Here is a 56,311-nt window from a genome sequence, read left to right as displayed (position 1 = left end):
CAGATCAAGCCGCATTTGAATCAGCTTATGACGACGGATGCTCCAGTAGTTGGGGCCACTGAGAACGCGGATGGATCGGATGCGCATAGGGTCTAGGGGAAACAGCGGGGAAGGGGACAGATAACTTAGGGTCGTTTTAGGGTCGTTTTCAGGATGCCGGCGCAGGAAACTGCCAAGGACTACATCCCGCTGGCGCGACCAGCCCTAATCTACACTCCCTTTGCCAAGGTCGAGAAAGAGTATCCTTTAATACAATTCTTTCGGCAGGCGAGCAAGGTTAAGACAACGCAATGGATCCCGCTTGACCACATCGGTACAGTGGGGGGCAGACGGGTCTGCGGCACATGGAAAGAACCTATCTGCTGGGGTTGGGCTGGATCTTGGGCCTGCTGGTGCGGGCTTGGCCCCAGGCTGCCGGGTGGGGCTGGGGGATCCTGCTGGGATTGGGGCTGGCGGGATCCCTGCTGTGCCGGCGGCAACCGCGTCTGGCCCGCACTTGGCTGGCGATGGGTCTGGTGGGGTGTCTGGCTTGGAATTACCTGGGTTGGCGGCAGCCTTTTCCCGGGCCGACGGATATCAGCCTGTTGGCCCCCCAGCAGCAGATGAACTTGGTGGGCACCGTCCTCTCGGAACCTCGTCCCACCCGCAGCGAACGGCGGCAATTTTGGTTGAGAGCAGAGCAGGTGCTCAACGCCAACTCCACGGCCCGCCAGGTCAGCGGCAAGCTCTACGTCACCACCGGCCCTGAGGCCCTCCAGGACAAGGATCTCCACCCCAACCAACGGGTGCGCCTGACGGGATCCCTGTACCTTCCCAGTCCGGCCTTGAACCCGGGCAGCTTTGATTTTCAAGCCTACCTGCAGCGCCAGGGGGCTTTTGCCGGCTTCAGCGCCCGTGAGGTGATCCTGCAGCCGGGGGGAAGAGGTTGGGGGGGCTGGGTGTTGCGGCGGCGGGTGCGAGAGGCGTTCGTTGCTGGATTGGGGGAGCGGCAGGGGAATCTGTTGGCTTCCTTGGTGCTGGGATCCCGGGCCGCCCAATTGGATTTCGACTTGCAGGATGCCTTCCGGGAAATCGGCATGGCCCATGCGCTGGCCGCCTCTGGGTTTCATGTGTCGCTGTTGGTGGGGGTGGTGTTTGTCCTAACACGGCGGTTGGCGGTGCGCCTGCAGCAGGGGATCATTCTGGCAGTGCTGGGGCTTTACATTGCCCTGACGGGGTTCAGCCCTTCGGTGTTGCGGGCAGCACTGATGGGGGCAGCAGCCATGGTGGTGCTGACGGAGCCGCGCCTGCAGGGAAAAGTTAGGCTCAATCCGCTGGGCACGTTGCTGGTGGTGGCGGTGGTGTTGCTAATCTATCAGCCCATGTGGATTACGGATTTGGGGTTCCAGCTCAGCTTCGCCGCCACCCTGGGCCTGCTGGTGGGGACAGCTCCCATCGTTTCCCGCTTGGACTTTTTGCCCCCGGCAGTGGCCACCGCCTTGGCCGTTCCTCTGGCCGCCCAGATCTGGACTTTGCCACTGCAGGTGGCCATCTTTGGCCGCATCCCCACCTATTCACTGCTGGCCAATCCCCTGCTGATGATCCTGTTGCTGCCGCTGCTGGTGGCGGGGTTCGGGGTGGCGTTTGGGGCTTTGCTCTGGCCGGGGCTGGGATCCCTGCTGGCAAGGCCCCTAGGGCTGCTTCTCACGCCTTTGATCAACTGGGTGAGCTGGATAGCCGGTTGGCCCTTCAGCTCCTACTACACCGGCGGAGTTTCTCTGCTCCAGTGCTTGCTCCTCTACGGCGCGCTGGTGGCCCTAACCTTTTGGCCGCGGTGGCGACAGGCCTTCCGCTGGCAGGGCACAGCCCTGATCATGGCCGCCATCCTCCTGGGTCCAAGGATGTGGCCGGGGCCAGCCGTTCAGATCACCGCCCTGGCCAGTGGACGAATTCCCATCCTGGCCATTCAAGCGGAAGGGCGCCACCTCTTGCTCAACAGCGGGGATCCCCGTTTGGCAGAACGCACGGTGTTGCCCTTTTTGCGGCAGCAGGGCTTGCACCGTCTGGACGGGGCGGTGGCCATGACCTCCGCCGGCTCTGCCAATGGCGGCTGGGAGATCCTGCTGTCGGCTTTCTCCAAAGGACTGCGTCCCGCCAGCGCGATTGGGCAATTTTGGGATGGGGGAGGGGCCAATGCTGCTTCCGAAAGTTACCTGCGCTCCCTCAGTGCTGTGCAAGCTGCCGGGATCCCCTATCGAGTGTTGCAGCCTGCCGACCGGATCCCGGTGTCGCAGCAGTTGAGCCTACAGGCCATCCACACCAACCCCCTGGTGTTGACTTTAGAAACAGAGGGATCCCATTGGCTGCTGCTGGGCTCTGCCGGCACCCATGTGCAAGCCGAGCTAACCGGATCCCCGCTGATGCCGGCCCAGATCGACTGGCTGTGGTGGGACGGGGGATCCCTGATTTTGGATCTCCTGGAGCGCTTTCAGGTGCAGGCGGGCATTAGCTCTGGCTCTGTCGGCGAGACGGTGGTCACCTGGTTCCGGCAGAAACAACGACCCCTCTACGTAGCCGATCGGTCTGGAGCGGTAAGCTGGTCGCGGCGGGGAGTGCAAACCTTGAGGTCACAATTGGATTGAGCAGCGCTGTAGTCTGGGGTACAAACTCGGTAGAATTCGAGCAAAAAAGCTTGCTGCTTCCCAAACAAAGTGGGAGAGAGGCTAGCAGGGCAAGGCGGCGGGGGATGTCTTAGACATGTTCAGAGTAGCTACAGAGGAATAGCTACAGAAGCCGATCCCGCATTCGTCCACAGAGGGTACCCCTACACCTGCAGCGGTTCCCTGGGACAAGCGGGCAGTTGCCAGCACATCTCCAGCCAGCTTTTTAGCTCCTCAGGTTGGCCCATGAGGCTCATTTCCACTAGCAGAATGGCGGCTCGGTCGGCGGCTCCTTTGGATCCCAGACGAATCAAGGCAGACAGGCTTTCTTCCCGCCAGCAGACGGATACCCCCTGCCGGATCAAGGCCCGGGCGGCAACAGGGATGCACGAGAGTGGCACTTGGATGTCCCGCCGCTCGTAATCGGGAATGGACAGCATGAACGGCAACCCAAATCTTTATTATGTCTTAATCTTCTTCCCTTTTCGCCTGTCCGTCACGGGTCTTTGCAAAGTATGAAGTGATCTTTTGTGAACTTTGTAGAGTTCTCGACATCGTTGAGAACAGTGGGCGAGCAAGCACGGGATCTCTCGCGGGATCCCTGGAGAAAACTTAAAAGATAGCGGCGATTTCTCGGCCTCATTTCCCCACAGCCGCGAGAATGGCTGCATGCGCAGGAGATGGGGAGATGCGAGCAGAAGGTTGGGAAAGGCGAGTTGGTCGCTGGTTGCCCAAGGCCACCCTTGCCGGAGCCGTATTGATCCTAGTGGCGATGGGCAGGCCGCTGCGACTGGTGGGCAACGGAGAAAATATGGTGGTGTTCACCTGGGGAGGGGGGGTGAGCCCGATGGCTTTGCAGCCTGGTCTCCATTGGGTGCCGCCTTTTGTCTCGCGCACGGTTACCTTCGATGTAAAAACGCAGGCCCTCACCTGGAAGGACAACGACCCGACTGCCTACGCGCCGCGGCTGGTGGCCCTTTCTCAGGATGGGCAGCAGATTGCGGCTGAGGCGACGCTGCAGTTTCGCATTGTGGACGCCCCCAAGGTCTATACGCAACTGGGGGAAAATTACCTGGATCGCATCGCCCCCATCGTCCGGTCGGTCATTCTGAATGAGACCAGCGGCTTTTCTGCCCAGTCTCTGTATTCTACCGAGCGTCCGCTGCTCCAGGGCCAAATCCGCGAACGGGTGGCTCTTCTGCTGAAGGAATACGGCATCGAGGTTTTGGATTTTCTGCTGCGGGATGTGGATTTCGATCCTGATTTCGTAGCGGCCATTGAGGCAAAAACCATTGCCGAAAATCAACTGGCGCAAAAGCAATTCGAGATCGAGCAGGCCCGCCAAGATGCCCGCGCCATCATTTCTCAAGCTGAGGCGGAAGCCGGTCAATTGCGAGCCAAAGCACAGGCCCTCACTCAAAATCCGCAGTACTTAGAGGTGGTGAAAGCTGCGGTACTGGGATCCCGCCTGGAAACTTTGATCACCAAATAGATAACTCAATTAGGAAATCAATCCTTTTGGCTCAGCCCCAGCTTCTTCAGCTCTTCTCACCGACCCTCGAACAGGAGCAGCCACCATGTATCCAACAGGAGAAGCACCCCAAAGCAGAGTGGGTTGGTTAACCGTAGGAGGGATCGCCGTCTTGGCGGCCCTGGGAGTGCTCCGCGCTTGCCTGTACGTCACTTTGCCCGGACATGCCACTGTAGTGTTCAATACCTTTTCCGGGCTGCAAAAGGGGCGGGTAGAATTGCCGGGGGTCATCTTCCGGATCCCGGGGATCGAGACGCCGATCACCTACACCGTGCTCACCCGCGTTTGGGAGTTTACCAACGACCCTGCCTCGGCCAATGCCATCAGCAACGCCATCACCGTGAACACCGCCGATGGACAAGCCTTTGCCATCGATGTGGCCATTGCCCTCAAGCCCAACCTCGCCACTTTGGACGAGCTGCACGCCAACATCGGCGAGAACTATCTTTCCACGGTGGTGGTGCCGGTGGTGCGCTCCAAAATTCGGGATATCTCTGCCTCTTTCGATTCGGAAGACTTCTACCGGAAAAGCCAGCGGGCCGCCATTGAACAACGGGCTCTGGACTTGATCCGCCAAGAGATGCCCACCGTCAACCGCGACGGCCAAACCTTGCCTTTGGTGCAGGTGGAGGGCCTGTTTCTGGGCAACCCCGATTTCCCACAAGCCTTAAGAGACTCGATTGAACGCAAACAGGTGGCCTCGATTACAGCACAAACGGCGGCAGTGCGGGCGCAGATCCAGGAAAAAGAGACGGAGCGACTGTTAATCCTGGCGGCGGCCAACCAGCGGGCCATTGAGCTGAAAGGACAAGCGGCAGCGCAGAACGCGCAACTGGCGGATCTGCTGTTCTACGAGAAGCTGCAAGAGCGCATCCAAAACCCGACGGACTCGCTGCCCCCTTTGCGCATCATCCGTGTCGAGGGCGATGCCACCGTGTTTCTCAATGTGGATCCCCATCAGGCAGCCTTACAAAGAGCGCAGTAGGTTCAGCAAAGTTGCGGAGTACAGACTTAAAAGTCTGAGTATAAAGTGTGTCCAGATGTGAAGGCGAAGGGATGTCATTCGAGTTCGTTGACATCCTACCGCCAGGGGTCTCGGCTGGGATCCCTCGTAGAGTTGCGCCGAATCCAACTCAGGGGGAAAGCTTGTACTCGATGCAAGGCTAGGTTTTACCACCATGAACTCCCACCTGATCCACACCCCCTTTCCCCGCCTGAACCCGAAGCTGGCAGAGGCGGAGGCGGATCATGTTTTGGTGGTGGACGATCAGGCCAGCAGCCGCCTCTACATCGGTGAGCTGTTGCGGTCGGCCCACTTCCGCGTGAGCGAGGCCACCAACGGCGAAGAGGCTTTGGAGGCTGTGGAGCGGCTTCGGCCAGACTTGGTGCTGTTGGATGTGCTGATGCCGAACATGAGCGGGTTCGATGTCTGCCGGCAACTGAAGGCCAATGAGCTGACCCGCCTGATCCCCGTTGTGCTGATCACTGCCCTGACCGACCGCTCCAATCGCCTGATGGGGATGCAGGTGGGGGCCGACGACATTTTGACCAAGCCCTTCGATCACATGGAGCTGCTGGCGCGGGTACGCTCATCCATCCACCAAAAGCGTTTGAACGAAGATCTGGATCACGCCGCCAAGGTGTTGTTTGCCATTGCCCGCGCCGTGGAGAGCCGGGATCCCACCACGGGTGACCATTGCGAACGCTTGGTGGCCATGGGGGAACAGTTTGGCCGTTACTTGGGGCTGTCTCGTCAACAGATCAAGGCCCTGCGCTGGGGCGGCTACCTGCACGACATTGGCAAAGTCGGGATCCCGGATGCGATTTTGCGCAAGCAGGGCAAGCATACCCCGGAAGAATGGGAGATCATGAAATCCCATGTGTTGATCGGCGAAGACATTTGTCGGGGCTTGTGCACCATGCAGGATGTGCTGCCGATCATCCGCCACCACCACGAGCGTTGGGATGGCAGCGGCTACCCAGATGGACTGGCAGGCGAAGAGATCCCTCTGTTGGCCCGCGTCTTTCAGGTGATCGACATTTTCGACGCTCTGACCTCTCCTCGCCCCTACAAACCGGCCCTGACCGCCGAACAGGCCCTGGAAGTGCTGCGGGAGGAAACCCGCAAGGGCTGGCGGGATCCGAACTTGGTGCGCGAGTTTTGTGACTTTAATGTTTGTCACCGCCTTTAATTTGGTGGAGGCGGGATAGGGTCTGGAGGGCCGGGCCAGTCTGGAGAGGCGGCTTTTGGGGTTTGAGCGGCAACGATTACCCCGGCTACACGGATCCCGGCAGCGGCCAATACCTGCTGGGCGGCTTGCACAGTAGAGCCGGTGGTGTAGATGTCATCCACCAGCAACACCGGTGTGGCCGGAACTTGTTTCAGGGCAAAGGCCCCGGCCAAGTTGTGCTGTCGTTGCAGCGGGTTGAGCTCATGTTGAGCCGCTGTGGCCCGCACCCGCACCAGAGCCTCAGGCCAATGTCTCAGACCTGTCCGCTGGCAAAAGGCTTGGCTGATCAAGGCGGCTTGGTTGTAGCCCCGTTGCCGCAGGCGCTCCGCATGAAGCGGGATGGGCACCACCGTATAGTCCAAGCCATAGGCCCTACGGGAGCCTGAAGACGGCTGTCGGCTTTCCACCCAGCGGGATCCCAGCCATTCTCCCAAAACCGAGCCAATGCGCCGTTGTCCTTCGTACTTCAGGCAGTAGATGGCCCTGCGCAGCGCCCCCCGGTGGATCCCCCAGGCGTAAAGTGGCCAAGGCGAGGTGGTGACTGGCCAAGTGGCAAGGCGCTCCGCCTGCAACCGCCTTTGACAGTCTTGACAGAACACGGCCTTGGCAGGGCGCCGGCAAAGCGGACATGGAGGCACAATCCACCAATCTAACCAGCCCATCGTCTGCTAGGGATCCTTTCTGGTGTGCAGAGTCTCCTAAAAAGCTGAGGCAAGGGGGGAACGAGGCCGAAATTCAGACTCGGCCAGGCTAACAGCCCAGCAGTCCATCCCCAAGTTGACGCTGGGATCCCGCCTTGCTAGGATTCAATATCGCCGGATAATTCAACCGGATAATTTAAAATTTAAGCCGTGACCTTCTCTGCCAGCCCATGCCCACCATTCAGCAACTGATCCGTGAGGAGCGCAGCGTTGCCGCTCGCAAGACCAAGTCTCCTGCCCTGAAGGCTTGTCCACAGCGGCGGGGGGTTTGCACCCGAGTGTACACGACAACGCCCAAAAAGCCCAACTCGGCCCTGAGAAAAGTGGCTCGCGTTCGCCTCACTTCCGGCTTTGAGGTCACTGCCTACATTCCTGGCATCGGCCACAACCTGCAGGAGCACTCTGTGGTCATGATTCGCGGTGGGCGGGTTAAGGATTTGCCCGGCGTGCGTTACCACATTATCCGGGGCACCCTCGACGCTGCAGGGGTCAAAGACCGCAAACAAGGCCGCTCCAAATACGGGGCGAAACGGCCCAAGCCGGGCCAAGCTCCAGCCGCCGCTGGCAAGAAAAAATAGCTTTGCCCTCACCCTCAACCCTCCATATCCCACTCGTCATCTTTCTTTCTGCCATCCCCATCTGAACAAGCAACCCAGCTCCTATGTCTCGCCGCAACCGTGCCCCTCGTCGTGATGTGCCCCCGGATCCCAAGTATGGGAGCCGTCTGGTTACCATGCTGATCCGCAAGTTGATGATGAGGGGTAAGGCATCCCTGGCTGCCAGGATCCTCTATGAAGCTCTGGACATTGTGCGGGAGCGCACTGGCCAAGACCCACTGCCCTTGCTGGAAAATGCTGTTCGCAACGCCACCCCACTGGTGGAGGTGAAAGCCCGCCGGGTGGGCGGAGCCACTTATCAGGTGCCTGTGGAGGTGAGAGGAGAACGGGGCACTTCCCTAGCGCTGCGCTGGTTGGTGACCTTTTCGCGCACTCGTCCAGGTCGCACCATGGCCGCCAAGTTGGCCAATGAGCTGATCGATGCAGCCAACGAAACCGGCAGCGCCATTCGACGGCGGGAAGAGGTGCATCGCATGGCCGAGGCCAACAAGGCCTTTGCCCACTACCGCTACTGAACTAGCCTGGCGGAGCAGTGGAGACTTTTCGGATCCCTGTTCTGCCCAGCCCGAGTTCCAGCGAGGTGGAGAAAAATCGGCAAAAAAGATTAGAATTGTAAAGGATTTTTTAGTTTGCCCAAGTCGCAGGGCGACGAGGATTGGGAGGTTGATGTGGCACGCACAGTTCCCCTAGAACGAGTCCGAAACATCGGCATCGCGGCTCACATCGATGCTGGCAAGACCACGACCACAGAGCGGATTCTCTTCTACTCCGGTCTGGTGCACAAAATTGGCGAAGTTCACGACGGAACTGCGGTCACCGATTGGATGGCCCAGGAGCGGGAGCGGGGCATCACCATCACCGCTGCGGCCATCACCACCCGTTGGACTAAGCGGGATCCCGCAAATCCTTCCCAGCCCCTCTCCGGCGCACCGGAGTACACCATCAACATCATCGATACTCCTGGGCACGTCGATTTCACCATTGAAGTTGAGCGCTCCATGCGGGTGCTGGATGGGGTGATCGCCGTCTTTGACTCGGTTGGGCGGCGTGCAGCCTCAGGCTGAGACCGTCTGGCGGCAAGCCAATCGTTACAATGTGCCCCGCATTGCCTTCGTCAACAAAATGGATCGCATGGGGGCCAATTTCCTCAAGGTTTACAACCAGATCCGGGAGCGCCTCAAGGCCAATGCTGTGCCCATCCAACTGCCCATCGGTGCCGAAGACGGGTTTTGCGGCGTTGTTGACTTGGTGCGGATGCAAGCCCGCATTTATATGGATGAGATCGGCAAAGACATTCGTCCGGCCCCCATCCCTGAGGAGATGAAAGATCTCGTGGCAGAGTATCGGGCCAAGCTGGTGGAAGCAGTGGCCGAGACGGACGAAGCTCTGATGGAAAAGTACTTCGCCGAAGAAGATCTGAGCGAAGCCGACTTGATGGCGGGTCTGCGCAAAGGCACGATCAGCGGCCAAATTGTGCCCATGCTGTGTGGCTCTGCCTTCAAGAACAAGGGAGTCCAGATGCTGCTGGATGCGGTGGTGGATTACCTGCCCTCGCCTGTGGATATTCCGGCCATCAAGGGGGTGCTGCCAGATGGCTCAGAAGTGTCCCGCCGTGCCAGCGACGATGAGCCCTTCTCCGCCCTGGCCTTCAAGTTGATGAGTGATAAGTACGGGGATCTCACCTTTATTCGCGTCTACTCGGGGGTGTTGACCAAAGGTACTTATGTGCTCAACTCCACCAAGAACAAGAAGGAGCGAATTTCGCGGTTGGTGGTGCTGAAGGCCGATGAACGCTTGGACGTGGATGAGCTGCGGGCAGGAGATCTGGGAGCTGTGGTGGGCCTCAAGGACACCACCACCGGAGACACCCTCTGCGACGAAAATGCGCCGGTGATCCTGGAGTCTCTGTTTATCCCAGAGCCGGTGATCTCAGTAGCGGTAGAACCCAAAACCAAAGCCGATATCGATAAGCTCTCCAAGGCCCTGCAGGCCCTGGCCAAGGAGGATCCCACCTTCCGCGTGTCTGTGGATCCCGAGACCAATCAAACCATCATCTCTGGGATGGGCGAGCTGCACCTGGAGATCTTGGTGGATCGGATGCTGCGGGAGTTCAACGTAGAAGCCAATGTTGGTAACCCACAGGTGGCCTACCGCGAAACCATTCGCAAGCCGGTTAGCCGCGTGGAAGGCAAGTTTGTTCGCCAGAGTGGTGGCCGCGGCCAGTACGGCCATGTGGTTATCGACCTAGAGCCGGCGGAGCCGGGTACAGGATTTGAGTTCGTTTCCAAGATTGTGGGTGGCGTTGTGCCCAAAGAATACATTGGGCCAGCCGAGCAAGGGATCCGAGAAGCCTGCGAATCCGGTGTACTAGCGGGCTATCCCCTGATTGACATCCGCGCCACCCTGGTGGATGGCTCCTACCACGAGGTGGACTCCAGCGAAATGGCCTTCAAGATCGCCGGTTCGATGGCTCTGAAGGAGGCCGCTCGCAGGGCAAGCCCTACCCTGCTGGAGCCGATGATGAAGGTCGAGGTGGAAGTCCCTGAAGCCTTTGTGGGGGATGTCATCGGGGACATCAACGCCCGCCGCGGCCAGATGGAGGGGATGAATACAGAAGGCGGCATTACCAAAGTCAATGCCAAAGTTCCCTTGGCGGAGATGTTTGGCTATGCCACCGACATTCGCTCCAAGACCCAGGGTCGAGGCACCTTCACGATGGAGTTCAGCCACTACGAGGAAGTTCCTCGCAGTATCGCCGAAGCCATCATTGCCAAAAACAAAGGAAATGAGTAGCTGACTGAAACCAAAAAGGAAGTGATGATTCATGGCACGCGCTAAGTTTGAACGCACCAAACCCCATGTCAACGTTGGCACCATCGGCCATGTTGACCACGGCAAGACCACCCTGACGTCTGCCATCACCACCACCTTGGCTGCTTTGGGTCAGGCCACAGCCAAAAGGTACGATGAGATCGACGCAGCGCCAGAGGAAAAAGCTCGCGGCATTACCATCAACACCGCCCACGTCGAGTATCAGACTGCCAGCCGTCACTACGCCCACGTGGATTGTCCCGGCCACGCCGACTACGTGAAGAACATGATCACAGGCGCGGCTCAGATGGATGGGGCCATCTTGGTGGTGTCTGCAGCTGATGGTCCCATGCCCCAAACACGGGAGCACATCCTGTTGGCCCGTCAGGTAGGGGTGCCCAGCTTGGTGGTCTTTCTGAACAAGGCAGACATGGTGGACGATCCAGAGCTGCTGGAGTTGGTGGAGCTGGAAGTGCGGGAGCTTCTCTCCAAATACGACTTCCCCGGCGACGACGTTCCCATCATCAGAGGATCGGCGCTGAAGGCCCTAGAAAGAATGACCGCCAACCCCAAAACCCAGCGGGGCGAAGATCCTTGGGTGGACAAAATTTATGAGCTGATGGATGCGGTGGACTCCTACATTCCCACGCCTGAGCGGGATGTGGACAAGCCCTTCCTGATGGCTGTGGAGGATGTCTTCTCGATTACTGGTCGGGGCACGGTGGCCACGGGCCGGATCGAGCGGGGCCGCATCAAAGTGGGCGAAACGGTGGAATTGGTGGGCCTGCGGGAAACTCGCTCCACCACTGTTACTGGCCTGGAAATGTTCCAAAAAACCCTCGATGAGGGGATCGCCGGCGACAACGTTGGTGTGCTGTTGCGCGGCATTCAGAAGAACGAAGTGGAGCGCGGCATGGTGCTGGCCAAGCCCAAGACCATTACTCCCCACACCAACTTCGAGTCTGAGGTGTATGTCCTCAAGAAAGAGGAGGGAGGTCGCCACACGCCCTTCTTTGCCGGCTATCGTCCTCAGTTCTATGTGCGCACCACCGATGTAACCGGCACCATCTCTTCCTTCACGGCTGATGACGGATCCCAGCCAGAGATGGTGATGCCTGGTGACCGCGTTAAGATGACGGTGGAGCTGATCCAGCCCATCGCCATTGAGCAGGGGATGCGCTTTGCTATCCGCGAGGGTGGCCGTACTATCGGAGCGGGTGTTGTCTCCAAGATCCTGAAGTAAGCTGCTTTTTCCTGGCAGGGATTGAGTGCCGACGGCCCCAGACCAACTCAGTTGCGATAGTGGCGCGGAGCACTTTCCCTGCCAGCTTTTTTGAGTCCCCCTTTTTCTGGATTGCTCTCCGGCCATGCCTACCTTGACTCAACAGAAAATTCGTATCCGCCTGAAGGCTTACGATCATCGGCTGCTGGATACTTCCTGCGACAAAATCGTGGATACGGCTCGTCGTACCGACGCCGTGCCGGTTGGCCCGATTCCTTTGCCTACTCGGCGCCGCATCTACTGTGTGCTGCGCTCCCCCCACACCGACAAGGACTCGCGGGAACATTTTGAAACCCGCACCCACCGGCGCATTATCGACATCTATTCCCCCTCTTCCAAAACCATCGATGCTCTCATGAAGCTGGATCTGCCGGCAGGGGTAGATATCGAGGTGAAGCTGTGATGGATCTGCAGGGATCCCCCGCTTTCGCAGTCATTTCGTAGAGCTTGGATGAGGGCAGCAGCGGGTGACAACATCGGTTGATCCGGTCGATCGCGATAGTGGTGCAGACCCCTCTCAGGGGTTGGCAACTCCAGGAGCGGCCCAATCCTCCATCCCGGTTTTGGTGGTGGGGGCCTTGGGCAAAATGGGGCGAGAGGTGGTGCGAGCCGTTGCCCAGACGCCCGACATGAGGTTGGTGGGGGCGGTGGCCCGCTCTCAACTGGGCTCGGATATTGGCGAGGTGCTGGGCCTGGGATCCCTGGGGGTGGAGATTACCGACGACCTGCCGGGGCAGTTGCTGAGGTTGTCGCAGCGCAGCAGCCGCGGCGTAATGGTGGACTTTACCCATCCTCGGTCGGCCTTTGAACATGTTCGCTCGGCCATTGCCTTTGGCGTACGCCCGGTGGTGGGGACGACGGGCCTGACGCCGGAGCAGGTGGAGCGGCTGCGGGATCTGGCGGATAAGTCCGGTGTGGGCTGTTTGATCGCGCCCAATTTTGCCATCGGCATGATTTTGCTGCAGCAGATGGCCCTGCAGGCGGCGCAGTATTTTGACCACGTTGAGATCATCGAGCTGCACCACAACCGCAAAGCGGATGCCCCCAGCGGCACGGCTCTACAGACGGCCCAACGGCTGGGACAATTGGGCAAAACCTTTAACCCGCCCGTTCGCGACAGCGGGACGGAGTCCTCAGTGGAAGAAAAAGAGCTGATCCCCGGTGCGCGGGGAGGGCTCTCTGGCCCCAACATTCCCATTCACAGCGTTCGTCTGCCGGGGTTGATCGCCCATCAGGAGGTCATTTTTGGTGGGATGGGGCAAACCCTCACGTTGAGACACGACACCACGGATCGGATAGCTTTTATGCCGGGAGTGATCCTGGGGATCCGCAAGGTGCTGCAGCTTCAAGGTTTGGTCTACGGGCTGGAGCAGGTCTTGAGCTAGTGGGTCAGGGGAGGGATCCCGGCCTCATCCAGAATGCGGGGGATGAGGTGCTCGGCTTTGACGGCCATCAGATGCACCCCGTGGCAGATTTGGCGGGCCTGCCGCACCTGTTCGGCGGCAATGCGGATCCCTTCTTCGAGGGGGTGGGCGGCGTTGGCCAGCCGCTGGATAATCCCGTCTGGGATCTTCACTCCTGGCAGGTTGCGGTTGATAAACTCGGCATTTTTGGCCGATTTGAGCAAAAAGATGCCGGCCAAAATGGGCTTGCCGGCGGGACGGCCCAACTTATCCATGAAGCGCTCCAGCTGCTCGAAGTCGGTGACCATCTGGCTTTGGAAAAATTGGGCCCCGTTTTCCAGCTTGCGGTGGAAGCGCCGCTCCAGGCCGGAAAAGCTGCCCGATTGGGGTTCCACCGCTGCCCCTGCCAACAGATGCGTGCCCCCATCCGGGAGAGGTTTGCCATTGCAATCGAGGCCGTTGTTCAGCCGTTGGATAAGCTGCAGCAAGCGCACCGACTCCAGATCGAATACGGGGCGGGCATCGGGGCAATCGCCGATGTGGATGGGATCCCCGGTGAGGGCCAACACATTGCGCAGGCCAAGGGCTGAGGCCCCCAACAGATCCCCTTGGAGGGCCAGGCGGTTGCGATCCCGACAGGCCAACTGCAGGATCGGTTCAACACCCGCCTGATGCAACAGCAGCGAAGCTGCCAACGGGCTCATGCGGGCTATGGCTCGGTTGGAGTCCGTGATGTTGATGGCATGCACCCGCCCCTTGAGCTGCTGGGCCAAAGACAGCAGGGTGCTGGTGTCGGATCCCTTGGGGGGGGTGATCTCGGCGGTGAGCAGAAATTCCCCCCGCTGGATGGCCTGGGCGAAGCGGGACAGGGGAGGTGATGAGGGGGTCAGGGCCACAATTCCTGAAGGAAAGGTAAAACGGCTGGCTTATTATCGACTTTTCCGGGAGGTTTTTCCAGACAGGGCGCCCTTTCTCAGAGCTTGGGCGAGGGAAGGGGGCTGGGCGGGAGTTGCACCCGCATTTCCCCCAGCCATATCTTGGGATCCCCCTGTTGCAGATGCTGCCGCCAATCCTGTGCTGCTGCAGGAGGGATCCCGTCCCCGCTCAAGGCCCAGCTCCAGCCGATCACCTGAGGCCAGCGTTGGGCCTCTAGGGCTGCCAGCAGAGGTTGAGAGGCTTCCGAGCCCAGGGCTGGCCCGCGGATCACCACAGGCACTTCCGGGTTGAGGGCCTCAAGGCGACGATACACCGATGCAAAAGCGGCGGGATCCCCCGTTACCTGTAGGCTCAGCCAGTCCATCTCAGGGAACCGAGCCCAGGTGGACACGGCCTTGGCATCTTCTCCGTCCAGCTCCACCACCCAGAGCAAATTGGCCGGGGACTCCGTCCCGCTAACGCGAACAGAGCGCAGGGTTTGCATCAGGTGTTGGTAAGCCCGTTGTTGCAGCGAGGACTCCGTCCCACCAAAGGGCTCCCCACCGCTACCGCGAGCGCGTTCGGGATCCCCGTCGCCAACAACGACGGCCAGGATGATGGGGGTGGCAAAGCGCTGGATCCCGCGGGCCCAAGAGCGCAAGGTCTCATCGTGATCCCCATTGGCCAAGGCGGAAAGTTGGGCCGGATCCAGCCGCAGGCGCAGGTAGGGGACTGAGCCGCTTTCCCGCAGGCGACTGGCCAACTGCTGCGGAAAGTCCTGGCGGGGATCCCAGAGGTGATCCACGGCTGCCCAGGCGGGGGGTTGACCGATGGCCTGGCGATAGGCGAGGAGTTGATCCCAAGTGGGAATGCCCGGCCAAGCGACCCCGTGATACAGCCGACCCGGAGGTGGCGGCAGCGGCCTACCCCGTAGAAAGGGGGCGGAATCGGGTGGGATTGGCGAGGTGAGAACAACCTCCAGCCGCAGCGGCGGCAAGACCTCACCGGCAGGGGGATGCGGCAGGGAGAAAGGGAGGATCCAACTGCGCTCCTGGAACTGGCCTCGGATGATCTGCTGAGGGTGAAAGTCCTGGGGAGGTGGCAGCGGTTCCAGCGGGTCTTCCCCCCAGAAAGCCCGTTGGATTACCAAGCGCACCCCTGCGCCGGGGTGGATCAGAGGCGTGGTGGTATCCAGGTGAAAGCTACCCCTGAGGCGGGTGGACGTCTCGTTGGGCTCAACCCGGAAGGAGAAGGTGAGCTGGTCAGATCGGTAGGTGCCTGGAGCGGGGGAAGCAGTGGGGGGCGGGGATCCCGGCAGGCTTTCGCAGTCGGTGCAGGGAAAAATGGCCTGCGGATGGAGAGAGACAGAAGCCTCGCGGGCAGATTGCAATTGCTGGGGGCTGATGACAAAGCTGGCCCAAAGGTGTTTCAGACGGGGCTCCCGACCGGGCGAGATATCGGAGAAGGTTCGGCCCTCAGGAGTGGCCGTGCGGGTGCCGGCAGCCGTGCCGTCCAGAGGCACCGTGGAAACTGGGTCGCCAGCACAGCCCCCCAAAAAAACGACCGACAAGATCAGGGGCAGCGCCCAGCAGATTAAGGGTTTGAGTTTGCAGTTGGATGGCTGCCTCTGGGAGCCCTGGATCATGGCTTCACCTCAATACACCACTCCCACGCCACCGCTTTTGGCCCGCAGAGGGTTTTCCCGCTCACCGCTAGAGGGATCTTCCCCCAAAGGCCGGCTCCCCAGGTCTGATCCCGATCACACCCTTGGCCGCAGCGGAGCCGGCACTGTCCGGACCAAATGCAAGCCATGAAACGCCGGCCTACCCCTGTGGCACTGCCGCCGCTTCCGGGTAGATGACCAACATCCCCTCGTAGAGGATTTGGCCGGGCTGCACCTCCAGGCGGTCAATGCGCACGCCCGGATCCAACTGAATGGGGAAATCGGCCAGGCCGGGGATGGGGATCTCTTGGCCTTCGCTCACCCAAAGGGGATTGACCAGCCGCAACCGGTTGGGACCTTGGGCTTCTAGGCCGGTCAGCACCGTCACCGGCGCTTCCACCCCTTCGGGAGTGGTTAAGTTGGCCTGGATGCGCAGCCGACCCTGTTCCAGCGTGACCTGAGGCTGGCGGATGAGAAAGGGCACCACTTGGCCCCCAACGGGCAACTGCACCTGGGCCTGAGCCAGTTGGGCTTGGATGAGGGGAGCCTGGAGGGTGCGGTTCAGGTCTTCCTCGGTAAGGCGCAAGCTCACCTGCACCGGCACAGGGGCCAATAGCCGCAGTGGGCTCCGTCCTTGGATGACTTCGCCCACATTGAGGCGAATATCCTGGCCCTGCAGCCGCAGATGGCTGACCTGAAAGCCTTGATAGCTGAGGTTGTCTCCCGACACCTGGGCCTGAGGGATCTGCCCATTCAAAATCTGGGCGTCAGAGCCGACAATTTGCACTTGCAGGTTATCGACCCTCTGCACCTCAGAACGGATCCAAGCGGCCACCAAGGGGCTGAGAAGGGATCCGGCAATCTGGGCAAATCCGGGGGGCCAAGGCCAAAACATGGTGGGTAGGCTGAGCAGCAGAGCAAACCCCAGCCGCTGCCCTGCTTGCGAAAGCCGTTGGCGGCGACAGGTTGCCGATTGGGTTTGGAGAGGAGACGGATCTGGAGCAGGCCGATGGCAAGACGTGAGCAGCACTGGATACCTCAGGAGCAACGACAAGTGATGGTTTCCACCCGAACTACAACCAGACTAGGGCAGGACTTCTCCGCCGAACAGAGGGATCCCCCGCACACTTGGAGAGGCTATCCATCCGTCAACTGCCACCAAAGATACCCCAGCCGCAGGTAGTGAAGCCGTAGCCAGGGCAAAGGGAAAGAGCGGGGCGGCTGGCGAAACAGAGCGCTCATCTGGGAAGGGATCCCGGCAATCTCCTGGGCCAGCATTTTGCCCGCCCACACTGCTGTGGCCACACCGCTGCCGTGATAGGCCAAGCCGTACCACAGGCTGGGATCCGCCGGCGAAGGGCCAATATGGGGGTGAAACTGCCGAGAAAGGCAGACCAGTCCATTCCAGGCATACTCGATCTCCACCCCTTCCCAAGCAGGGAAAAGACGATAGAGCTGTCGAGTCATCCAAGTGCGCAACTGCCGTCGCTCCGTCGGGGTATCGCGGGTGCCGCCCCGCCCCCCAAACAGCAAACGCCCATCCGGCAGCAGACGGTAATAGAACAGCAGCCGCCGCATGTCGTAGAGCGGCGTCGGATCCCACCACCCCTGCGCTTTCTGCTCCTGAGGCGTCAGAGGTCGGGTGACCAGGATGTTGGACAGTGCCGGCAGCAGGGATCCCGCCAGTTGGGGATACAGGGCCTCTGGGGTGTAGCCGTTGGTGGCGATGACCAAGTGTCGAGCGCGCACCGTTCCTCCCGGCGTGTGACAGATGTGTTGGGATCCCACCTTTTCCCAGGCCGTGACCGGACTGCCGCTGTACAGCTTCGCCCCCCACCGGTGGGCCGCTTGGGCCAGTCCTTGGGTGAGCTTGAGGGGGTTGAGGCCAAACCCCACCCCGATGTGCAAAGCGCCGTGGTTCTCTTGGCTGTTGAAGCCGCGTTCCCGCAGCTCTTTGGGGTTGAGGAGCTGGGCCGGGTAGCCCGCCACCTGAGTACAGATCTGGTACTCGGCCTCTAACTCCGACCATGCCTGTGGACGATGGGCCACTGCATAGCAGCCCTGTCCCTGAGCCTCTAGGGAGAAGCCCTCGCTGGCCGCCAGCTCCTGAACGGTTTCCACTGCCTGCCATTGATCCCGGTAGTAGCGCTCTGTCTCTGCCAGGCCCACCCGCCGCACCATCTGGGTGTGGGTGAGGTGGCTCGACCCCACCCCGCAAAAGCCACCGTTGCGTCCCGAGGCCCCCCAACCCAGGGATCCCGCCTCCAGCAGACAAGCATGGATGCCATGGTCGCGGGCCAGGTGCAGAGCCGTCGATAGCCCCGTCAATCCTCCCCCCACAATGACCACCTCCGCGCCCACCTGCGCTTGCAAAGGTGCCGGATGCCGCCAACCGGGATCTGCTATCGTGCTGTCCCAGTAGCTGCCGACCGGGCAGGCAGGATCGTAGGTGCTGGCAGGATAAAGGCCCTTTCTCATACGAGCAATGGGAAGAACATCTTGCTGGGCAACGCCGAAGTGCTCGGTACCGCTGAGGCGACCGGTCGCAGGACAAGTGCTGAAGGGGATCCCCTCACTCCTGGGCAACGCTGTCGCAACCGGCAGCAGCGGCCTCCATATCGGCAGGGGTATTGCAGTCCAGGAAGATCTCAGGAGTGTAGAGCTCCACCTCCTGTACCCGCCTGCCCAGATCCTGCAACAACCGGCGCAGGCCCAGGGTTTCTTCTCGGAGATCCAACAGCTTTTCCCGCAAGCGCCTGTCGATCAGGGTAGGGTGCCCCCGTCGCCCTCGATGCACCGGCACAGTAACCCAAGCGCGATGGCGCAGATGGTACTCCAGCAAGCTGTGGTAGATCCACGCCGGGCGGGGCTGATCCACCGCCGAAATGGCCAGCACCTGAAAATCGGCAGGGATCCCTTCCACCCCTACCCGAATGGAGTGGGTCTTGCCCAGCTCAGGAGCCGGATTGACCAGCACCTCTGCCCCTGCCAAGTGGGGTTGGGCTGCCGCCAAATGCTGGGATCCCAGCACCACCCAGGGTTGAAACCCCGCCTGTCGCCACTGAAAAATCTGGTAAGAGAGCAGGGTTTGCCCGTCTTTCCAGGGCAGAAAGGCTTTCGGCTCTCCCATCCGCGTGGAAAACCCAGCCGCCAAGATCAGCGCATGCAGCTTCGGCTCATTTGCCAAGGAGCTTCACCAGCAGAATGCCAAACAAATATAGAAACGTCACAGCCCCGGCCAAAAGGCTCTGGGTGAGGGGATCCGTCGAGGGGGTGAGAATGGCCCCCGCCACCACCGCGCCCAGAACCACGTAGCGCCAGCCCTTGAACATCTGCTCGGCAGTCACCAGACCCAATCCTCCCAGCAGCGCCTGCAAAATCGGCACCTGAAAGGCCAGGCCGGTGCTGAACAGCAGCAGCAGCACAAACTCAAAGTAGCGGTCGATGGACCAAGCCTGATCCACCACCCCTTCGCCGTAGCGGATGAAAAAGTTAAGCGCCGCCGGAATGAGGAGATAGTAGGCAAAGACCAAGCCGGCCACAAACAGAAGGCTCGATCCCAGCACCACCGGCCCCAGCAGCTTGCGCTCCTTCACGCTCAGCCCCGGCAAGACGAAGCGGGCAATTTGGTAGAGCAAAAAGGGTGTGGCCAGCAATAGCCCCGAGTAGGCCGCCACCTTCACAGAAACGAAAAAATACTCCCCCGGCGCCAGTTGCAAAAAGGTAACCCCCTGCGCGGGCACCTCCAGCAGGGCGACAATGCGATTCACCACGGCAAAGCAGGCGATGATGCAGATCGCCACCGCGATCACGCTGGCCAACAGGCGGCTGCGCAGCTCTTCCAAGTGCTCCATCAAGGTCATTTCGACCTCGTAGGGAAACTCCGGATCCCGCACCCGACTAGGCTCAGGGGCCGCCGCGGCTTGCTCCGGGGATTCGGTCTCAGAGGCAAGGGTCATGGGCCAAGGTGTAACGAGACGTTCCCCGCTATCTTAGCGCTGCCCCCTCTCCAGGGAAAAGCACTTGCCCAACACTCCTCGCCATTGGGCGGTGGCCCAAGCCCGTTAAGGGGATCCCGGGGCCTGAGCAGATGAAACTGGGAAGGGGAGCAGTTGCAGTTTTTAGCGCTTGCCCAAGCCCAGCGCCTTTTCCACCTGCTGGGCGGCGTAAGCCATGGCAAAGCAGCAGATAAAGTAGATCAGGCCGATAAAAAACAGCACTTCCCGCTGGGTGCCCAGCCAGTTGGGGTTGGTGAACACCACGCGCCCCGCCTGCAGCAGGTCGATGAGGCCGACAATGAACACCAGCGACGTGTCTTTGAAGAGAGTGAGGAACTCGTTCACCAGCGCCGGAACGGCTGCCCGCAGTGCCTGGGGCAAAATCACCAAAGCGGTCACTTGAAAGGGGTTCAAGCCCAGCGCCCGTGCCGCCTCCAGCTGGCCCAGCGGGATCGACTGCAGGCCGCCCCGCACGTCCTCGGCCACGTACACGGCTGTAAACAAGATGAAGGCCACCTCCGCCCGGATGATCAGGTTGACGCTGATCCCCCCCAGAAAGAAGGGCACCAACAGCCAGGCGGCAAACAGAATGGTGGTCAGAGGCACCCCCCGCACCAGCTCGATCACCAGCGTGCAGAAGATCCGGATTACCGGCAACGCCCAATTGGCCCGGCCCAACGCCAGCAACACCCCAATGGGGAAGCCGACGATCATGGCGGCTGCCGCCAAGATCAAGGTCAGCAGCAGTCCAGACAGTTGCTCGGTTCGCACTGCCGGCCAATTGGGGCCCAGGTTGCCCAGCAGCAGCTGCAGACAGAGGGGCAAGATCAGGGCCCAAACCCAGATGGAAGCCAGCCGCCAGGATTCCCGTCCGCGACTGAGGGCAATAGCGGCAAAAGTCGCTCCAGAGCAAACCGCCAGCCACCCCTGCGACTGGGTTCCCAAAGGCAGGAAAGCGGCCAAGCCCATAGCAGCTCCCAAGAGAATGAGGTAGTGCAGCAGCACACCGCCCCAAGCCCCCCCCGCTACCCCCAAGGTGGCCAGCACAGTTCCCAACACCGCCCACACCCGCCACAGTTGGCTGCTGGGGTAGGTGCCGCTGGCAAAGATTTTCAGGTTGGCCGGGATCACCTCCCAGCGGGCTTGGGTGAACGCCCAGTTCCAGAACAGGGAAATTGCCCAAGCCAATACCAAGGCGGAGACCAAGGTGAGCAAGGTGCTCAACCAGGAGTCAAACAGGTTGCGACGCACCCAAGCCAGCGGACTTTGTTTCTCCGTGGGGGGGAGTACCTTTTCTTCTTCTATAAGCGGAGAGGAGAGACTGCTGGGCATGGGTTAGCGCTCCACCAATTTGACGCGGGCATTGAGCCAGTTCATGCCGTAGGAAACCACCAGGTTAAAGGTCAGGTAGGTGGCCATGAGGATGGCGAACATCTCCACCGAACGTCCCGACTGGTTGATGATGGTGCTGCTGATGTTGAACAGATCGGAGAAGCCAACGGCAATGGCCAAGCTGGAGTTTTTGATCAGGGTGAGATACTGAGTGTTCAAGGAGGGGATCATGATCCGCAGGGCCTGCGGCACAATCACCAAGCGAAAGGTTTGCAGCTCCGACAGGCCGACGGCCCGGGCCGCCTCCCACTGCCCCCGCGGCACCGCCAAAAAGGATCCCCGCACCACTTCGGCAATGTAGCAGCCGGTGTAGGTCACCAAGCCCAGCATCATGGCGGTAAACTCCGCCGAAAGCTGGATCCCACCCCGGAAGTTAAAGCGCTCCAGTACCGGGACATCCAGCCGCACCGGCGGCTCTGGGAAGAGCACCCAGCAGGCCACCGCCAGCAGCGCCACCCCCGCAGCCACCCACAGGTTCCGCTGCCGGGATCCCAGCTCGGGTCGGCAGACTAGGAGCAGCTTGCGGATCCCCCACCCAGCCGCGGTTACAATGGCCAGCGCGGGAACCAGCCAGCCGCTGGGATCCAACCCGGGCAGCTTCACTCCCCGCTGGTTGATAAAGACAAGCCCGCCGATGGAGAGACTGTTGCGCACCCCCGGCAGGGTGAGGATCACCCCCTGGTACCAGAAGATCACGATCAGCAGCACCGGGACATTGCGAAAGATCTCGGTAACAACGGTGGCCAGCTGGCGGGCCAGCCAGTTGCTGGAGAGGCGAGCCATCCCCAGGACAAAGCCCATCGCCGTCGCCAACACAATGCTGACTGCCGACAGCCAGAGGGTGTTCACCGCTCCCACCGCCAGAGCCTTCAGGTAGCTCTCGGAGGGGTCGTAGGGGATCAGCCCCTCGGTGATCCCAAAGTTGGCGGAGTTGCCCAGAAAGCGAAAGCCCAAACTGATGCCCAGGCGGCGCAGGCTGGCGAGGAGGTTCTGAGCAAGGATCCCGAACACCAGCAGCACGGCCACGACAAAGGCCACCTGCAGCAAGAGCTTCAGGATACGCTCATCCCGCCACCAGGGGGGGCGAAGGTGGGGCTGGTCAGACAGTGCAGTCATGGGGCGCAGGCAACAATCCAAAGTATGACAGGAAACAAGGGATCCCTGGCTGGTACTGACCAACCGAGATCCCTGTCCCAGGGGGGGCGATGGCTCCCGGATTTGCGATTAGCGGAAAGGCGGCGCGTACTGGATCCCACCTTTGGTGTAGGGCTGGTTCAAGCCCCGCGGCACGCCCAAGGGGGTCAGGTGGCGGTTGAAGATCTCGCCGTAGTTGCCCACCGCCTTGATGACATTGACCACCCAATCCGGCTTCAGGCCCAGCAGCTCTCCCAGGTTGCCTTCCTGGCCCAAGAAGCGGCGAATGTCGGGATCCTCGGACTTGAGGAACTCGTCCACATTGGCGCTGGTGATCCCCTTTTCTTCTGCATAGAAGAGGGCGTAGACCGTCCAGTTCATAATGACGGAGAAACTCTCATCTCCGTGGGGAACCAGCGGCCCCAAGGGCTCTTTGGAGATCACCTCCGGCAAGATCACGTGGTCGTCGGGAGAAGCCAAGCTGGCCCGGCGGGAGATGAGGGCGCTTTGGTCGCTGGTGATGGCATCGCAACGGCCCTCTTCGTAGGCGTTGAAAGAGGAATCATCGCCGTCGAAGGTTACTGGCGTAAAGGCAATGCCACGGGCGCGGAAGGTATCCGCCAAGTTCAGCTCGGTGGTGGTGCCGGCAATCACACAGATGGTGGCCCCGTTCAGGTCTTCCAGCTTTTCCACCCCCAGCGACTTCCGCACCATAAATCCTTGGCCGTCGTAGTAGGTGGTGGGGCCGAAGGTCACCGCCCACTCGCGATCCCGGGTGAGGGTCCAGGTGGTGTTGCGGCTAATCATATCGACCTCGCCCGACTGAATCGCAGACTGGCGATTGGCCGCCGTCAGGTAGACGTATCGAACCTTGTCCGGATCTCCAAAGAGAGCGGCAGCTACCGCCCGGCAGATGTCGATATCAAAACCCACATACTTGCCTTGGTCATCCAGGTTGCCGAATCCGGGCAGTTGGTTGTTTACCCCACAGATCAACTCGCCCCGAGCCTTGATGCGGTCGGTGAGCGGCCCCAGCTGCGCCCAAGCGGGAAGGGACTGCAGGCCCATAGACAACGCCAGTGCCCCGGCCAAGGGAGCCAATCCGTTCAAATGCTTTATCCAGTTCATAAAATTACCCCATGTCAATCCTCAAGATCTTCGTCGTCAACAGTCGTTCATACACGGCACTTCAACCGAGATACCGTGCCATTGGGTTACACTCCTGCCACACCCCACACCCCATAGAATGGTTTGCCATAGGCGCCTACGATTTTCTCAAAGCCTTACATGTCAGGGCGTATGGAAATGTTGCAGAGGCTACGGTTGTGGCTCGGCCAGTTCTGCCATGGTACCCATGCCTGCTTTGGTGAAACTTAGGGAGTCACCCACCCATGCAAGGATCCCCGCACATAAGGTCTTCACTCTCTCCGCAAAGTGCAGCCAGCGCTGACATTATCCAATGCGAAGATGTTCACAAATGGTACGGCGATTTCCACGTCCTCAAGGGCATTACCACCCGCATCCGCCGCGGAGAGGTGGTGGTGGTCTGTGGGCCTTCAGGTTCGGGCAAGTCCACGTTTATTCGCACGTTGAACCGCTTAGAAGAACACCAGAGAGGGCGCATTGTGGTAGATGGCATTGAGCTAACCAGCGACCTGCGCAACATCGATGCCATTCGCCGCGAGGTGGGCATGGTTTTTCAACAGTTCAACCTGTTTCCCCATCTCACGGTTTTGCAAAATGTAACCCTTGGCCCAATCCACGTGAAAAAGATGAAAAAAAGTGAGGCGATAGAGCGGGCTATGGAACTGCTAAGCCGCGTGGGGATCGCCGAGCAAGCAGAAAAATACCCGGGGCAACTTTCGGGGGGGCAGCAGCAGCGGGTGGCGATTGCCCGCGCCTTGGCCATGAATCCGGCGGTGATGCTCTTCGATGAGCCCACCTCGGCCTTGGATCCAGAGATGATCAAGGAGGTGCTGGACGTGATGCGGGAGTTGGCCCGCTCGGGGATGACCATGGTGTGTGTAACCCACGAGATGGGCTTTGCCCGCGAGGTGGCGGATCGGATTATCTTCTTCGACCGCGGCAAGATCGTGGAGGAAAACACCCCCCAAGAGTTTTTCAGCAATCCGAAAGAAGAGCGCTCCCGCCTGTTTTTATCCCAGATCCTTTCCCACTAGCGAGTCCTTCAGAAGGGGGTGAGGCGTGCCAGAAAAGCCCCCTCCGGCTCTTGATAGACAATCTGCCCCTGCCAGCCGTTGGCGTGGGCACACTGCAGCAGGGTTTCCGGATCTACAAATAGCCAGGGAAAGGGATCCCCCCGCTGGCCGTTGTACTCGGCTACAAAGTTCACTACCTTGGCTTTTGCCTCGCTCCCTTCCTGCCAATCTTCTGAGCCACCTGCTTCGAGGTGGGCAGGAGCGGCCAGCTTGCCAGAGGGATCTTCCAAGTTTTCTAAACGCCCTCCCTCTTCTGCCGGCAGATTCCGCAGATCTGCGAGGTCGCTGGCATCGCTCAAATCGGTGGAATCCAGGAGCAACTGGCCAGTGGGCTGAACCCAGTGGCGAGCCAGGCGCAAAAAACGCTCCAAGCCCGACAGGGATCCCGCCAAGCCGACGCCGTTCATCAGCAGGAGTAGGGTATCGAAGGGCTCTCCTGGCCCCGCCCAGTGGAAAAGATCGGCGGCAATGCGGCAGCGCACCCCCCGCTCTGCCATGATCTGCAACGCCACCGGGGAGCGATCCAAGGCAGCCACGGCCAATCCTTCCTCCTGCAGCAGCAGGCTGTGGCGGCCCGTGCCGGCGCCGATGTCCAGCACCCGACCGCGGCATAGATCCAAAGCCATGGCCTCCACCTCCGGCAGCTCCTGGGTGAAGAACACCTCTGGGGAGACCACCTGGGGCTCTTCCGCCAACGGGATCCCCTCCAGGCCGTAGGCATGCAAGAGCAGGGATCCCTTGGCCTCTCCTCGGTGCCAGTCCCATAGGGCTTGCTCTAAGGGATCCTGAAGTGGGTAATTCTCGACAGCCTTTATCATGGAAGGGGAAAGCTAAACCATTGACCCGATGGCCATCGTCGCCCTTCTTTACGGTGCCGCTATCGTCCTTTTGCTGATTGCAGCAGTGGTTTGGGCAACATCTCGGCAGTTCAATGTGGAGACCGAGACACAGATCGGCACCTCGCCAGAAGAGCCCTCCGAGACCTCATCCGTTCCCATTTCCATTGTGGAGCAGCTAGAGCGCCAATACCGCAACAGCCCTTCCTACCGTCCCGATCCGTGACATACTCCCGCACTCATGCTGATGCATAGTCGGAGATCCTTAGAGATCCTTGGAAAGATGACTTTTGAGGATTCCTGAGGATACAAGCAGTGTCTTTGCTGGCCAAAAGCTAGCGTTTTCTCTCTCTATATATGGTTGCCAAGTCTCCACCACCCATTGTCTACATTGCCTTGGGGCTATTGCTACTCTGGGGCGGTCATCGCGCTTGGCAGGCGGGCTATGTTCGCTGGCCGGAAGGCATTTCTCTACCGCCAGTATCGCTGCCAGGGTTGGGGGGTGGAGCACAAGATCTGCTCCTGACCAGCGGCGAGCGCACCTTGTTTGCCGATAGCAGTCCCGCTGCCGTTGCCGCTGCAGAGCTGTTGCGCCAAGGTAACCTCAGCGCGGCCATCTCGGTGTTGGAGATGGGGCTGCAAAGCAACCGCAACGACCCGGAAGCTCGCATTTTCTTGAACAATGCCCGTGCCCAGCAGCAGGGCAGTCCCTTGAGCCTGGCGGTGGTGGTGCCCATCTCCAGCAACCCCAACCGCGCCAAAGAGACCCTGCGCGGGGTGGCGCAAGCTCAGGAGGAGCTTTTCCAACAGGGGGGAATCGGAGGACGGCTGCTGCGGGTAGTGATTGCCGACGATGGCGATAACCCTGAGCGAGCAGCAGCGGTGGCCAGAGCCCTGGTGGCGCAGCCTGAGATCTTGGGGGTGATTGGCCATAACACCAGCGATGCCACCCTGGCTGCAGCCGAGGTTTATCAGCCTGCCGGCTTGGCCATGATCTCCTCCACCTCCACCAGCACCCGCATCAGCATGCTGGGGGATGCCATTTTTCGCACCGTGCCCTCGGATCAAGTGGCCGGCACGCAACTGGCCCGTTATGCTCTCAACACGTTGCGGTTGCAAAGGGTGGCCATCTTCTACAACCCCAACAGCGCCTACAGCTCCAGCTTGCGCGATGCCTTTGCCTCCACCCTGACCAGCGAAGGGGGCATCGTGCTGGCGGAGTTCGACTTATCGGCGTCGGACTTCAACCCCCAAGCCAGCCTGCAAAGGGCCGTCGGCCAAGGAGCTCAGGTAGCTTTTTTAGCTCCCACGGCTTCCGTAGCCGAAAAAGCGCTGGCCGTAGCCCGCGAGAACGCTGTAGCTGGTAAGCCCCTTGCTCTTCTGGGCGGCGATGTGCTCTTCAGCCTCACCACATTGCAAGAAGGGGGAGCAGCGGTAGAGGGCTTGGTGGTGGCGGTACCCTGGCATCCCCAGGTGCCGCGCAACCGCGAGTTTGCCCAGAAGGCAGCCCAGCTCTGGGGAGGGCAGGTGAGCTGGCGCACCGCTCTGGCCTACGACGCCACCCGGGCTTTTTTGCGAGCCATCCAGCAGGGATCCCCCAGCCGCAGCGCTGTTCTCGCCGCCCTGGGCGACCCGAACTTCCGCTTGCCGGACGGCGCTTCCGGAGAAGTGCGCTTCTTGCCCTCCGGCGACCGCAATGCTCCCCATGTGCTGGTGCGGGTTGAGCCCGGCAACCGCTCCGGTACCGGCTACGATTTTGTGCCTCTCCCCTAGGGATCCCGGCAGACGCTACAGTGGGGGATGCTCTCAATCTCCTCAGAATCGAATGGATCCCATGCCCACTCGGATCACAGCCTGCTTTCAGGCGCTGCGCAGCCGTGGTGAAAAAGCCCTCATCCCCTACCTCACCGCTGGGGATCCCAACTTGGAAACCACCTTTGAGGCTTTGCAGGTTCTGGATCAGAGCGGCGCCGATTTTATCGAGCTGGGGGTACCCTACTCGGATCCCTTGGCGGATGGGCCGGTGATCCAAGCGGCAGCCACCCGCGCCCTCAGCCGGGGAGTCACTTTGGGCGCCATTCTACAAGGCTTGCGCCGCCTCTCTCTGCAGGCCCCCCTGATCCTGTTCACCTACTACAACCCCATCCACCAGCTCGGCATCCCCAACTTTCTGCATCAACTGCAGCAGGCCGGCTGTGCCGGTTTGGTCGTCCCCGATCTGCCTCTGGAAGAGGCGGGATCCCTGCGACAAGCAGCCCAGGCCGAAGGGATCGACCTCATCCTGCTGGTGGCACCTACCAGCCCCCCGGAGCGCATGCGCCGCATTGCCCAGCAGTCCAGTGGCTTTGTCTACTTGGTCAGCACCACCGGCGTTACCGGCGAACGGGCCACCCTGGAAAAGCGGATCCCGGCTTTGCTGCAGCAACTGCGCCAACAAACCCCCCTGCCGATTGGGGTGGGCTTCGGCATCTCCACTCCCGACCAGGCCCGCCAGATCGCTCTCTGGGGAGCAGATGCGGCGATTGTGGGCAGCGCATTTGTGCAACGGCTGGCCAAAGCCCCCACGCCTGAAGAAGGACTGCAACAAATAGCTCACTTTTGTCGAGCCCTCAAAGCGGCCCTGCAAGAGGTGACCACTCCAGAGTGTTAACTTCTGTTCAGGAAGGTGCCCACTCAGACTGCTTCCATCTCAAAACAAATGTTTACATTTTGTGAGCCAGCCCGCAGACCCATTTCCCCCCTGCTGCGCCCCATAGTCCAGGGATCCCAGCCTAGGCAGACATTTTGGGGTTGGTAGGTTTGCAAATCTTCACAAAACACTCATCCATCCCGCGATATAAAATTAGGCTGGATGCTCGGCTGTCTGAAAGTCGCAGAGGTTCTTGACCTATCTAAAAATTTAGGGGTTCGGTGGGGGGTCTGCTGCCACGGAATCCTTGATTTTTGGGGGTCAAAGAGGATCCCGCAAAAAAGCTTGGGATTCGGCTTTTGGGAGGTTCAGCCAGTCGCTCATCGCTTTTTGGAAAGACCAGAAGGAGATCCATCATGCAAGACGCCTTTACCCGGGTGATCGCTCAGGCAGATGCACGCGGTGCCTTTTTAAGTGACCAAGACTTTGACCGTTTGGCGGCTTTGGTGGCAGAGGGCAACAAGCGCCTAGATGCTGTCAACCGCATGACCAGCAATGCCGCCCAAATCGTAACCAATGCAGCTCGCTCTTTGTTTGCTCAAGAGCCAGATCTGATCGCTCCCGGCGGCAATGCCTACACCAACCGCCGCATGGCTGCCTGCCTACGGGACATGGAGATCATCCTGCGCTACATCACCTATGCCACCTTGGCCGGGGATAGCTCTGTGCTGGAAGATCGCTGCCTGAACGGCCTGCGGGAAACCTACATTGCTCTGGGGGTGCCCACCACTTCTGTGGCCAATGCCATTGCTGCTATGAAGAAGGAAGCGCTGGCCAAGATCATGGATCCGAAGGGCATCACTCCTGGGGACTGCTCGGCGCTGCAAAGCGAAGTGGCCAGCTACTTCGATAAGGCGGCTGCCGCCATCGTTTGAGCTTTGGGTCGAAGCCAGCTTGGTCGTTCCTTTCAGAATTGAGATCCGTTAGATCCCTCATTTCTGATAGGCAGGTGGAAATCCAGTCCGCCTTTCCTACAGAACGTCCATTAACAACACAATCGATGAATTTAGGAGCTGCAAGGTGAAAACTGTCATCACTGAAGCGATTGCTGCCGCTGACAATCAAGGGCGTTTTCTGAATGCCAGCGAACTGCAGGCCGTGAATGGTCGTTACCAGCGTGCTGCTGCTTCTCTGGAAGCGGCCCGTGTCCTAACCAACAATCAGCAAACCCTGGTGCGGGAAGCGGTGCAGGAAGTGTTCAAGAGGTTCCCTTACCTGACTCAGCCGGGTGAAATGGGCCACGGCGATGTGTTTCAAGCCAAGTGTGCCCGCGACATCGGCTACTACCTCCGCTTCATCACCTATTCCCTGGTTGCAGGTGGCACCGGCCCCCTCGATGAATACCTGGTGGCCGGACTGCGGGAAGTGAACCGCTCCTTTAACCTCTCTCCCAGCTGGTACATCGTGGCTCTGCAGTACATGAAGAGCCGCGCTCTGGGCATGCTGAGCGGTCAAGCGGCCAACGAAGCTGCCATCTACTTCGATTACGCCATCAACGCCCTCAGCTAGGGAATCCCAGGGCAGAGATCCCTGCTTGTTGGGAGTGGACGATCTCTTTCTTTGTCTTCCAATTGTGTGTCTCTCCAGAGCAGGCGACGGCTCCAAAGAGGTCTATTCCACCTGTTTCCAGGTTGGTTTGGCGCCTTGGCTTCTCTTAAGCCGGTTGGGTTGGTCGCCTGCTCTCCAGTCTGGGGTAGTTAGCCTTTGGATTGTAGGCATTGCCCAACGGCAGCGTGCTGGTTCGCGAGAATAGCCGGTACGGCTTGTTCGCTGGTCAGTTTGCCTGTCTTCCAAACGAAGTCTCATAGATACCTGGGGAAAGCGATGTTTGGTCAAAGCACCACCAGCCCTGAAGCCCTGACAGAAGCCGGCAGCCGGGTTTACCGAGTTGAGTACACCGGTCTGCTCAACCCGCCCGATGCTCTGGCCACCTCTGCCAAAGTTCGCCGCAGCACCCTGAGCACCACCGTTCCCTACAGTCGGTTGTCTGCCGAGATGCAGCGCATTCTACGGATGGGTGGCAAAATTGTGCAGGTCACTGCCTTGTCAGGAGCCAATGCCTCTCCCGCTCAGGGCAACGGCGCTGCTGAGTGAGGGAGGCCCGACGGCCGACTGAAGTTACCGGCAAGGTTGCCCAGGTGTCATGAACAGCTCTGCAACGGTTCGTATGGCATCCAACACGGCGGTGCTGCCGCAGCAGCTCACTTGGGAGCAGGCGATAGCCCGGCTGCAGGGGGATGACTTGCAAGATCGGTACTATGCTGCCTGGTACCTGGGCACAGTTCGGGATCCAAGGGGGGTAGAGCCGCTGCTTTTGGCGTTGCAGGATGAGCGGGATCGCACTGCCTTGGGGGGCTATCCTCTGCGCCGCAATGCCGCTAAGGCCCTGGGGCAAATCGGGGATGCGCGGGCCGTGCCCGGTTTGATCGAGGCGCTCACTTGTACCGACTTTCATGTGCGGGAAGAGGCTGCCTATGCCTTGGCTCAATTGGGGGACAAGCGAGCGGTGGATCCCTTGCTGGCACTGTTGCAGTCCCGCGAGCAGGAGCAGCCCTGGGAAGCCCTTATCGAGGCCTTGGGTCAGCTTCAGGCCACCGAGGCTGAGGCAGCGATCCGGCCCTTTTTGAACCATCCCTCTGAGCGGGTGCGTTCGGCAGCGGCTTGGGTGCTCTATCGCTTTACGCAAGCCGAGGAGCTGACCCAAATCCTGGTGGCGCTACTGGCCCACTCCAACTCCAGCCTACGACAGGCCGCTTTGTTCGACCTGGCCGAATCGGGATGGGTGGCGGGGGCGCCGCTGCTGGCCACAGCCGACGTGGCTCTCAACCTGCGCATCAATGCTCTGAAGCGGCTGTTCGATGTGGCGCTTCAGTTGGGGTGGGTGCCGCTGGCTCAGGTGACGGCGGTGATCCTGCCGCAACTGGAGAAGCTCTTCTAGGATCCTGAGGCGCTCAGTGCCTTTGATCAGCGGTTTCAAGTGTACCTTTGACTATTCGTTGCCTATGTCCTCCGCCTCGGCTGCTCAAGCGTTTCCCATTGCTGTGGCTCAACTGGCAGCAGAATTGGAGCAGGCCACGTCGCCTGAGGAATTGTTGCGGGTGGTGAGGGCGCTGGGCGCTTTGGGCCAAGTGGAAGGGATCCCCATCTTAATTCGCGCCTTTGGGTTTAATCGCCCTGCAGTTGGGGAGGCTGCTCTGGAGGAGGTGCTGCGCTTTGGGGAAGCCGCGGTGCAGCCCTTGCTGAGCCATATTGACGGTTTTGACTATGGGGCGCGGGCCTATTCGGTGCGGGCTCTGGCCCGTATTGGCCATGGGGATGCCTACCCCTTTTTGGCGGAAGCCATTGTGGCGGACTTTGCCCCCAGTGTACGGCGGGCGGCGACCCGCGGGCTGGGACGGGTGGCTGCCAAGCGGCCCTTGCCCGATCAAGAGCGAGCCTTGCACCTGTTGCGGCAATGCCTTGCCGATGCCGATTGGGGAGTCCGCTATGCCGCCGTCGGATCCCTGACGGACTTGGCTCGCCAGGGTGAACAATCTCTGCGCCCCTCAGTCGAGGCTGCGCTCCAGATGGCCCTGGAAGATGCCGATCCTCTGATCCCTCTCCGCGCCCAGATGAGCTGGCAGGAATTGGCTGCTGAGCCTTAGCTTCCCTGCCCTACCGTGTTTTTCTTAAGTTTTTCTCGTTTTTTTAGGAGCACCATCTATGTCCCTTCCGTTGCTTGCCGATCGCCCCACCACCCAAAATGAACGGGTGCCTCGCTACTTTGTAGCCAGCGACGAAACCCCGCCGGTCTACCGTCCTGACGACCCGACAGGAATTGACAACATCATTCGCGCCGCCTATCGCCAGATCTTCAGCGAGCATCTGATGCTGGAGAGTTATCGGCAAAAAGCTCTGGAGTCCCAATTGCGCAACGGGGCAATCTCGGTCAAAGAGTTTGTGCGCGGCCTGGGCAAGTCGGAGGTGTACCGGGATCTGGTCATGGTTCCCAACGACAACTACCGCTTCATCGAGGTCACCTTCCAGCGCTTTTTGGGTCGGCCCACCTACAGCCAACAGGAGCGCATCAAGTACTCCATCATCGTTGCCACCAAGGGGCTAGATGGCTTCATCGATGCCGTGGTGGATAGCGAAGAGTACAATGCCGCCTTTGGGGACGATGTGGTGCCTTACCAACGCCGTCGCCTGTCGGAAAAGCCCGCCAACCTGGTAACCCCCCGCTATGGAGCTCGTTGGCGCGATGTCTCCGGCGTGAAGCGCTCGACGCGGGAAGTGGTGCGCACCTATCGTCTCACCCGTCCTCCCAAACCCGGGGATCCAGAAAACTTCCTCAACATGGCCCGCATGCTCAATCCCAAGCCGGCTGCACGGCAAAACATCAGCGTCTTCGATCTGAAGATCCCTGACATGACCACCAACCGCCGCTAGGACTGGGCAAGCTTCCGGGGACAACCCTTTGCGGGCTCTGCCGGGCCGATCGATCCGAGGCTGTTCGGATGGGTCGGCCTGCCGCTGTGCCTGGGGCAAGATTCGTTATAATCCTGGTGATGCTTCTTAACACTTGGGTCGCATGAAGAATCCGGTTGTGCGGGCTTTTTTTGTCGGCAAGGCTGTGGCGGATGTCCTACGGGAGCGTTTGGAAAGCGCCCTCACCGATATTGCCGGAGAAGTGGGCAAGGTGTGGGCCGAGCTGCAGGAGGGCTGGCAAACCTTTGCCCAGGATGTCATGACCCGAGCTGAGGCAGAAGCATCCGTGGCCGCCCAGGAAAGGGTGCCGCCTCCTTTCCAGACAGAAGATTTGCAGGCAACTCTGGACGACTTGCGGGCGGAAGTGGCGCAGCTGCGCTCCGAGTTGCAGAAGTACCGGAGTCGAAACGCTTGAACGCGAGCCTTTTGGGATCCCGGACTTCTTTGGGATCACAACCCGTCAAGCCCTATACCGCCTACCGCTGGGCCCGGGAGAACTATACTCGCCAGGGCCGCATGCTGGACATTTGGCGATTTGTGCTCACCTGGCTGTTTTACCTTTGGCTGGATCAGCAGGCTTGGAGCTATGGGGGACAACCCACGCCCGAGCGAAAGGCCCAGCGCCGCCGGGCCAGAGCCATTTGGATCCGCGAAACGCTGCTTAACTTAGGCCCTACTTTTATTAAAGTGGGGCAGTTTTTCTCCACCCGCGCCGATCTCTTTCCCTCGGAATATGTCGAGGAGCTCTCCAAGCTGCAGGATCGGGTGCCTGCTTTCAGCTACGAACAGGTGGCGGCAATTGTGCAGCAGGAGCTGGGCAGGCCGATAACCCAAATCTACAGCTACTTTGATCCCACCCCTTTGGCCGCTGCCAGCTTGGGGCAGGTGCATCGCGCCAAGCTGAAAACCGGGGAAGAGGTGGGGGTGAAGGTGCAGCGTCCGGGGCTGACCCGGCTGTTCACCATCGATTTGGAGATCTGCCGTGGGATTGCCGAGTTCTTTCAGTATCGCACCTCTTGGGGCGGGCCGGGCCGCGACTGGATCGGCATCTACGAAGAGTGTCGGCGCACCCTCTGGGAAGAGGTGGATTACCTCAATGAGGGCCGCAATGCCGATACCTTCCGTCGCAACTTTCGGGATATGCCGCAAATTGCTGTTCCCAAAGTGTATTGGCGTTACACCTCTCCTCGCCTGTTGACATTGGAATACCTGCCGGGGATCAAAATCAGCGATTACGAAGCCTTGAGTGCGGCAGGGTTGGATCGCAAGGTTTTGGCTCGTCTGGGGGCAGAGGCTTATCTGCGGCAACTGCTCAAGGATGGTTTTTTTCACGCCGATCCCCACCCCGGCAACATTGCCGTGAAGCCCGATGGCACGCTGATCTTCTACGACTTCGGCATGATGGGCCGCCTGCCCTCCGATGTGAAAGAAAAGCTGATGGGCACGCTGGCAGGTGTAGTCTCCAAAAATGCCGATCAGGTGGTGGCCTCGCTGGTGGAACTGGGGGTGCTGGTGCCCACCGCCGATCTGGCTCCGGTGCGCCGCTCGGTGCAGTACATGCTGGATCACTTTATGGACAAACCCTTTTCCGGCAACTCGGGAGAAATCTCGGTGGCGGCCATTAGCGAAGACCTTTACGAGCTGGCCTACGATCAGCCGTTTCGCTTTCCGGCTACCTTTACTTTTGTGATGCGGGCCCTGACCACGCTGGAGGGATTGGGGAAAGGGTTGGATCCGGAGTTCGACTTTATGGAGGTGGCCAAACCCTTTGCGGAAGAGCTGATGAGTTTAAACGGAAGCAAGACTGAGACCCTCTTGGCCCAGGTTGGCCGTCAAGCGGCTGAGTTCACCAGCAGCAGCCTCAGCTTGCCGCGCCGGATCGAGTCGACCTTGAGCAAGATAGAACAAGGGGAGCTACGCCTGCGGGTGCGATCCAGCGAGACGGAGCGCTTGCTGCGCAAGCTGAACAACACCGGGCTGGGAGTCATTTACGGGGTGTTGTTTGCGGCCTTTTTTTTGAGCGCAACTCAGCTCTTTTTGGCCGGACATGCTACCTTAACGGTTATCACTTTGGTTTTGGCTGCCCTCGCTGCTCTTGCTTTAATCAGAGTACTCTTAAGGTTGAATCGGTCAGAGCGATTGATGTGATGCGACGATATGCCTGCGCTACGGATCCCGGCAAGCTCCGCAGCAGCAATCAAGATGCCTACTACTGCGATCCAGAGGGGCGCTACTTTATTGTTGCCGATGGTATGGGAGGACATGCTGCCGGGGCTACAGCCAGCCTGTTGGCTGTCGAGACCATCCGAGAATATCTGGATCGAGGCTGGAAAAACGTGCCGGCACCCCGGTTGCTCAGCGAAGCCGTAGAAGCAGCCAACAGTGCCATCCTCAAGGATCAGCGGGAAAATCCAGAGCGGGCAGACATGGGCACTACGGTGGTGGTGGCCATGGTGGATCCCAAGGGCAACTGCTGGAGTGCTCACATTGGCGATTCTCGCCTCTATCGCCTACGGGGATCCGAAATGCAGCAAATGACCGAGGATCACACCTTGGTGGCCCGCTCCATTCGACTGGGGGAGTTGACCTACGAGCAGGCCCGGATTCACCCCTGGCGACATATTCTCGAGCGCTGCCTGGGCCGGCCTGATGCGGGGCCGCCTTCTGTGCAGCCGATTACCGTGCGTCCGGGGGATCGCCTGCTGTTGTGTAGCGACGGCCTGACGGAGGAGTTAGACGACGAAGTGATCATCGAGTACTGCCTGCAGGTGGAAGATTTGGAGCAGCTTCCTCTAAAACTCATCGAAGCGGCCAAAGAGCGGGGCGGGCGAGACAACATCACGGTGGTGATTGCCGAATACGCCTAGTTTGCCCCCGGCTAGAGACGGTATTGGCGGTACACTTCGCTGGCAGCCCGGTGCAGCAGGGAGTGGCGATACACGAGGCAGTTGAGGTCTTTGCCGTAGCCGCCGCCGATGACGCAGGCGACAGGATAGCCCTGCTTTAGACAAGTGTTTAGCACTTGCATGTCCCGCCGAAACAGGCCCTGGTCGCTAAGGGCCAGCTTGCCCAGGAGATCTTCCTCGTGGGGATCCACACCGGCATCGTAGAGCACCAGGTCAGGGCGCACCTGAGCCAACAGATCGGGCAAGTGGTCGGCCAAAGTCTGGAGATAGGCTTCATCTTCCATGCCTACTGGCAGGGGCACGTCCAGGTCGCTCTGCTGCTTGGTGGCGGGGAAGTTGGCCTCGCAGTGCATGGAAAAGGTGAACACCCGCGGCTCGGAGCGAAAGATCCAAGCAGTGCCATCTCCTTGATGGACATCCAGATCCACGATCAAGAGCCTTTGCACCAGCCCTTGCTGCAGCAGGACTTGGGCGGCAATGGCCAGGTCGTTGAAGATACAAAAGCCGGAGCCGTAGGCGGGGAAGGCATGGTGGGTGCCGCCGGCGGTGTTGCAGGCCAGGCCGTGGCGCAGGGCCAATTGGGCGGTCAGGATGGTGCCCCCCACCGCTCGACAGGTGCGCTGCACCAGCTCCGGGCTCCAGGGCAGGCCGATGCGCCGCTGCAATTTGGCTTCCAGGGATCCCTCACAGTAGGCCCTGACGTACTCAGGGGTATGTACCGACTCAATCCAGGCGAGAGGGGGCAGCTCAGGGTGGTGCACTTGCTGGGGGCGGATCACCCCTTCCCGCAGCAGCAGCTCTTGCAAGAGGCGAAATTTCGGCATGGGAAAGCGATGGCCCGGCGGCAGGGGGGCACTGTAGTCGGGGTGGTAAACAATTGGCAAAGACATCAAGGGCAACTGGATTGACGGCGGCGAGCATGGCCTATGACGGCTCCAGTGCTTATGGTAGAGGTAGCCCGCTCCTGCCGGATCCCTTCGAGACTCTTGCAAACCTGTTCTCCGTACCGCCGCGATTCCCTATGTTTACTGCGTCGGATCCCTTTTTGGGTCGCCTCTTGGCTCAGCGTTATCGACTTGTACATCTGCTGGGACAGGGGGGCATGGGGCGAGTCTATTTGGCTCAAGATTTGCTCTTTGGTGGGGTGGAAGTGGCTGTCAAGCTGCTTTCCCAGCCGGCAATGGATCGGCGCACCCGCCTGCGCTTTGAACGGGAAGCGAAAGCCTGCGCGGCTTTGGGCCAAAAAAGCCTGCACATTGTCAAAGTCAATGACTATGGCCTTACCCCCGATGAGGTGCCTTTCTATGTGATGGAATACCTGAACGGCCAAACCCTCAAGGATATTCTGGCCGCAGGGGCTTTGCCTTTGGAGCGCTTCTTCCGGCTGGCCCGTCAAATTGGCTTGGGGTTGAAAGCAGCCCACGAGGGGATCCTCATGGAAGGGCAACGGGTGCAGGTGATCCACCGCGATTTGAAGCCGGCCAATGTGATCGTGGTGGCCGATGACAGTTTTGGGGAACTGGCGAAGCTGGTGGATTTCGGCATTGCCAAGCTGCTCAATAGCCATGAATCTTTGAGCTTTACCCATGCCTACCTGGGAACGCTGGCCTATTCTTCCCCAGAACAGCTGGAAGGGTTGCCGCTGGACGTCCGTTCCGACATCTACAGCTTCGGGATCATGCTGTACCAGATGGTGTCCGGGGAGATGCCCCTCAAGCCCACCACCGAATCTTTCCCGGGCTGGTACCAGGCCCACCACAAGCACCGGCCCATCCCTCTAGAAGACTGGGGACTGAAGTTTCCGCTGCCCGCCGGTTTGTCTGACTTGATCCTCGGTTGCCTGGCCAAAGATCCTGCCGCCCGCCCGCAGTCGGTGGCCAATGTGTTGGCGGAGCTGGAGCACATTCAAGCCAGAGCACGGGGATCTATTGCCCCTCAGGTCCCAGTCGCCTCGTCGGAAGAGGCTGCCTCTGGCCCACTTTCTGGAGGTCTCCCTGCCGCTGCGCCGTCCTTGGTTACAGCCGGTACTCTGCGGCTCAGGCCCCTGACGGCGGTCGCCGAGGTCGGGAACGGGGGATCCCTGCTTTGGGTGCGCCTGATTCCCTTTCTGATGGGCGGGCTGCTGGGCTGGGTTTTGGTGAGTTGGCAATGGGGACAGTTGCTGCAGCGCCCCTCGGCCCCCCGTGTTTCCGGGCCAGGATCTCGTCCGGCAGTGGAAGATCCCATTGCCCCAGAGAATGCCCATCCTATGCCTGCGGAGCTTGTCCCTGAGCCCCTTGTTTTGGCTTCAGAGCAGAACGGACGGCGGGATCCCGCGCCGGAGCTGGAACCCTACAACAGGAGCGAGCTGGTGTTTCGCGCCTTTCCCTTGGAGACTTCCCGCGAGACGGTACGAGCCAGCCTGGGATCCCCCAGCCAGCAGGGGCAGGGCGCTTGGCCCAATACCGTGTACGACCTGTACCGCTTTGGCGGGGTGGACTTGGGCCTCACCTACGACGAATCCAGCCTGGCCCTGCGGCAAACCGAAGCCACCGTCACCGCTGGCGTACCCACCCCGCAAGTGGAAGGCCTCTTGGAGGATATGCTGCAAGCCCCCTTGCCTGCTCAACTGCAGCGAGAACTGCAGGCTGTGCGCGAGGGACGTTCCGGGCGAGTGCAATTCCGCGTTGGCCCCTGGGCCGGCGTGATCGAGCGCAGCGCCCAAGGTCACCTTTACATGGCCCTCTGGGATCCCACGCTGCCCAGCGGTGCTCCACCACCTTCTCCCTCCTCTCCCACCCTACCCCCGGCTGCCCCCGTTGCCCGGCCTCCCAAGGCCCGTAACCTCAATTCAGCAGCAGGCGGCCCTCGTCCCGGCCAGACCATGCAGGAGCTGCTGCGCCGTGCGCGCGAATTGCGGGGGGACTGAGCCATGTCTGCTTCTGAAGACAAAAAGCCGCTGTTGAGCACCGTCGCTCGCCTCTTCAAAACTCTGGCGAGGCCCTTCCCTATCGGGCCTACAGCTCTCCTCAAACCCCCCGAACCTCCTCCCCCCAAGCGCCCGGTGCGCCTGCGGATTACCTGCCCAGGAGAGCCCCCCCAGGTGGTTGCCCTGAAGGGATCCGACATTCTCGGTCGCAGCCAGACGGTGGCCACCATTCGCATCCCTGCCCCCGCGGTGAGCCATCTCCACGCCCACATCCGTCCCCGCCCGGATTGGCGCCTGCCCGGTCTGGGTTGGCGGATCCCGTTGCCCCCTATTCTCTACTGGCTGGGGTGGAATGCCGGTCGCTACCAGCTAGAAGATCAAGACTCGACCAACGGCGTTTTCCGCCTCAAACCCTTCGGTGGTGTCGAGCGGGTGCGCCGGGTGATCTTGCGGCATGGCCAGCAACTGAGCCTTGGCCCGCCTCGGGATCCGGAGAGCGTGGCCATAGAGGTGCTGGATCCACCCCCACCACAGGTGTATGGGGTGCGCGGCTGCCTCATCCTGATGGTAGTCTTGGGGCTGGGGGCAAGGATTTGGATCGGCCATGAGTGGAGCAAGTTCTCAGTGGAACCGCCCCTCTCCGCAGATCGCAACCCCCTGATCGTCCTGGCCGGGGATCAGCAGACGGAGCTGCGCCGCCATCAGGGGGACACCTACCGGGAGCTGCCCAACCTAGAAGCTTTTGGCCCAATTCTGCCCAAGGTGGTGGTCGCCGCTGAAGATCACCGCTTTTACTCCCACTTTGGGGTGGATCTGCTGGGCATTGCCCGCGCCTTCTGGGTGAACCTGCGCTCGGGGGAAGTGCAGCAGGGGGGCAGCTCCATCAGCCAACAACTGGCCCGCACCGTGCTGCGGGACTACACCGGCTCCGGCAACACCTTCGGGCGCAAGCTGCGGGAGGCCGTCGCTGCCCTGAAGCTGGAACAGCGCTACAGCAAAGACGAAATCCTCGCTCTCTACCTCAACAATGTTTACCTGGGCAACGGCATCTACGGCTTTGAGACTGCTGCCCAGTTCTATTTCGGGATCCCAAGCCGCCAGCTCAGCCTTTCCGAAGCTGCGACCTTAGCGGCCATTTTGCCCGCGCCCAACGCCTTTAACCCCGTCGCCAACTATGATGCCGCCGTTCGAGGCCGGGATCGGGTTTTGGATCGCCTGAGCGAGCTGAAAGTCTTCCCCGAAGAGGAGATTCGGCGGGCCCGGCGCAGTCGCCTCACCCTCAACCCCAATTTGCGCTCCCAAACCTCGACAGTTGCTCCCTACTTTTACAGTGCCGTCTTCCAGGAGCTGCGGCAGCTCTTGGGCCAAGACCTCTCGGCAGAGGGCAACTTCATCATCGAAACCACGGTGCATCTGCCCTACCAGCGTTTGGCAGAGCAAGTCCTGGCCCAAACTGTGCGCGAGGCGGGATCCCGCTTGGGCTTCAGCCAAGGCGCTTTGGTCAGTCTCGACAGCCGCAACGGCGAAGTGCTGGCTTTGGTGGGCGGGATCGACTACAACGCCAGCCCCTTCAACCGGGCTACCCAAGCTCAAAGGCAGCCGGGCTCCACCTTCAAAGTGTTCACCTATGCGGCTGCCCTCACCCAGGGGATCCCTCTCTCCCAAGTGTTGTCTTGCGAGCCCCTCACCTGGGGCAACCTCACCTTTCGCGGCTGTCGCTCGGGAGCGGCCTCTATGGATTTGGCCCGCGGCCTGATCCTCTCCGAAAACGTGATTGCCCTGCGGTTGGCCCAACAAGTCGGTCTAGAGCAAGTGGTGGCGATGGCGCGGCAAATGGGCATCCAATCGCCGTTGCAACCCTATCCTTCTATGGTGATTGGCACCATGGAGGTGAACTTGCTGGAGTTGACAGCAGCCTTCACTCCTTTTGCCAATCGTGGCCTTTGGTCAAGGCCCCACACCATCCGCCGCATCTTGGATAGCAGCGATTGCGCCAACCCCAACGACTTTCGCACCTGCCGTGAGATTTACCCTGGTCGGGAGGATCCCCGCTCTCAGCGACTTGTCCTGCCAGAAACCGTCGCCCAACAGATGACAGCCGTACTGCAAGGGGTGATCAGCTCCGGCACCGGCACTGCTGCCCGGCTCGGCATTGGAGAAGCCGGTAAAACCGGCACCACCACCGCCAACAAGGATCTGCTCTTTATCGGCTACACGCCCAACCCTCCCCTGGTGACCGGCATTTGGCTGGGCAATGATGACTCTAGCCCAACACGAGGAAGCAGCAGCATAGCCGCTCAAACTTGGGGAAATTACATGAGACAAGTCATTACCAATAGTTTGACGATGGTTCAATAGAGCAACTCCGAGAGCAGCCTTGGCAATTGGCAACCCCAAATCCTGACAACCCGACAGAAAACTCTCCTGCATCCCAAGTGAGAAATGCCTAATAACCAGTTTGGCCGTACCCCTCAATAAACCCACAATCTAGGTTCACCCACTTTCTCAGCGCAGATCTCGGCCAAAGGGCAACAACGACAAAATAATTAACTTCATGTGTTGTTTGGCAAAGGGGATCCCAACAATGGTGATTGCCAGAATCACAGCCCAGAAGAGATGGTTAAGCACCAACGGCCAGCCAAACAGCAATAGCCAGATGACGTTAAAGATCAGCAGCAGCAGGCTGTTGGCATCGGGATACTCCACCACTTCCTTTCCGAAGGGGGCAAGCACTGCAAACCCCAGTTTGATGCTCTGCCAGCCAAAGGGAATGCCGATGATTGTCAGGCAAAGGCTCAGTCCTCCTAAGATGTAGCCCAAACCTGTCAGCAAACCCCCGAAGATTAGCCAGATGATGTTGCCAATCAAGCTCATGATTCAGATCCTCCACCGTTGAGACCAAATTGCAGGGTACAAGAGCAGAACCAGCCTTCCTGTTCGACATCCATACTCTAACCAGCTGTTGGCCAAGACTGGGATCCCAAAATCTGCTTCTTTCCTGGGCTCTAGCGTTCTGCGTCACCGAGGGGAGCGGGCTCCATCACCGGAGGCACTGCGGCCCTATTCACCTTGCAGGGCAGAATGCGGTTCAGAAAGCGGAGGATCCCCCAAACCCAACTGACGGTGATCACCCAAAAGATCCACAACCCGCTTGCCCACGGTTGCGGCAAGTCCAAGGCCATCCCCCCAATCATTGGGCCAAGAGCAAACCCCGCCGCCCAGCAGAGGGAGTTGACCGACAGATACACCCCCCGCAAGTGATCCGGCGCCAAATCCGCCACCAAAGCAGAGGCAGAGGGGTTGTAGCTCACCAACGCCAAAGAGAGCACCGCCAGCGCCAAGACTGCCACCGCCGGGGCCGGAGCCCCCAATTCCGCCGCCAGACCGCTAAGCCAAACCAAAAGAAATCCCACCCCCCACATCAGGGCGGATCCCTGCAACCCTTGGATGCGCGTCCGGCGATTCAACCAACGGGCCACCGGCATCTGCAGCAGAGCGATCAAGGCCCCATGCAAGGCAAACAAAATGCCGATTTGCACCTCTGGGATCCCTACCCCATTGCGGAAGTAAAGGGGCATGCTGCTGCTGAGCTGGGCCACATAGGTGGTGAACAGGATATTCGACAGGCCAAACACCAAAAGGGAGCGATCTCTAAGGGCGGTTTTCCAACCTGCCAACACAGGCTCTGCTGCCGGACAAGTCGCCCGAGTTTCCCGGATAAAAAACCAAAGTACTGCCAGAAAGATTAGAAAAGTGACACCGTCGATTACAAACAAGAGTCGATAGGCCCCCGTCAGAGCCACCAGCGTGCTGGCCATAGCCACCCCAAGGCTGAGGCCCAGGTTATCCCCCAGACGGTTGAGAGCGTAGGCTTCGTTGCGCTGCTCACGAGTGGTTAGATCTGCTACAATCGCTTCCGCAGGCGGCCAGTACAACCCCTGCCCCAAGCCTGCAGCCACATTGGCCAGAGCAAAACTCCAGAAGTCATAGGAGAGCGCAAACCCAAACGACCCCAAGCTGGAAATAGCCAGAGAGAGGATCAAAGTGGAACGGCGCCCCCAAGCTCCATCGGCCATCGAGCCGCCCAGGATGCGGCCAAACACCCCGGCAAAAGCCATAATGCCTAGCCCCAGGCCCACTTGGGTGGCGGTCAGCCCCACCTGATTCACAAAAAAGAGACTGGCATAAAACAAGGTAAAGCCGGTTCCAGTTTGGGAAAGCAGCCGACCGATAAAGATCAGCCAAACCTGAAAACTGAGCTTCGGCCACCAAGAAGGGATCCACATGTTGAGTGCAGCAGGATGTTGAGTGCAGCAGGGGAGGGCCTACCTAGCCTACGGGATCCCGATCCTTGAGGCCAGGGCAAGGAGCCTGCTCTGACAAGTAAACTGAAAATTTGTGCAGCCAGGCTTGATGTTCGTTGCCAGAAGGCTCTTCACCCAGCGAGCCAGCAGACAGGGCAACCCATTTCCCCAACTCCAAATATTCGCTCAACAGCCGCGCCAACTTATAAACTCGATAATCGAGCTGCACTAAGCTACTTTTCATCTGCCCCAAAACACCCAGTCCTCTTCTGAGCCAACTTACAACCTTCAACCTTTCCCAAAACCTGCTGAGCAGGAAGCCAACCCCCATCTTGCTTGCTGCAGCCGAGGCCCAAGTTCCCTTTGCCCACAACAGAGCACCTGTAGCTCAGCCGCAAACCTGGACAAAGCTAGAAGAAGCTGTGCCTTACAGTTCTAGTACCAACAATTTTAACTAACGGGTTAACTAACGGGGGTGCGGGGGCAATAGGTCCCATGCTCTAGCCGCAGGGTGAGCACTGGGATACATGGATCCCCGCCATACCCCTGAGCGAAATCTGTAGTAAAGCCTACTTATGCTGGCGGTAACCTACAAGTACTGGGCTTATCCAGATGCCTCCCAACAAACCAGCTCACGGGCGGACGACGGGGATTGACCTGGTTTTGGAGCAATTCCTGACGACTTCAGAGAGCGCTTTTGGGAACGGCCCAAGGGCTTCAAAGCCCTGCAAGGCCAGCTGAGAAGGCTGCAACCCAGGGGGGCGAGAAAACAGCAGGGGTCTTGCCACTGGAAGAGAGCACCACTGCAGGTTGCCAGGATGCAGCAGGGCATTGCCAATGGTTGCCAAGAGTTTCATTTCCAGAGGGCCCATTGGCGTTGAGACCGAGGGCAGACCCTCTCTATCTTTTCTTTGTGGAAGATCTTTGTGGAAGACCTCAAGGCCAAGGGCTGGGCAAGGGGGATGTTGCCCAAGGATTGCGTCGAGGCTGCCTGGGGATAGATTCTCTGCCTTCTGGAGTGGGTTTGCTGGAAGGGTGGGGTGGACTTTGCCAAGGTTGACCCCAAAGGAAGCGGCCAAATCGGTTGCAAGTGCTGGGGGATGGTTAGCAACAGCTGGGCTGTCGGGGGGCCTCAGTGCCCTGAATGCCGGTACCGGGTGCATCGGGACTCAGCCTCAGCCTTGGGAACTGTGCTGGGTGGATTAGAGGTTGTTTTGCGAGCTGGCAGTAGCCAGGGAGGCTGGGGAAGGAGAACCGCCTGTCCAGTTGTTTTGTCGGGGGTTGTAGACCCAGGCAAGTGGCGTGGGGCAGGAATGCCCAACTGTGAGGTAAGGACTCCGTCCTGCTGACGGGAAGGGTAGCCCGCGCCCTGTCCACAGGACGAGCGCCGGGAGGATGTCACTCCTCTGTCCAGAAACGCTCGGAAAGATATTTGTCAGCCCCGTCGCAAAAGATGGTCACCACCACTCCAGAGGAGAGCTGACGGGCCACCTCTAGGGCTGCCACCACATTGGCGCCGGCAGAGATGCCCACCAGCAGGCCTTCTTCCAACGCCAAGCGCTTGACCATTTTCTGGGCTGCTTCTGTGGAGATCTCAATGTGCTGGTCAGGCAGGGTGGGATCGTAAATCTCGGGTTTTAGAGCTGTGGCCATGTGCTTGAGCCCTTCCAGGCCATGGAAGGGAGAGTCGGGCTGCATGGCAATGATTTGGATATCCGGGCGATACTCTCGCAGGCGCCGCCCCACCCCCATACAGGTGCCGCTGGTGCCTAGCCCGGTAACAAAATGGGTGACCTGCCCCTGGGTTTGCTCCCAAATCTCCACCCCAGTGGTTTCGTAGTGGGCTTGCCAGTTGGCGGGGTTGCTGTACTGGTCAGGGTAGAAATAAAGCTCGGGGTTTTCCGCATAGAGGGCGCGGGCTTTCTCGATGGCCCCATCGGATCCCAGAGCGGGATCTGTCAGAACCAAGTCCACGCCATAGGCAGCCAGGATCTTCTTGCGCTCCGGGCTGGCGTTGGCGGGAAGGGCCAGCTTGACTTTGTAGCCCAAGGCCGCCCCGATCCAGGCATAGGCGATGCCGGTGTTACCGCTGGTAGCATCCAGGATGATCTTGCCGGGGGTGAGCTTGCCCTGGCGTTCGCCGGTTCGAATCATGTTGAGGGCCGGGCGATCCTTGACTGAACCCCCAGGGTTGTACCACTCTGCCTTGCCATATACCCGTACCGATTCCGGCAAATCGGCAGCAACCCGCCGCAGACGGATCAGCGGCGTCCCCCCCACCAGCTCAATAGGGCTATCCACAGCAGGGAGTAACGGGCGAGAAGAAAATGCAGTCGGATACAAGGGGGATCCCTCGCTAGACAGGCATCGGCTGGACAACCATTGCTCATCTTACCCCGGTCTTTCCGGCCTCTTGGGAGCTTTTTAGTTTCCCCCTCCTGCCCAAGTTCTGGCTAGGCTCCAAGTAGGCTCTAAGATGGGGGTAGAAAAGTGGGATTTTCCCACAGCAGGATGACGCGGAGGGGCATGGCAGAAATCGGGATTGTAACTGCCCAACAGTTCGACCGGCGACGGGGCCAGATCCATGTCTACGACGGCGAGGGCAAAGGCAAGTCCCAGGCGGCCCTAGGGGTTGTGCTGCGTTCCATTGGCTTGGGGATCGAAAAGGCGGCCCCCAGCCGGGTGTTGCTGGTGCGGTTTCTCAAGGGGCCAGGCCGAACCTATGCTGAGGATGCGGCCATTGCGGCTCTGCAGCGAGGCTTCCCCCATCTCATCGATCAATTGCGCACCGGGCGGGGAGAGTTTTTTGGCCCAGACGAGATCACCAAGTTTGACCGTCAGGAGGCCCGCCGTGGCTGGGACGTGGCCAAAGGGGCTTTGGCGTCGGGGTTTTACTCGGTGGTGGTGCTGGATGAGCTCAACCCGGTGCTGGATCTGGGCCTGTTGCCTGTGGAGGAGGTGGTCAGTACCCTCAAGCAAAAGCCGGAGGCCATGGAGGTGATCATCACCGGGCGCGGCGCTCCCAAGGAAATTATCGACCTGGCGGATTTGCACTCGGAAATGCGCAGTGTCCGGCGGGCGACGGATCCCCAAAACGGCCAACCCCCTTGCAGCGGCATCGAGATCTACACCGGCAACGGCAAGGGAAAATCCACCAGCGCTCTGGGTCGGGCTCTGCAGGCGATTGGACGCGGCATCAGTAAGGATCTCTCCCATCGTGTACTGATCATGCAATGGCTGAAGGGGGGAACGGGCTACACCGAGGATGCAGCCATTCGGGCCCTGCGGGAAAGCTACCCCGATTTGGTGGATCACCAGCGTTGCGGTCGGGACGCCATTGTCTGGCGGGGCAAACAACAGGAAATCGACTATGTAGAAGCGGAGCGGGGCTGGGAGTTGGCACGGGCGGCCATCGCTTCTGGCCTGTACAAAACCATCATCTTGGATGAGTTGAACCCGACGGTGGATCTGGAGCTGCTGGACGTGGAGCCGATTGTCCAGGCTTTGCTGCGCAAGCCGCGGGACACGGAGATCATCATCACGGGGCGGTGCCATGCCCCCTTACCTTACTTTGAGCTGGCCTCTGTCCACTCGGAAATGGTGAGCCACAAGCACTATGCCGAGCAGGGGGCCGATCTGCGGCGCGGGGTGGACTACTGATGGGATCCTTGCTGCTACACAACGCTGTCGCGACTGCAGCGGTTGGGCAACCTTTGCCCTCGGCCAGATCTGATCTCTCTTGGCCACCGGATCCCAGGATGCTGGCCCAGTTGTTGCTTACCCTTTTCCAGACGGAAGTGTGGGTGGAGGGAGGGGAGCGTGTTCCTGCTGGCCCGCTGGTGGTGGTGAGCAATCACCGCAGTTTTCTGGATGCACCGGTGCTGATCGCGGGGTTGGGCCGACCGATTCGCTTTGCCTGCCATTACTACCTGGCTCAGGTGCCGCTGCTGCGGGAGATCGCCTTGGCTTTGGACTGCATTCCCCTCAAGCAGGGATCCCGACAGCAAATCCATTTTTTTCGCCAGGCACAGGCCAGTTTGGCGGCGGGCGTGGGGGTGGGGATCTTCCCAGAGGGGGCGGAGCAGATCACCCGTGAGACCTCGCCTGGGGAGGTGGGGCGGTTTCAGCCGGGTTTTGCCCACCTGGCACTGGCGGCAGCGGTGGATCCCTTGCCGATTCTGCCGGTGGCGGTGTGGGCGCAGGAAGAATGGCGGGGGATGGATATTCCCATGGCTTTTTTCCGCTGGTTTGACCCCACTGAACCCCGATTTCAACAGGAAGGGGGACATCCGGTGGTGTTGTATCGGCGGGTGGTGCTCAGGGTGGGATCTCCCCTTTGGGTGGGCAGGAAGCAGCGCCAGGGATCCCGACGCGAGCGAATGCAGGTCATTCAAGAGCTAACTGCAGCGGCCCGAGAACAGGTGCGATTGGGATTGGCAGAGAGATGAGAAAGTTGAGTGGCGAGCCGGTAGCATCTGCCTCTAGCTTGGTCAGCCCGGCAACGGGAGCGGTCGGTCAGGAGCGGCCCCTGCTGCTGTATTTGCCCGGTATGGATGGCACAGGTACGTTGTTTTACCGGCAGGCGCAGGCTCTGCAGCGGGAGTTTCGCATTCGCCCCCTGAGTTTGAACCACCCGGAAGCGGGGGATAGCTGGGAAACCCTGGCCGATTGGGTGGGATCCCAGCTAGAAGCGGGGGCGTACTTGTGTGGAGAATCCTTTGGGGCCTGCCTGGCCTTGTTGGTGGCCGCCCAATGGCCGGAACGGTGCCGCGGCCTCATTTTGGTCAATCCAGCCTCGTCGCTGCGACGTAGGCCCTGGTGGTGGGCAGGGCATGTTCTCCTGCCTTTTTTGCCACCGGGGCTCTATCACCAGTTGTCGGAGCGAGGGTTGGGGGCTTTGGCGGAGCTCAGCCAAATGGAGCCGCCGGATCGGGAGCGGCTGCGCCAGGCGGTTCACAGTGTTGAGCCCACAGTAGCTGCTCAGCGCTTGGCTTTGCTGGGATCCTTTGCTGTGGAGAAGCTGCCCCTGGAGTCGATGACCCTGCCAACTTTGCTGGTGGCGGGGGGGCGGGATCGCCTGTTGCCCTCGGTGCAGGAGGTGGGCTGGCTGGCGGAACGGCTGCCCCAGGCGCAGGTAGAAATCTCGCCCCAGAGCGGCCACGCTTGCCTGCTGGAGCGGCGGATGAACCTGCGGCGTTACCTGCTCAAGCCGGATGGCCTTTTTGCCCCTCTGCTGCTCAATTCTGCTTCGGCCCATTGAGCATGGACAGGGATCCCCACAGATCTTCTATCCGCTCTGGGCAGGAGCTATCCTTCCCCTCTCGATCCAGCCAAAGGGCTCGCAAGCCTGCTGCTTTTGCCCCCTGATAATCGTCGCGGCGGCTGTCGCCAATGTGGCCGGCGGTTGCGGGGGGGATCCCGTGGGCTGCCAGGGCAGCTTGGAAGATGCGAGGATCGGGCTTGGCATAGCCCACTTGGGTGGAGAGGGTGAGGGTGGAAAAGTAGGGATCCAACTGCAACTGCTGCAGCACCCTGGGCAAGCGGCTGTCGAAGTTGGAGATCACCCCCAACCGGATCCCTTCCTGCTGCAGGGCCCGCAAAGCCGGCAGCGTCTCGGGATACAGCTCCCAGGGATCCGCCCCGGCAAAGTGCTCAAACAATTGGGCGAAAAAGTCTTCAAACCGGTGCGCTCCGAAGGCAGCCAGGGATCCCACCCGGGCAAAAGTCTCCCGCACCACCTGGCGCCACCAGGTCCGCTCCCACTCCCGCAAAGGGGATCCCGTCAATCCTGGGCAGGCCGGGGCTGGAGCCTGGGCAAAAACTTGGCCAAAAGCGCGATCCAAGGCCTGGGGATCCACCCTTACCCCATACTCCGCTGCCACCTGGCTGTAAACCTGGCCCACGCTGCCCCGCACCCGAAACAAAGTGCCCACAGCGTCGAAAAAGAGCACCCTCATCTTCACGACTGCCCCTCGTAGCGGGCGTAGGCATCGACAATCCGCTGCACCAGAGGGTGGCGCACCACATCCCGCTGGTCGAAGTAGCAAAAGGCAACCCCCTCTACCCCTGTCAGAATACGCTCTGCCGCTGCCAGGCCGGACATGCGATGTTTGCCCAGATCCGTTTGGGTGAGATCCCCGGTAACCACCATACGCGACCGGAATCCCAGCCGCGTGAGGGCCATCTTCATCTGCTCGGGGGTGGTGTTCTGGGCTTCGTCCAAAATGATGAAGGCATTGCTCAAAGTACGGCCTCGCATATAGGCCAGCGGCGCCACCTCGATCACCCCCTGCTCCATCAACTGCGGCAGCTTGGCCGGGTCGATAAACTCGAACAGGGCATCGTAAAGGGGCCGCAGATAGGGATCCACCTTTTCCACCAGATCCCCCGGCAAAAACCCCAGTTTTTCTCCCGCCTCCACAGCCGGGCGAGTCAAAATCAAACGCTCGTACTCCCGGTTTTGTAGGGCAGCAATGGCCACAACGGCAGCCAGATAGGTTTTTCCTGTGCCCGCCGGTCCAATGCCAAAGCAGAGGTCGTGGGTGCGAATGGCTCGCACGTACTCCTGTTGGCGGGGCGTTTTCGGTCGGATAAGCTCCCCTTTGCGGGTGCGGGCCAAAATCCCTGCTTGTGCTTGCTGGTAGGCGGCAGCCTCTTGTCCGGAGAGGGCGCGAAAAGCTTGCTCTGCATCGATCACAGTGACGGGGTGCCCAGTTTGCCAAAGCGGCCTCAGCAATTCTAGCCATTGCCGCACCTGCTGCCGCTGTTGGGGAGTGCCTTTCAGGTACAGGTCTTGTCCGCGCAGCGTTACAGAAGCACCGCTGGAGCGACTGATCCACCTCAGGTTGGCCTCCTGAGTGCCCGCCAAAGACATGGCCTGTTGAGGATTGGACAGAGAGATGACTTCGAAATCAGAAGAGAGGGAAGTAGGGTTGTCGTGCATGCCGTGGGCGCCGGGCACCCTGGGAGACCTGTAGGGGTGATCTTACCAAAAACGCTTGTCAGGGCGCTCTGGGCTGTGGAAAGCCGCTGCAGAGCCCAGGGGTCGAGCGCAAGAGTGCTTAACAGGCGATTACACCATTAATGTGTTCCAAAATACAAGCTTCTGGAAGATCTGCAGCAAACCTGGATTTGGGTTCTGGCCTTCATTCGCAGCCAAGTCACAGGGGATTAACAACTCTCTAAGGTTCCCTAAAAAAGTATTGCAAAGGGCTCTTTTTTCGGGAATAGCTCCTATTCATCAAGTAAAGTTGATCTATTGCTAAAGGGGCTTGAACTCCCAACCTCTCATCCGTTTGGGCAAGAGCTTGAGGTTTTCAGCTCCGTTGGTCATCGTGCATCTGACATTCTCCATCCAGCAGCAGGGATGTGGATGGAGGTCTCTTACAACCTTTCCCCAGGCTCCTCTTGGGGATCCCTGTGACTCCTTAATTTCTGAGCAAGAGGCTCATCCCTTCTGGAGTCATTTTGAAAAATCAGATGGAAAAAGGAGAGATAGATGTTTACCCAATCTGCGTCTGATACCCTGGGGTTGGCACAACTGGATTTGGCGCAAATTCCGCGGCAGATCACCTGCGATGGCAGTGACTTGGATTGGAGCCAGGCCCTGGCCATCGAAGGGATCCAACCTGAAGAAGAAGCTTTACAGGCTTGGATGGCTTTCCGTGACCTGCGGGTGAACCAAGAGGCGGGCAACATTTTACGCTGGCAAGGGCGTCCGTTGCGGGCCAGCCGTATCCGCTTTTTCCCCAGGAATGTGGCTTGGCGCTATGGCTTCTCGTTTTCCACCAGCATCCGCTCGCCCCTTGGCAAAGGGATCCCGACCCCTGAGGAGTGGCGCTACCCGGGCCTCTGCCGCTACGGGATTGTGCTGTTTCAACCCAACGCCCAACTGGTGGCCCATCAGGTTTTCGAGTCCTCGCCAGAGCAGCCCCAAGAGGTGGATCTGGATCCCAACCTGGATATTGCCTTCAACATCAATGACGCCAAGGGCAGCTACGGCGACAATAGCGGCAGCTTCGATATTTACCTGCAGGTGGTGAGCTAGACTCACCCAACCCCAGGAGGGATCCCGGCTGATCGCGATAGCGGGACGGAGTCTTTGCAGGGCGGGTCAGGGGGCAGTTGCCGGGTGGGATCCCATCCCCTACAATGAGTGAACTGGTGGCTGGATCCCAGCTTGCCATTGCCCTTCCTGGCCCTGGAGAGGTGGCTGAGTGGTCGAAAGCGGCTTCCTGCTAAGAAGTTACGGGGCCCAAAAGCTCCGTCGAGGGTTCGAATCCCTCCCTCTCCGTCCATATTTGCTGACCAAGGTTGTTGACGTCCTCTGCGCGCCGTTAGCTTACTTCCCCATAGCGGTAGGGCGGGGCTTTTCTCAGTAGCTCGGGCGTCTCAGACTAACCTGAAACGACCATAGAGGCCAACCCCGCTACCAGTCATGGGTCGTGGAAGCAGGAAGAAATCAGAGCATGACTCTAGTCAATAATAAGCTCAACTATACTGAAAATAATGTATAATATGTTCAGTACGGATTACTACCAGTTGATCTTTCTGTTTACTTTCGAGTCTGCCAACATGGTAGCCAAAGCAAAGCAGAAAATTGGTAGTAAGACGACACGGAAACTGCGCTTTGGGTATTCTACTCAAAGCTTTGCGGGATACCGCCATTCTGTTTGGAAACAAACAGAATGCTATCGCTGCATAGTTGAACAGTGATGTTCAGCAGTGTTCAGCGTAAATGTATCAGACGTCACCTCCTATTGGGGTTTCGTAAGTTTTTCAGAGGGGTGTAGTCCTCAATCCAAATAGGCGCTCAACTCCTGCTCCAATGTAGGCAGTTGCACCTCTCCCTGCTCCAGCTCTTCCAAATCTTCCAGTTGCTTGCGCAAACGGGCGATCCGCTCTTGCAGGCACTCTTTGATGCCTTTGGCCCCCAAACTGAGACAACTGCGGCAGACTTCCCCGTAGATTTGCCCGCGGTCGTTATAGACCACCGCCAGCAACACTTGGTGCCCTTTTTTCTGGATGGGGTTGGCCCATCCCCCACAGATAATGCAGGGCACTCGGCCATTGCCCCCGTAAATGCTGCGTTCCCAGACGATTCTCACGCTCAGCCTCAATGCAACTTGTTGCCCACCAGCATAAAAACCCACGGGGATCCCTTGCCACCCCAAGATGCCGCGTTCCTTCCCTTCCCATTGCGGTGAAACGGTTTGCTGGTTAAATGCCTGCCCCCCTCTCCCCCTGGGAGAGGGGCTTGGGGGTGGAGGCCAAAAAGGGATCCCAGTGGCTAGGTGCTGGGCCGGGCAGATTGAGAGCGGTCGATGGTGCGATAGGTGAGGCTGGCAGCCACCTCTAGAGCTTTGGCGGCGTCGCGGAAATAAAACCCCAACTCCTCATCCTTCTCCGTGCGGTTGGGCTTATTGAACTTGGCCTTGAACTGCACGTTGCAATACATGGCCAACCCCACCAGAACCTCTGACAGTCCGTGCTGGTTGATCAGCCGCTCCACGTCCGTAAGCAGGCTTTTGATCAAGGCATCGGCTACTGGTTCTGGCAAACTGTCCAGGTCGTGCATGGGGGCTCCTCAACCAACGAGAGCAAACAAGCCAACGGGTCTGGGATCCCGAAGGCAACCTCTCCTGATTTTCCTGCATCTTTTCCAGAATGCCCAATCCCCTTGCCAACGCTACCACCACTGCCGCAGCCAGCCCCACAGGCCCGGATACCGAATGGAGCGCTCCTGGGCCGCTTGCTCCAGATGATGGGCGTGGTCTTGGATGCCGGGATGCCGCAGACGATTTAGGCGAATCAAATAGGCGTAGCGGCGGATTTGTTCTCGCAACTGCTCTGGGGGAAGGGCAAAGCACGCTGGGCAAAGGGGGCCGAGATCCAACCCCTTATCGTTGAATAGGTGACGAACTCGCTTCCCGCCCGCAAAACGCTTTCCGCAGGCGGCACAGTAGCAAGCTGAGGGCTGGTTGGCAAGGCGCTGCCAGCGAATTCGCATGGTCTTCCCGACAAAAAGGCAAGCAACGTGCAGGCAATTCGCTGTAGCCATAATAGGCTAGAAGCTGGTGAGCAGAACCCAGGATGGGGGGGCCTGGAGTATCGAAAACCATGCCGCAACTCTACGACTGTGTCATCGTCGGCGCCGGCCCCGCCGGCGGATCTGCTGCCTACCATCTGGCCAAGCGGGGACGCTCGGTGCTGGTTCTGGAAAAGGATCCCTTGCCCCGCTACAAACCCTGTGGGGGGGGAGTTTCTCCTATGGTGGCGGCTTGGTTTGACTTCGACTTTGGCCCCGCCATTTCCCTCAAGATCCGGCAAATCCGCTACACCTGGCGTGGTGGCGATCCGGTGGTGGTCGATTTGGATTTAAAAGAGCCCGTTTGGATGGTGCGGCGGGATATTTTCGACCACTACTTGATTCAGCAGGCGCAAAAGCAAGGGGCTGCGCTCCAGGCAGAATGCCCCGTCTCCGGCCTTGAGTGGCAAAGTGACCACTGGCAGGTGATGACATCCGCCGGCCCGGTCTGGGGTCGGTACGTGATTGGGGCCGATGGGGCAAAAGGCTCGATGGCCAAGTGGCTGGGCTTTCAGGAACGCCGTCGTCGCCTGGCTGCCGCCTTGGAAGCAGAAGTGCCCCTCTCGCAGCCGCAAACTGCAGCCGCCCATTTTGACTTCGGCGCCGTCAGCAATGGCTACATCTGGAACTTCCCCAAGGCTGATGGCTACTCGATTGGAGCCGGCACCTTTCGGGGTGGAGAAAAACAAAACCTGCGGGAAATTGCCGCCCAATATGCCCAAAGCTTTGGCGTAGACTTGAAGTCGGTCAAGCCGTTTGGCCATCCCATCTGCCTCTGGGACGAAGATCAACCGCTTCACACCCAAAATGCCCTCTTGGTGGGAGATGCCGCCTGCGTTATCGATCCGTTTACCGCTGAAGGGATCCGCCCTTCCCTTCTCACCGGCATGTTGGCGGCCCAGGCCATCGATCAAGCTCTAGGCGGGGATACAGAAGCTCTGGCGAACTACTCTGCCCGCGTGCAGCAGGAATGGGGCTCAGAAATGCGCTGGGCTAAGCGGATTGCGGCGTTGTTCTATCGCTTTCCGGGCGTGGGCTACAGGGTGGGCGTCAAACGACCGGGAGCCACTCGGCGCATGGGCCAGATCTTGGCCGGTGAACTGCGCTACAGCGATGTGGCCAGCTCAGCTATTCGCAAGTTAAGCGGTGGTCTGCTCGCCTAAGCCCGGCACCGACAGACGCGGGCGAGATCCAGGATCGTCGAAGCGCTTGCCGATCACCAGGCAGTTGCGACCATCGGCCTGGCGGCTGTAGCTGAGGTGAGTAGAGAGAGCTTTCATCAGCAAAATACCCCGTCCCCCCTCGGACTCAAGATTGGCGTTGGGCGATGTGGGATCCGACAAGTTCCGAGCAAATCCCTCCAGATCAAACTCCTGCCCCTGATCCCAGATGCGCAACTCCAGCCCTTGCGGCATCAGCAGCAGCTCAATGTCGATGGGCGTACTTTCCGGCAGAGCGCGGTGGGCGTGGCGAACGGCGTTGGTAAACCCCTCTACCAAAGCCAACTGACATTCCGCCCAAATGGGATCTGGGATGCCCGCATTTCGGAAAGACTCAAACCAGGTCAAAACCTGGTCAAGCGCGTCCAGGGTTGTGTCAACCCTCAGCGCAAACGTTTGCCTCTTGTCCAGAGGGATCCCTGCCGCGTTCAAAACCGAACCCCAACGATGAGGATTGAACTCAAGCCCATCAATCCTGGCCGGATTGACCCTACCAGATTCTAGACCAGAGCCCTGCTGGGACGTGTCATCCCCCATTTGGGGAGGTAGCTAGGGAGCGATGACCAAATCCACACGGCGGTTCCGCTGCCGTCCGGCTTCTGTGTCGTTATCGGCCACCGGCAAGGTGGGGCCAAAGCCAGAGGTTGTCCAACTGATGGGATGGCCTTCCGGCAGCAGCTTCGTCAAATAGTCCTTAACCGCATTGGCGCGGCGCAGAGAAAGGGCCAAGTTGTAGTTTAAGGGCCCGATGTTATCGGTGTGGCCATTCACTTGAACGCGGGCGCCGGGCATAGCTTCCAAGGACTTGGCCACCTGGGCCAACAGCGAGGCTGCTTCAGGTCGAATCTCGGCTTTGTCAAAATCGAACAGCAAATCGCCCGGCAGGCTGATGGTTTGGGTTCCCACCTGAAAGGAGGTTGGCGTTGTGGTCGGAGCCGGGGTGGGCGCAGAGGCGCTTTCTGCCCCTGGAGCGATCTCAGCAGCAGTGGAAGATTCCCTGACAGGCTCAGGGGCTGTTTGAGAACGCAGCCGTTGCAGCCGCGACTCCAGTTCCTCAATTCTGATCAAGAGCTGGATCACCTGCTGGCGGATCTCCCGAATCTCTGCCTCCAGATCCGTGGGGCTCTCATGATTTTCCTCTGGATCTGCATCTGCTGTTGGGCTGGCCACCGGAGGATTGGCCTGGGGCGGGGCCAAGGTGGGCAGGATCGGTGGTGTGGGAGAAGCGGGTTGAGTGGGAGAGATGTTGGTCTCCGGCTGGGGCTGAGGTTGGGCCTGCTGGGGAAGCACCATCCCGACCCAGATTCCGCTGCTGACCAAGAGGATCCCACTCAGGAAATGGAGAGCAACTGTTGAGCGTTGGGAGGAACGAGGCATCGCTGGCAAACCTTCGGCTGGGTGGGCGCAGGTAAGGAGCGGGAACTCCTCTCAACTCAACCCTCAAGACCCATCCTAACCGCCGACCCAATCTCGCCAAGGGGATTCTCGGTCGGTCCAACTGCCACTTCCCGCCATCTGCTGTGGGAGGCTAATCAAAACTGATGCGACCTCGATAACGCCCTATGAGGGTTAGGCCGTTGACGGGATCCGCCAAATCCGCCACAAAAGGGGGAAAGCGGGGATTGTCGCTGATCACCTTCACCTGGGACCCAGGCAGGCGCTGCAGCCGTTTGACCAACAGATCTCCATCCATCTGAAAGACGTAAATGCCTTCACAGCCCAGGTCTCCACCCTCTTGCCGCTCCACAAAGATCCAGTCGCCATCCTCCAAGGTGGGAGACATGCTATCCCCCTGCACCCGAATCAGGCTCAGCTCGGCAGGATTTCCCTTCAAGTATGTCCGCAGCCAGTTTCGCTCAAAAGCAACCACCGATTCGATCGATTCTTCCCGCACCAACGCCCCCGCTCCGGCAGAGGCGGCCACATCGACAAAAGGCACATACACATACTCTGCTTTCGAGCCGGGATCCAACTGCGGGGATCCCTCCCCTGTAATCAGCCAATTGAGGTTGACCTGGCCCACTTGGGCAATTTTCACGGCCTTGTCAATGCTGGGCACGGATCCCTTCAGGTAGCTGCGCAAGGCCGTATCGCTAATTCCGGCCCGTCGCCCAAACGCATAGACGGCTTCATCGCCAATCACCCATCGCAAGCGGTCTGCAAAAGAAGAGCCAGAGGAGATGGACATCGGCTTAACGCTACATATTGTGTATAAGCAGATTTTTACCACTATATCTTGACAAGTCAACAACCGGTGCAGCCATTTGGGGAGAATCTTCAACGTAAACTACCCGGCTCCGACCGCTAAGCGGTACGGAGCGGGCTTTCAGTAGCCCTGAGCCTGCTCTGCTCTACCAG

Annotated in this window: 55 protein-coding genes, 1 tRNA gene and 2 pseudogenes (1 of these 58 cut by a window edge); 32 read left to right on the top strand and 26 right to left on the bottom strand. The window is 59.8% G+C overall.

The window, feature by feature from the left end; translation table 11 throughout:
• A protein-coding gene (gene cphA, locus NW805_RS05765; RefSeq protein ID WP_414373191.1) for a cyanophycin synthetase crosses the window boundary here: on the bottom strand, positions 1-87 show its beginning. Its footprint begins 2,610 nt before the window's first position; only the first 87 of its 2,697 coding nucleotides appear in the window; its start codon is at positions 85-87; its stop codon lies off the left edge, out of view.
• A 257-nt stretch (positions 88-344) separates the two neighbouring features.
• Here cphA and NW805_RS05760 point away from each other — a divergent pair, with 257 nt between their 5' ends.
• Positions 345-2,621 carry a ComEC/Rec2 family competence protein gene (locus NW805_RS05760; RefSeq protein ID WP_414421939.1) on the top strand — a complete coding sequence of 759 codons (2,277 nt, stop codon included), beginning with the start codon at positions 345-347 and terminating at the stop codon, positions 2,619-2,621.
• A gap of 182 nt (positions 2,622-2,803) precedes the next feature.
• On the opposite strand, the gene NW805_RS05755 is transcribed toward NW805_RS05760, so the two are convergent.
• On the bottom strand, positions 2,804-3,079 hold the full coding sequence (locus NW805_RS05755) for a hypothetical protein (protein WP_238376900.1): 276 nt from the start codon (positions 3,077-3,079) through the stop codon (positions 2,804-2,806).
• 248 nt (positions 3,080-3,327) lie between these two features.
• Here NW805_RS05755 and NW805_RS05750 point away from each other — a divergent pair, with 248 nt between their 5' ends.
• The 3 genes from NW805_RS05750 to NW805_RS05740 all read left to right on the top strand — a co-directional run bounded on the left by NW805_RS05750 (position 3,328) and on the right by NW805_RS05740 (position 6,362).
• Complete coding sequence (locus NW805_RS05750; protein ID WP_414421938.1) at positions 3,328-4,131, top strand: prohibitin family protein; 804 nt, start codon at positions 3,328-3,330, stop codon at positions 4,129-4,131.
• Between the two features lie 85 nt (positions 4,132-4,216).
• Positions 4,217-5,155 carry a prohibitin family protein gene (locus NW805_RS05745; protein WP_414381090.1) on the top strand — a complete coding sequence of 313 codons (939 nt, stop codon included), beginning with the start codon at positions 4,217-4,219 and terminating at the stop codon, positions 5,153-5,155.
• Positions 5,156-5,348: 193 nt separating this feature from the next.
• Entirely contained in the window at positions 5,349-6,362 is a 1,014-nt protein-coding gene (locus tag NW805_RS05740) for an HD-GYP domain-containing protein (protein ID WP_414421937.1), read from the top strand.
• On the opposite strand, the gene NW805_RS05735 is transcribed toward NW805_RS05740, so the two are convergent.
• Positions 6,359-7,000 (bottom strand): ComF family protein, encoded by a 642-nt coding sequence (locus tag NW805_RS05735; RefSeq protein WP_414421936.1) that lies wholly within the window; start codon positions 6,998-7,000, stop codon positions 6,359-6,361. The genes NW805_RS05740 and NW805_RS05735 overlap by 4 nt on opposite strands.
• A 272-nt stretch (positions 7,001-7,272) precedes the next feature.
• On the opposite strand from NW805_RS05735, the gene rpsL reads away from it, so the two are divergent.
• The 6 genes and pseudogenes from rpsL to dapB all read left to right on the top strand — a co-directional run bounded on the left by rpsL (position 7,273) and on the right by dapB (position 13,197).
• On the top strand, positions 7,273-7,680 hold the full coding sequence (rpsL, locus tag NW805_RS05730; RefSeq protein ID WP_011432553.1) for a 30S ribosomal protein S12: 408 nt from the start codon (positions 7,273-7,275) through the stop codon (positions 7,678-7,680).
• An 83-nt stretch (positions 7,681-7,763) separates the two neighbouring features.
• The gene (gene rpsG, locus NW805_RS05725) at positions 7,764-8,234 is read left to right on the top strand and encodes a 30S ribosomal protein S7 (RefSeq protein WP_011432554.1); all 471 of its coding nucleotides are present in this window, start codon (positions 7,764-7,766) and stop codon (positions 8,232-8,234) included.
• A 153-nt stretch (positions 8,235-8,387) separates the two neighbouring features.
• A pseudogene (fusA, locus tag NW805_RS05720) lies at positions 8,388-10,512 on the top strand (elongation factor G).
• A 31-nt stretch (positions 10,513-10,543) separates the two neighbouring features.
• Entirely contained in the window at positions 10,544-11,773 is a 1,230-nt protein-coding gene (gene tuf / locus NW805_RS05715) for an elongation factor Tu (protein ID WP_414421935.1), read from the top strand.
• 124 nt (positions 11,774-11,897) lie between these two features.
• Positions 11,898-12,215, top strand: coding sequence for a 30S ribosomal protein S10 (gene rpsJ, locus NW805_RS05710; protein ID WP_414328725.1), 318 nt, complete (start codon positions 11,898-11,900; stop codon positions 12,213-12,215).
• 121 nt (positions 12,216-12,336) lie between these two features.
• The gene (dapB, locus tag NW805_RS05705; protein WP_414421995.1) at positions 12,337-13,197 is read left to right on the top strand and encodes a 4-hydroxy-tetrahydrodipicolinate reductase; all 861 of its coding nucleotides are present in this window, start codon (positions 12,337-12,339) and stop codon (positions 13,195-13,197) included.
• On the opposite strand, the gene NW805_RS05700 is transcribed toward dapB, so the two are convergent.
• The 9 genes from NW805_RS05700 to NW805_RS05660 all read right to left on the bottom strand — a co-directional run bounded on the left by NW805_RS05700 (position 13,194) and on the right by NW805_RS05660 (position 23,445).
• Positions 13,194-14,111 (bottom strand): methylenetetrahydrofolate reductase, encoded by a 918-nt coding sequence (locus NW805_RS05700; RefSeq protein ID WP_414421934.1) that lies wholly within the window; start codon positions 14,109-14,111, stop codon positions 13,194-13,196. The two genes, dapB and NW805_RS05700, sit on opposite strands and share 4 nt — an antisense overlap.
• Before the next feature lie 77 nt (positions 14,112-14,188).
• Positions 14,189-15,700 carry a hypothetical protein gene (locus NW805_RS05695; RefSeq protein ID WP_414421933.1) on the bottom strand — a complete coding sequence of 504 codons (1,512 nt, stop codon included), beginning with the start codon at positions 15,698-15,700 and terminating at the stop codon, positions 14,189-14,191.
• A gap of 253 nt (positions 15,701-15,953) precedes the next feature.
• Positions 15,954-16,823: a DUF2993 domain-containing protein gene (locus NW805_RS05690; protein ID WP_414421932.1), complete on the bottom strand. Its 870-nt coding sequence runs from the start codon at positions 16,821-16,823 to the stop codon at positions 15,954-15,956.
• Positions 16,824-16,930: 107 nt separating this feature from the next.
• Positions 16,931-18,379: an NAD(P)/FAD-dependent oxidoreductase gene (locus tag NW805_RS05685; protein WP_414421931.1), complete on the bottom strand. Its 1,449-nt coding sequence runs from the start codon at positions 18,377-18,379 to the stop codon at positions 16,931-16,933.
• A complete protein-coding gene (locus NW805_RS05680) occupies positions 18,366-18,947 on the bottom strand; it encodes a nucleotidyltransferase family protein (protein WP_414421994.1) in 582 nt (193 codons plus the stop codon). The genes NW805_RS05685 and NW805_RS05680 overlap by 14 nt, the downstream gene beginning before the upstream one ends.
• Positions 18,948-18,969: 22 nt before the next feature.
• Complete coding sequence (gene tatC / locus NW805_RS05675; protein WP_414381157.1) at positions 18,970-19,656, bottom strand: twin-arginine translocase subunit TatC; 687 nt, start codon at positions 19,654-19,656, stop codon at positions 18,970-18,972.
• A 258-nt stretch (positions 19,657-19,914) separates the two neighbouring features.
• Positions 19,915-21,123, bottom strand: coding sequence for an amino acid ABC transporter permease (locus NW805_RS05670; RefSeq protein WP_414421930.1), 1,209 nt, complete (start codon positions 21,121-21,123; stop codon positions 19,915-19,917).
• A gap of 3 nt (positions 21,124-21,126) precedes the next feature.
• Complete coding sequence (locus NW805_RS05665) at positions 21,127-22,299, bottom strand: amino acid ABC transporter permease (protein WP_414421929.1); 1,173 nt, start codon at positions 22,297-22,299, stop codon at positions 21,127-21,129.
• Positions 22,300-22,407: 108 nt separating this feature from the next.
• Positions 22,408-23,445, bottom strand: a complete 1,038-nt coding sequence (locus tag NW805_RS05660) for an amino acid ABC transporter substrate-binding protein (protein ID WP_414421928.1) — start codon at positions 23,443-23,445, stop codon at positions 22,408-22,410.
• A gap of 263 nt (positions 23,446-23,708) precedes the next feature.
• Between NW805_RS05660 and NW805_RS05655 the strand changes: the two genes are divergently transcribed.
• Positions 23,709-24,497, top strand: coding sequence for an amino acid ABC transporter ATP-binding protein (locus NW805_RS05655; protein ID WP_011432567.1), 789 nt, complete (start codon positions 23,709-23,711; stop codon positions 24,495-24,497).
• A gap of 8 nt (positions 24,498-24,505) precedes the next feature.
• On the opposite strand, the gene NW805_RS05650 is transcribed toward NW805_RS05655, so the two are convergent.
• Positions 24,506-25,354, bottom strand: a complete 849-nt coding sequence (locus tag NW805_RS05650; RefSeq protein ID WP_011432568.1) for a class I SAM-dependent methyltransferase — start codon at positions 25,352-25,354, stop codon at positions 24,506-24,508.
• 28 nt (positions 25,355-25,382) lie between these two features.
• Here NW805_RS05650 and NW805_RS05645 point away from each other — a divergent pair, with 28 nt between their 5' ends.
• From NW805_RS05645 to NW805_RS05590, 12 genes are all read left to right on the top strand, one after another.
• Positions 25,383-25,598, top strand: a complete 216-nt coding sequence (locus NW805_RS05645) for a hypothetical protein (RefSeq protein WP_414421927.1) — start codon at positions 25,383-25,385, stop codon at positions 25,596-25,598.
• Positions 25,599-25,729: 131 nt separating this feature from the next.
• The gene (locus NW805_RS05640; protein ID WP_414421926.1) at positions 25,730-27,145 is read left to right on the top strand and encodes an ABC transporter substrate-binding protein; all 1,416 of its coding nucleotides are present in this window, start codon (positions 25,730-25,732) and stop codon (positions 27,143-27,145) included.
• Positions 27,146-27,206: 61 nt separating this feature from the next.
• The gene (gene trpA, locus NW805_RS05635; protein WP_414421925.1) at positions 27,207-28,022 is read left to right on the top strand and encodes a tryptophan synthase subunit alpha; all 816 of its coding nucleotides are present in this window, start codon (positions 27,207-27,209) and stop codon (positions 28,020-28,022) included.
• 392 nt (positions 28,023-28,414) lie between these two features.
• Positions 28,415-28,936, top strand: coding sequence for a phycocyanin subunit beta (locus tag NW805_RS05630; RefSeq protein WP_414343171.1), 522 nt, complete (start codon positions 28,415-28,417; stop codon positions 28,934-28,936).
• A gap of 145 nt (positions 28,937-29,081) precedes the next feature.
• On the top strand, positions 29,082-29,570 hold the full coding sequence (locus NW805_RS05625) for a phycocyanin subunit alpha (protein WP_011432574.1): 489 nt from the start codon (positions 29,082-29,084) through the stop codon (positions 29,568-29,570).
• A 315-nt stretch (positions 29,571-29,885) separates the two neighbouring features.
• Positions 29,886-30,155 (top strand): phycobilisome linker polypeptide, encoded by a 270-nt coding sequence (locus NW805_RS05620; RefSeq protein ID WP_011432575.1) that lies wholly within the window; start codon positions 29,886-29,888, stop codon positions 30,153-30,155.
• 49 nt (positions 30,156-30,204) lie between these two features.
• Positions 30,205-30,999, top strand: a complete 795-nt coding sequence (locus NW805_RS05615; protein WP_071818148.1) for a HEAT repeat domain-containing protein — start codon at positions 30,205-30,207, stop codon at positions 30,997-30,999.
• A gap of 64 nt (positions 31,000-31,063) precedes the next feature.
• Positions 31,064-31,705: a HEAT repeat domain-containing protein gene (locus NW805_RS05610; protein WP_414421924.1), complete on the top strand. Its 642-nt coding sequence runs from the start codon at positions 31,064-31,066 to the stop codon at positions 31,703-31,705.
• Positions 31,706-31,763: 58 nt separating this feature from the next.
• Entirely contained in the window at positions 31,764-32,489 is a 726-nt protein-coding gene (locus NW805_RS05605; RefSeq protein WP_414343146.1) for a phycobilisome rod-core linker polypeptide, read from the top strand.
• A gap of 142 nt (positions 32,490-32,631) precedes the next feature.
• Positions 32,632-32,943, top strand: coding sequence for a DUF6825 family protein (locus NW805_RS05600; protein ID WP_414329408.1), 312 nt, complete (start codon positions 32,632-32,634; stop codon positions 32,941-32,943).
• Positions 32,944-32,972: 29 nt separating this feature from the next.
• Positions 32,973-34,676 carry an ABC1 kinase family protein gene (locus tag NW805_RS05595; protein ID WP_414421923.1) on the top strand — a complete coding sequence of 568 codons (1,704 nt, stop codon included), beginning with the start codon at positions 32,973-32,975 and terminating at the stop codon, positions 34,674-34,676.
• Positions 34,676-35,395 (top strand): PP2C family protein-serine/threonine phosphatase, encoded by a 720-nt coding sequence (locus NW805_RS05590; protein ID WP_414421922.1) that lies wholly within the window; start codon positions 34,676-34,678, stop codon positions 35,393-35,395. The genes NW805_RS05595 and NW805_RS05590 overlap by 1 nt, the downstream gene beginning before the upstream one ends.
• 11 nt (positions 35,396-35,406) lie before the next feature.
• Here the strand turns inward: NW805_RS05590 and NW805_RS05585 are convergent, their stop codons facing one another.
• Positions 35,407-36,324, bottom strand: a complete 918-nt coding sequence (locus tag NW805_RS05585; RefSeq protein ID WP_414421921.1) for a histone deacetylase — start codon at positions 36,322-36,324, stop codon at positions 35,407-35,409.
• A 131-nt stretch (positions 36,325-36,455) separates the two neighbouring features.
• Between NW805_RS05585 and NW805_RS05580 the strand changes: the two genes are divergently transcribed.
• Both NW805_RS05580 and NW805_RS05575 read left to right on the top strand, forming a co-directional pair.
• Positions 36,456-38,342: a serine/threonine-protein kinase gene (locus NW805_RS05580; RefSeq protein ID WP_414421920.1), complete on the top strand. Its 1,887-nt coding sequence runs from the start codon at positions 36,456-36,458 to the stop codon at positions 38,340-38,342.
• A 3-nt stretch (positions 38,343-38,345) separates the two neighbouring features.
• Entirely contained in the window at positions 38,346-40,700 is a 2,355-nt protein-coding gene (locus NW805_RS05575) for a transglycosylase domain-containing protein (RefSeq protein WP_414421919.1), read from the top strand.
• Positions 40,701-40,847: 147 nt separating this feature from the next.
• On the opposite strand, the gene NW805_RS05570 is transcribed toward NW805_RS05575, so the two are convergent.
• From NW805_RS05570 to NW805_RS05555, 4 genes are all read right to left on the bottom strand, one after another.
• Positions 40,848-41,216, bottom strand: a complete 369-nt coding sequence (locus NW805_RS05570) for a YccF domain-containing protein (protein ID WP_414421918.1) — start codon at positions 41,214-41,216, stop codon at positions 40,848-40,850.
• Positions 41,217-41,347: 131 nt separating this feature from the next.
• Positions 41,348-42,628: an MDR family MFS transporter gene (locus NW805_RS05565; RefSeq protein WP_414421917.1), complete on the bottom strand. Its 1,281-nt coding sequence runs from the start codon at positions 42,626-42,628 to the stop codon at positions 41,348-41,350.
• Positions 42,629-42,671: 43 nt separating this feature from the next.
• Complete coding sequence (locus tag NW805_RS05560) at positions 42,672-42,890, bottom strand: hypothetical protein (protein ID WP_414331694.1); 219 nt, start codon at positions 42,888-42,890, stop codon at positions 42,672-42,674.
• 1,154 nt (positions 42,891-44,044) lie between these two features.
• Positions 44,045-44,989: a PLP-dependent cysteine synthase family protein gene (locus NW805_RS05555; RefSeq protein ID WP_414421916.1), complete on the bottom strand. Its 945-nt coding sequence runs from the start codon at positions 44,987-44,989 to the stop codon at positions 44,045-44,047.
• A gap of 168 nt (positions 44,990-45,157) precedes the next feature.
• Between NW805_RS05555 and NW805_RS05550 the strand changes: the two genes are divergently transcribed.
• Genes NW805_RS05550 through NW805_RS05540 form a run of 3 tightly spaced genes read left to right on the top strand, consistent with a single transcriptional unit; the run spans position 45,158 to position 47,906 of the window.
• On the top strand, positions 45,158-46,306 hold the full coding sequence (locus NW805_RS05550; RefSeq protein WP_041436711.1) for a cob(I)yrinic acid a,c-diamide adenosyltransferase: 1,149 nt from the start codon (positions 45,158-45,160) through the stop codon (positions 46,304-46,306).
• Positions 46,306-47,094 carry a lysophospholipid acyltransferase family protein gene (locus tag NW805_RS05545; protein ID WP_414421915.1) on the top strand — a complete coding sequence of 263 codons (789 nt, stop codon included), beginning with the start codon at positions 46,306-46,308 and terminating at the stop codon, positions 47,092-47,094. Before NW805_RS05550 ends, NW805_RS05545 begins: the two co-directional genes overlap by 1 nt.
• Positions 47,091-47,906, top strand: coding sequence for an alpha/beta fold hydrolase (locus NW805_RS05540; RefSeq protein WP_414421914.1), 816 nt, complete (start codon positions 47,091-47,093; stop codon positions 47,904-47,906). Before NW805_RS05545 ends, NW805_RS05540 begins: the two co-directional genes overlap by 4 nt.
• Here the strand turns inward: NW805_RS05540 and NW805_RS05535 are convergent.
• Both NW805_RS05535 and NW805_RS05530 read right to left on the bottom strand, forming a co-directional pair.
• Positions 47,884-48,603 carry an HAD-IA family hydrolase gene (locus NW805_RS05535; protein ID WP_414421913.1) on the bottom strand — a complete coding sequence of 240 codons (720 nt, stop codon included), beginning with the start codon at positions 48,601-48,603 and terminating at the stop codon, positions 47,884-47,886. The genes NW805_RS05540 and NW805_RS05535 overlap by 23 nt on opposite strands.
• Before the next feature lie 2 nt (positions 48,604-48,605).
• Positions 48,606-49,589: a PhoH family protein gene (locus NW805_RS05530; RefSeq protein WP_414330856.1), complete on the bottom strand. Its 984-nt coding sequence runs from the start codon at positions 49,587-49,589 to the stop codon at positions 48,606-48,608.
• 555 nt (positions 49,590-50,144) lie between these two features.
• Between NW805_RS05530 and NW805_RS05525 the strand changes: the two genes are divergently transcribed.
• The 3 genes and pseudogenes from NW805_RS05525 to NW805_RS05515 all read left to right on the top strand — a co-directional run.
• Positions 50,145-50,693 carry a hypothetical protein gene (locus NW805_RS05525; RefSeq protein ID WP_011433891.1) on the top strand — a complete coding sequence of 183 codons (549 nt, stop codon included), beginning with the start codon at positions 50,145-50,147 and terminating at the stop codon, positions 50,691-50,693.
• A gap of 155 nt (positions 50,694-50,848) precedes the next feature.
• A tRNA-Ser gene (locus NW805_RS05520) sits at positions 50,849-50,939 on the top strand.
• A 227-nt stretch (positions 50,940-51,166) separates the two neighbouring features.
• Positions 51,167-51,350, top strand: a pseudogene (locus tag NW805_RS05515) (hypothetical protein); the annotation flags it as partial.
• Between the two features lie 91 nt (positions 51,351-51,441).
• Here the strand turns inward: NW805_RS05515 and NW805_RS05510 are convergent.
• The 3 genes from NW805_RS05510 to NW805_RS05500 all read right to left on the bottom strand — a co-directional run bounded on the left by NW805_RS05510 (position 51,442) and on the right by NW805_RS05500 (position 52,655).
• On the bottom strand, positions 51,442-51,753 hold the full coding sequence (locus NW805_RS05510) for a hypothetical protein (RefSeq protein WP_414331199.1): 312 nt from the start codon (positions 51,751-51,753) through the stop codon (positions 51,442-51,444).
• A 182-nt stretch (positions 51,754-51,935) separates the two neighbouring features.
• Positions 51,936-52,223: a hypothetical protein gene (locus tag NW805_RS05505; RefSeq protein ID WP_011433893.1), complete on the bottom strand. Its 288-nt coding sequence runs from the start codon at positions 52,221-52,223 to the stop codon at positions 51,936-51,938.
• A gap of 111 nt (positions 52,224-52,334) precedes the next feature.
• Complete coding sequence (locus tag NW805_RS05500; protein WP_414421912.1) at positions 52,335-52,655, bottom strand: hypothetical protein; 321 nt, start codon at positions 52,653-52,655, stop codon at positions 52,335-52,337.
• Positions 52,656-52,765: 110 nt separating this feature from the next.
• On the opposite strand from NW805_RS05500, the gene NW805_RS05495 reads away from it, so the two are divergent.
• Entirely contained in the window at positions 52,766-53,896 is a 1,131-nt protein-coding gene (locus NW805_RS05495) for a geranylgeranyl reductase family protein (RefSeq protein WP_414413554.1), read from the top strand.
• On the opposite strand, the gene NW805_RS05490 is transcribed toward NW805_RS05495, so the two are convergent.
• From NW805_RS05490 to NW805_RS05480, 3 genes are all read right to left on the bottom strand, one after another.
• Complete coding sequence (locus NW805_RS05490; protein ID WP_414421911.1) at positions 53,873-54,385, bottom strand: ATP-binding protein; 513 nt, start codon at positions 54,383-54,385, stop codon at positions 53,873-53,875. The genes NW805_RS05495 and NW805_RS05490 overlap by 24 nt on opposite strands.
• 117 nt (positions 54,386-54,502) lie before the next feature.
• Positions 54,503-55,330: an OmpA family protein gene (locus tag NW805_RS05485; protein WP_414421910.1), complete on the bottom strand. Its 828-nt coding sequence runs from the start codon at positions 55,328-55,330 to the stop codon at positions 54,503-54,505.
• Positions 55,331-55,481: 151 nt separating this feature from the next.
• Positions 55,482-56,141, bottom strand: coding sequence for an XRE family transcriptional regulator (locus NW805_RS05480; RefSeq protein ID WP_414421909.1), 660 nt, complete (start codon positions 56,139-56,141; stop codon positions 55,482-55,484).
• Between the last annotated feature and the right edge of the window lie 170 nt (positions 56,142-56,311).

Origin of the sequence: Synechococcus sp. W60.1, from assembly GCF_047461575.1 — a bacterium.
Taxonomy (GTDB): Bacteria; Cyanobacteriota; Cyanobacteriia; order Thermostichales; family Thermostichaceae; genus Thermostichus.
Note: the sequence above shows the minus strand (reverse complement) of the source record. Positions and strands in the feature narration are given on the sequence as shown.

Coding starts and splice junctions, on each gene's coding strand:
- NW805_RS05760 (WP_414421939.1), top strand. CDS start 345: ATGGAAAGAACCTATCTGCTGGGGTTGGGCTGGATCTTGGGCCTGCTG.
- NW805_RS05755 (WP_238376900.1), bottom strand. CDS start 3,079: ATGCTGTCCATTCCCGATTACGAGCGGCGGGACATCCAAGTGCCACTC.
- NW805_RS05750 (WP_414421938.1), top strand. CDS start 3,328: ATGCGAGCAGAAGGTTGGGAAAGGCGAGTTGGTCGCTGGTTGCCCAAG.
- NW805_RS05745 (WP_414381090.1), top strand. CDS start 4,217: ATGTATCCAACAGGAGAAGCACCCCAAAGCAGAGTGGGTTGGTTAACC.
- NW805_RS05740 (WP_414421937.1), top strand. CDS start 5,349: ATGAACTCCCACCTGATCCACACCCCCTTTCCCCGCCTGAACCCGAAG.
- rpsL (WP_011432553.1), top strand. CDS start 7,273: ATGCCCACCATTCAGCAACTGATCCGTGAGGAGCGCAGCGTTGCCGCT.
- rpsG (WP_011432554.1), top strand. CDS start 7,764: ATGTCTCGCCGCAACCGTGCCCCTCGTCGTGATGTGCCCCCGGATCCC.
- tuf (WP_414421935.1), top strand. CDS start 10,544: ATGGCACGCGCTAAGTTTGAACGCACCAAACCCCATGTCAACGTTGGC.
- rpsJ (WP_414328725.1), top strand. CDS start 11,898: ATGCCTACCTTGACTCAACAGAAAATTCGTATCCGCCTGAAGGCTTAC.
- tatC (WP_414381157.1), bottom strand. CDS start 19,656: ATGACCTTGATGGAGCACTTGGAAGAGCTGCGCAGCCGCCTGTTGGCC.
- NW805_RS05670 (WP_414421930.1), bottom strand. CDS start 21,123: ATGCCCAGCAGTCTCTCCTCTCCGCTTATAGAAGAAGAAAAGGTACTC.
- NW805_RS05665 (WP_414421929.1), bottom strand. CDS start 22,299: ATGACTGCACTGTCTGACCAGCCCCACCTTCGCCCCCCCTGGTGGCGG.
- NW805_RS05660 (WP_414421928.1), bottom strand. CDS start 23,445: ATGAACTGGATAAAGCATTTGAACGGATTGGCTCCCTTGGCCGGGGCA.
- NW805_RS05655 (WP_011432567.1), top strand. CDS start 23,709: ATGCAAGGATCCCCGCACATAAGGTCTTCACTCTCTCCGCAAAGTGCA.
- NW805_RS05650 (WP_011432568.1), bottom strand. CDS start 25,354: ATGATAAAGGCTGTCGAGAATTACCCACTTCAGGATCCCTTAGAGCAA.
- NW805_RS05645 (WP_414421927.1), top strand. CDS start 25,383: ATGGCCATCGTCGCCCTTCTTTACGGTGCCGCTATCGTCCTTTTGCTG.
- NW805_RS05640 (WP_414421926.1), top strand. CDS start 25,730: ATGGTTGCCAAGTCTCCACCACCCATTGTCTACATTGCCTTGGGGCTA.
- trpA (WP_414421925.1), top strand. CDS start 27,207: ATGCCCACTCGGATCACAGCCTGCTTTCAGGCGCTGCGCAGCCGTGGT.
- NW805_RS05620 (WP_011432575.1), top strand. CDS start 29,886: ATGTTTGGTCAAAGCACCACCAGCCCTGAAGCCCTGACAGAAGCCGGC.
- NW805_RS05615 (WP_071818148.1), top strand. CDS start 30,205: ATGAACAGCTCTGCAACGGTTCGTATGGCATCCAACACGGCGGTGCTG.
- NW805_RS05610 (WP_414421924.1), top strand. CDS start 31,064: ATGTCCTCCGCCTCGGCTGCTCAAGCGTTTCCCATTGCTGTGGCTCAA.
- NW805_RS05605 (WP_414343146.1), top strand. CDS start 31,764: ATGTCCCTTCCGTTGCTTGCCGATCGCCCCACCACCCAAAATGAACGG.
- NW805_RS05600 (WP_414329408.1), top strand. CDS start 32,632: ATGAAGAATCCGGTTGTGCGGGCTTTTTTTGTCGGCAAGGCTGTGGCG.
- NW805_RS05590 (WP_414421922.1), top strand. CDS start 34,676: ATGCGACGATATGCCTGCGCTACGGATCCCGGCAAGCTCCGCAGCAGC.
- NW805_RS05585 (WP_414421921.1), bottom strand. CDS start 36,324: ATGTCTTTGCCAATTGTTTACCACCCCGACTACAGTGCCCCCCTGCCG.
- NW805_RS05580 (WP_414421920.1), top strand. CDS start 36,456: ATGTTTACTGCGTCGGATCCCTTTTTGGGTCGCCTCTTGGCTCAGCGT.
- NW805_RS05575 (WP_414421919.1), top strand. CDS start 38,346: ATGTCTGCTTCTGAAGACAAAAAGCCGCTGTTGAGCACCGTCGCTCGC.
- NW805_RS05570 (WP_414421918.1), bottom strand. CDS start 41,216: ATGAGCTTGATTGGCAACATCATCTGGCTAATCTTCGGGGGTTTGCTG.
- NW805_RS05565 (WP_414421917.1), bottom strand. CDS start 42,628: ATGTGGATCCCTTCTTGGTGGCCGAAGCTCAGTTTTCAGGTTTGGCTG.
- NW805_RS05560 (WP_414331694.1), bottom strand. CDS start 42,890: ATGAAAAGTAGCTTAGTGCAGCTCGATTATCGAGTTTATAAGTTGGCG.
- NW805_RS05550 (WP_041436711.1), top strand. CDS start 45,158: ATGACGCGGAGGGGCATGGCAGAAATCGGGATTGTAACTGCCCAACAG.
- NW805_RS05545 (WP_414421915.1), top strand. CDS start 46,306: ATGGGATCCTTGCTGCTACACAACGCTGTCGCGACTGCAGCGGTTGGG.
- NW805_RS05540 (WP_414421914.1), top strand. CDS start 47,091: ATGAGAAAGTTGAGTGGCGAGCCGGTAGCATCTGCCTCTAGCTTGGTC.
- NW805_RS05535 (WP_414421913.1), bottom strand. CDS start 48,603: ATGAGGGTGCTCTTTTTCGACGCTGTGGGCACTTTGTTTCGGGTGCGG.
- NW805_RS05530 (WP_414330856.1), bottom strand. CDS start 49,589: ATGCACGACAACCCTACTTCCCTCTCTTCTGATTTCGAAGTCATCTCT.
- NW805_RS05525 (WP_011433891.1), top strand. CDS start 50,145: ATGTTTACCCAATCTGCGTCTGATACCCTGGGGTTGGCACAACTGGAT.
- NW805_RS05505 (WP_011433893.1), bottom strand. CDS start 52,223: ATGCACGACCTGGACAGTTTGCCAGAACCAGTAGCCGATGCCTTGATC.
- NW805_RS05500 (WP_414421912.1), bottom strand. CDS start 52,655: ATGCGAATTCGCTGGCAGCGCCTTGCCAACCAGCCCTCAGCTTGCTAC.
- NW805_RS05495 (WP_414413554.1), top strand. CDS start 52,766: ATGCCGCAACTCTACGACTGTGTCATCGTCGGCGCCGGCCCCGCCGGC.
- NW805_RS05485 (WP_414421910.1), bottom strand. CDS start 55,330: ATGCCTCGTTCCTCCCAACGCTCAACAGTTGCTCTCCATTTCCTGAGT.
- NW805_RS05480 (WP_414421909.1), bottom strand. CDS start 56,141: ATGTCCATCTCCTCTGGCTCTTCTTTTGCAGACCGCTTGCGATGGGTG.